We start from the raw sequence: 57,324 nt of genomic DNA on the forward strand, positions 1-57,324 counted from the left end.
AAGCCCGGCCGAAGGGCCTCGATCGCGGCCTCGATGCTGCCCGGGACCGGTCCGCGCTGGTCGAGGTGGACGTCGCAGTCGAACGGCCGCGCCGAGCGCGGGACGAAGCGCACCAGCGGGCCGTAGGCATACGACGTCGCGATGACGCGGTAGCCCTCTGCGAGCTCGCCGTCCAGCAGCGTGCCCATCGTCGGCCTGCCCAGGAACGCCGTCCGCCGCACGTGCGAGTTGTGGGCCAGGACGATCGTGCGACCGTATTGCGCGGCGATCCACAGCACGGTCTCGGCCATGAACCGCTCGCGGGGATAGATCTCGGGCGCATCATCGACCGTCCGGAGCACATCGAAGTCCAGCTCCGCGAGATACGCGCGCAGCGAGGCGGCACTGCGGTGCGCGACGGCGTCGGCCCCCGGATCCCGTTCGACGCGGCGGATGAGCCCGTCGATGTCGCGAACCAGCGCCGCCCGCTCCGAGTCCGTCATCCGCCACGTCCGCACGGCGGCCTCCGTGCGGGCCCCCAGATCGGCGCGAATGCGGAGGTCGGCATCCGTCGCGTGCGGACGGATCCGGTCGAGGCACACCTCGACAGCCGGCCCCGGTGACGTGGACGACCCCGGCAGATCGGTGCCGACCACGTGCACCCGCCGATCGGGGTTCGCGCGGTTCCACTCCCGCAGCCAGCCGAGCATGCGCTGGACGGACGGCGAGGCGCCGAAGTTGTAGGTCATGCACCGCTGCGCGATGGCGCCGAGGTCGGCGTCGGCCCCGGCACCGCCGATCCAGGCATCCAGTTCGAGGGACTCGGCGAACCCCGACTCCAACGCGATCGCCGCGATCGCCTGCGAGCCCGGGCCGTCATCGGTCACGAGAGCCCGCACGATCGCATCCTGCAGCGTCTGCACGTCCGTGACACTGTGCGCGGCCTCGCCGACGGCGATCACCCGGCCGCCCCGTCCGAGCGCGCGCACCGCTTCCGCGTCGCCGACGGCGATCGACGAGGGGTCGATCGCCGCGGCCGCGAGACTGCGGAGCGCGCGCACCCGCACTATTTCGTCTCCTTCGTGAAGTACCACTGCTCCGGAGTGTAGATATAGCTGAGCATCGCCTGGAACGTCTCCGGCGGCCCGCTGAGGGTCTTCTTCCAGATGACGAGAGTGTCCGGCGTCGGCATCCACAGCGCGGGCAGATCCTTTCCGAGCAGTGTTCCCTCGGTGCTCAGGGCCTTCGCGTCCAGGCCGAACACCGACGCCGTGATCGCCTTGTCGGCGGCCGGGTTGCTGTAGCTGCCCAGGTTGAAGCTGCCGGGGGTGTTGAAGACGGTGTTGCTGGTGGGGTAGCCCGCGGCGAGGTAGAGCCCGCCGACATCCTGCATCGCCCAGTCGTTCGTGTTCGCCGGCGCCCACGTGTTGCCGTAGTTCGCGTACATGTAGTTCAGCGACTTCGTGACGACCTTGACGTCGATGCCGAGCTTCTTGGCCGCCGACGAGAAGGCGAGGTCGCGCGACCCGACGTAGGCGGGCGTGTTCGCCGAAGCGAGCGTGAAGCTGATCTTCTGCCCCTGGGGGATGCCGGCGCCGCACTGGTTCTCGCCGGTGCCCGGGTCGGCGCACGTCGTGCCGGACGCCGCGACCTTCCAGCCGTGGTCGGTGAGCAGCTTCTTCGCCGCCGTCATGTCGAACGGGTAGGGCGCCTTGTCGCCGTACGCGGTCGGGAAGGGCGAATTCGCGCCCATCGGGCTGTAGTTCTCATCGCCCGCGCCGTCATAGACGCCGCGGCTCTTGACGTATCCGGGCTGATCGATGAGGTGCTGCAGCGCCTCGCGCACGTACCTCTGCGCGATGACCTTGTCGAAGCCGTTCACGGTGTTCTTGAAGTTGATCGTGAGCGAGTCGAATCGCGCCGGGGCCGGCGCGCCGTAGACGTTGTAGCCCTGCTTCTGCAGTGCCGGGATCTGGGATGCGAACGTGGAATCCAGCGAGCCGACGGTGAGGTTGCCGGCTTTGTACTGGTTGAGCACCGCGGACGCCGACGTGAACGCCTTGAAGTCGACCTCGGCCAGGGTGTTGCCGCCCGGGCCGCTGTACTTCGTGTTCGGGGTGAGCGAGTACGACCCGGTCGCCGGCTCGAACGACTTCAGCTGGTAGGGCCCGTTGACGATCTTCCACAGCGGGTTGGTCGCGAACGTCTTCTGGTCGGACGACTGCTTGGTCAGGTAGTCGTAGATGGCCTTGGCATTGGCCGGCGTGGTGAAATCGAGCACCGGGCCGCCCGTCTTGGCGATGCTCCAATCGGCCGACGGCATGATGTAGATCAGTTCGAGCAGCGACAGCAGGTACGACGGGTTGTAGGCCTGATCGAGCGTCAGCACGACCGTGTCGGCATCCGGGGTCGTCACGGTGACGCCGTCCGGGAACTGGTGCGGCGTGTAGAAGCTCCAGTTCGCCGGGCTCTCCGCGATGGCCGCCTTCAGAAGTGCGAAGGAGAACGCGACGTCCTTCGAGGTGACCGGCCGGCCGTTGGACCACTGGAACTGCTTCAGCTTCATGGTCACCGTCTTTCCGTCCGAGCTGGTCTGGGGCAGCTCCGCGAGGCTCTGGCTCGCGTCGACGACCTGGTCACCGCTGCCGCTGGGCCGGTAGAGGGCGCGCCACAGGATCCCGCGGGCGATCACGGTGCCGTTCACCGCCGCCGGAGGGTACGGGTAGATGTAGTTCGGGGCGAGGCCGGGCGTCATGGCGATCGTGGCCACGCCGCCCTCCGTCGGACTGCCGGAGGCCTTCGGCAGGGTCTTGTAGGCGGCCTGGTCGGTCGTTCCGGAGTTCGACGCGGTGCAGCCGGAGAGCAGCAGTGCTCCCGCAGCGACGAGCGCGACGGCGAGACGCGCACCGCGGGGGGTGGGTGTGGACATGGAGGGTCTCCTGGTGTCGGGGTGGGAAGGGAGGAAGGGTCAGTCGCCGCGGCGATCGAGCGCGTCGCGCAACGCGTCGCCGAGCAGGTTGAAGGCCAGGACGGTGAGCACGATGCATGCGCCGACGGGGTACACCAGCCACCAGTAGCCGGAGGTGATGTAGGTGGTGCCGGCGGACAGCTGGCTCCCCCAGTCGGTGACCGGGTAGGTGAGGCCGAAGCCGAGGAATCCCAGTGCGGCGATGGTGAGGATCGCGTCGGCAACCTGGAATGTGACGTTGACGACGATGACGCCGATCGTGTTCGGGATGAGGTGGGTGAAGATCAGTCGGGGTTTGCGAGCGCCCATCAGACGGGCGGCGAGCACGAACTCGCGCACCCGTAGGGAAAGCACCTCGCTGCGGATGAGCCGAGCGATCACGAGCCAGGAGAATCCACCGATGACCAGCGCCAGGGTGACCGGCGTCGCCGTGAACCTCGCAGACAGGATCAGCACGAAGAACAGGAACGGAATCGCCAGCAGAATGTCGACCAGCCGCATCATGAAGCCGTCGAGGACGCCGCCGAAAAGGCCCGCGATCGCACCGTAGACCGTGCCGACGGCCGTTGCCACGAACGCCGCGAGCAGGCCGATCTCGAGCGACACCTGGCCGCCCAGCATGAGCCGCCCGAGCACGTCGAACCCGTTGGTGTCGGTTCCGAGAGGATGGCCGTCACCCGGGGGCAGCGACGCGTTGAGGACATCGACGTCCGTCTGATTCGTGTGGTAGACGAGCGGCCCGAGGAAGCAGAACACGAACAGGCCGATGAGCATCGACGCGCCGATGACGGCGAGGCGATTTCGCCGGAGGGTTCGAATGACCGCTCGGGTGGACCGTGGCGGCTTCGCCACCGCCAGAACGCCGGTCGGGTCCGGCTCCGGGCGGGCGACGCTCGTCTGCACGACGCCCTCTTCGGCCAGCGCAGTGCTCTCGTGGTCTTGCTGGTTCATTTCGTGAGCTCGATCCGTCGGTCCGCGCGCGCGACGAGGATGTCGGCGACGAGGTTGCCGGCGACGGTCAGCACGCCGCCGAGCAGGGTGTAGGCCAGCAGCACCGGGTAGTCCTCCCGGTTGAGGCTGTTGAGGAAGAGCAGACCGAGACCCGGGTAGTTGAACACCGACTCGACGATGAGGTTGCCGGCGAGGAGGATCGGGATCTGCAAGCCGATCAGCGTGATGAGCGGGATGCACGCGTTCCTCAGGAGGTGCTTGGTGATCACCATGCGCTCCGGCATCCCTTTCGCCCGGGCGACCTTGATGTAGTCCTGGCCGAGTTCCTCGAGGGCGGAGGAGCGCTGGTACTGGGAGAAGACGACGAGGTTGGTGATGGTGAGCGTCAGCACCGGGAGCGCCATCGACCGTGTGTCCGTGAAGACGGCCCAGGGCGAGGACGACTGCGACGCCTCGGCCGGGAAGAGGGGGATCGCCTGGCTCAGGAGGGCGATCAGCAGGAGCGCGATGAGGAAGGACGGCGTCGCGTACAGCAGATACGAGACGGACGTGGCCGCGCGGTCGAGGAAGGAGTTCTTCCGGATCGCCTGGGCGATCCCGAGCGGAACCGCGATGCACAGGGCGAGCACGAGGGCGGAGAGCGACAGCATCGCGCTGCGCCCGGCGTTCTCCCACAGGAGGGTCGAGACGTCCTCGTTGAGGATGTACGACCGACCGAGGTTTCCGGTGAGGAGGTTGCCGAGGAAGGCGAGGTACTGGACGATCACCGGGCGGTCATAGCCGTTCGCGGCGTTGAACGCGTTGATGGCATCCTCCGTCGCCTTCGGACCGAGCACAGCGCGCCCCGGGCTGTCCGAGATGGTGTGCAGCATCAGGAAGACGATGAAGGAGAGTCCGAGGAGCACGACCAGCGAGACGCCGACGCGCCGCAGCACATACCCGGTCATCGGGTGACCTCCTGACGTGTCGAGCGGGTCCCGGCCGGAACCCGCGGATCCTCGACCGGTTGAAGCGGGAAGTGGCAGGCCACCTGATGCGTCGCGGTCACCGGCCTCAGTTCGGGCTCCTCGATCGCACACCGCTCGGTGGCCAGCGGACAGCGCGTACGGAAGCGGCATCCGCTCGGCGGATCGAGCGGACTCGGGATCTCGCCGGTGATGCGTCCCACGGGTTCGGATGCCGTCTCGGGGTGGGCGATCGGCACGGCGGCGAGGAGCCCGGCGGTATACGGGTGCGCGGCCGAGCCGTAGACGGCATCCGTGTCGCCGATCTCGACGAGCTTGCCGAGGTACATGACGCCGACGCGATCGGAGAGGTATCGCACCACGGACAGATCGTGCGAGATCACGACGCTCGACAGTCCCCGCTCGCGCTGCTGGCTGCGCATGAGGTTCAGGACCTGGGACCGGATGGACACGTCGAGCGCGCTGACCGGCTCGTCTGCGACGAGCACGCTGGGAGCCAGAGCGAGAGCGCGCGCGAGTCCGATCCGCTGACGCTGACCGCCGGAGAGTTCGTACGGGTAGCGGTCGAGGATGCCTGCTCCGAGGCCGACACTGTCGAGGAGTTCGCGGGCGGTGGCCGTCCGCTGGGCCTGGGTGCCGACGCCCTGGATCGCGAGCGGCTCGCGCAGGGTCTGTCCGATCCGCATCTTGGGATCGAGCGACGCGCTGGAATCCTGGAACATCATCTGGAGCCGCGTGCGCCGCTCCGCCAGCTCTCGTGGCCTCACGCCGGAGATCTTCTGTCCGTCGAGGCGCACCTCCCCCGACGTCGGGCGGTCCAGGGCCACGAGGATCCGTCCGAGCGATGACTTTCCGCAGCCGGACTCGCCCACGAGTCCGAACGTCTCGCCCGCAGCGACGTCGAAGGTCACGCCGTCGACCGCCTTCACCGTGCGGCGGCGCCCCTTGGGTCCGAATCCGGAGACCGGATGCGCCTGCCGCACATCCGTGACACGCAAGCGCGGCTCCGACTCCGCGGGTGCCGGCCGCACCGGGTTCGCGGGGCGGGTGACGGTTGACGCCGCGGCACCCGGTCGAACCGGAATCGTCTGGGCGATCACCGGATTCCAGCAGGCGAATCTGTGGGCGGCATCCGGCCGGTCCACGCCGTCCGTGGTGACCAGCGGCGGGTATTCCGCACGGCAGCGTTCAGTGGCGGCGGCGCAGCGCGGCGCGAACCGGCAGCCGACCGGCTGCTCGGTCGGGTCCGGCGGGGAGCCGGGGATGCTGAACAGCTCGACGGAGCGGTCCTGCTCGAGTGAGGGGATCGAGGAGAGGAGCGCGTGCGTGTACTGGTGCCGGGTGTCGCGGAACAGCTGCGTCGTGGGCCCGGTCTCCACCATGCGCCCGGCGTACATCACGCCCACGTGGTCGGCGTAACGCGCGACCACGCCCATGTCGTGGGTGACGAGGATCATCGACATGCCCAGCTGGCGCTTGAGCCCGTCGAGCAGCTCCAGGATCTCGGCCTGGATGGTCACGTCGAGTGCGGTCGTCGGCTCGTCCGCGATGAGGAGCTTCGGCTCGCAGATGAGAGCCATGACGATCATGACGCGCTGGCGCATCCCGCCCGAGAGCTGGTGCGGGAAGTCATCGAACCGCTCCGCAGGGTTCGGGATGCCGACGAGCGCGAGCATCTCCTCGACGACCTTGCGCGCCGCCCGGGAGCTCGCCCTGCGGTGCAGCCGGTAGGTCTCGACGATCTGATCCCCGACCCGCCGGGTGGGGTTCAGGGAGGTGAGCGAATCCTGGAACACCATCGCGATGTCGTTGCCGCGGATGGCGCGATACTCCGCGTCCGCGAGGCCGACCAGCTCGCGCCCGTCGAACCGGATGGAGCCGGAGGTCACGCGACCGCCGGCGGGCAGCATCCCCATCACGGCGAGGCCGGTCATGGACTTGCCGGATCCGGTCTCACCGACGATGCCGAGAGTCTCGCCGACGCCCACCGTCAGACTCACGCCGGTGACCGGGCGAACGAGTCGTTCGCCGCGTCGGATCTCCACGGTGAGATCACTGATCGTCAGCATGCGGCGCTCCTTTGTGCGGGTGTATTTCATGGTGCGGGATGTCGACCCCGCGCCGTTCGTCTGGATCATCAAACCGGGTGTGGTTCATTCGTCCTCGCGGACGAAGGGCGTGGGCGGAACGCCGAGCTGCTCCCGGAAGAGCCGTCGCACGTTGCCGCCGAGCACCGCCCGGATGTCGGCCTCAGCCCAGCCGCGCCGCAGCAGAGCGGCTGTCAGCAGCGGCAGGCCGGACGGTCCCTCGAGGCCCGGAAGGTAGGCGTCGGCGGGGACGCCTTCGACGTCCGTGACCCTGCAGCAGGGGGCGGTGGTCTCCTCGAGGACTTCCTTGACGAAGTCGGGGCCGATCCCGACCTGGTCGATTCCGGCGACCGCCGCGAGATGCTCGAGATGATCCACCAGGCGGTCCACCGACCGGTCTTCGCCGTGCAGGAACGGGGCGAAGAAGTTCACGCACACCACTCCCCCGGCGGAGGCGATCATGCGGATCGGCTCGTCGCGCAGATTGCGGTGGTGGTCGAGCAGTGCCCGAGCGGAGGAGTGGGTGGCGATCACCGGACGCTGGGCGATCTCGAGCACATGGTCGACCCCGGCGGCGCCCAGATGGCTGACGTCGAAGAGCATGCCGAGGCGCTCCATCTCGGCGACGGCGCGGACACCGGCCCGTGTGAGCCGACTGCCGGCGGCATCCTCACCGCTGCCGTCGGCGAAAGCACCGCGACCGAAGTGCGCGAGCGACGCGACACGCACCCCGAGACGGAACATCGTGTGCAGGAGCGCGACATCGTCGCCGATGCCGTGCGCGCCCTCGAGTGCCAGCACCAGGGCGATTCGACCGGATGAAGCGGCCGCGTCGAGTTCCGTCCCGTCCCCGCACAGCGCGACGGTCCGGGCGTTCTGTTCGGCCAGGCGATGCGCCGCCTCGATCATCCGCATCGTCTGTCGGAGCGCACCTTCGGACCGATGGGTGTCATCGACGAAGACGGGCAGCACCTGCAGGTCGATGCCGCCGTCGGTCAGCTGGGGCAGCCAGCGTTCCGCGAAGAACGTCCCCCACTGCTCACTGGGTCGTGCAACGACCGCGCACAGCAGATCGTTGTGGGTGTCGGCGACGTACGCGCCGGCGTGCAGTCGTGCGGCCCCGGGCGGAACACGGACGCTCATGCGTCCACCCGCACGTCGGCTCGACCGGTGTGCATGATCCTCGTCCGGCCGAATCGATCACCGTCCAGGAACGCGACGGGCTGGTGGATGCCGCCGTCCGCTGTCACCGGCAGCAGCGCGTCGCCCTGCCATCCCACCAGTTCGGTGCGATACGGCAGCTCGCCGAGGTCTGCGAGTTCCCCGAGCGGCGTCCGTTCCAGCCACAGTCGACCGCCGGCATCCAACGTGACGTCGGTGACCTCGACGCTGGAGGCGTATCGGCCCGTGAAACGCTCCGGCTGCGGCGGAAGCGCGACGCGTTCCGCGCCGGGCACGGGCGCGGCGACGGCACTGATGCCGCCGAGGTCGTGAAGGACGCGATCCGCGAGTTCCGCGAAGAGGGGTCGCATGGCGCCGCCGTTCGCGAGGATCGCCACGGCCACGTCCCGGTCCGGCACGAGTCGGAGCAGCGCGGACTGTCCGATCGTGCTGCCGTCATGCCCGATGACCGTGCCCCCGTCGCGGTTCCACATCTCCCAGCCGAGTCCCCAGGCCGTCCCCTGCCCGATCGGCGGCAGCGCGATCTGCGGGCGCTGCATCTCCTGCACCGTCTCCGCACGCAGCACAGCCCCGCCGCGATCACGCGCCAGGTGAAGACGCGCGAACGAGAGCAGATCCTCGGCACGCATCGCCAAGCGCGATCCGGCCGGAGCGTTCGACTTGGCCATGGACCATCTCGTCGTCGGTGTCAGCGGAGCGTCGGGGGCGTTCCGGACGTGACCGACGGCTGCGAGCTCGAGGATCGCCTCGTCGGCGCTCACGGCCGCATGTCCGAGCCCCAGCGGCTCGAGCAGCTCATCGCGGAGGATCCGATCGTACGGACGGCCGTGGACCACCTCGAGCACACGGCCGAGAACGCACATGCCCGCGTTGTTGTACGAGAACATGGCGCCGGGCCGGAAGAGCTGGGGGGTCGCCGCCAGCTCGGCGACGAAGCGCTCCAGGCAGTCGTCGTTCTCGCCGGTGTCGGTGAAGACGTCGCCCTCGAAACCGGAAGTGTGCGTGAGGAGGTGGCGCACGGTGATCCGCCGCGCAGCGTTTTCGTCCGCAAGCGCGAACTCGGGCAGGATGCTGCGGACCGTCTGGTCGAGTCGGAGGCGGCCGTCCTCGACCAGCCGCATCGCGAGCGTGGTCGTGAAGACCTTGGTGATCGAGCCGATCTGGAAGACCGCATCGGATGAGACCGGCACGCCGGTGGCGAGGTTGAGCACGCCCGCGGCAGCGGTGATCGTCTCATCTCCCGCCGCGACGGCGACCGAGACGCCGGGCACGCCGCTCTCGGCACGCAGTTCAGGCAGGCGTGCCTGCAACCACATTCGCACGTCGGCGGATCGGCGATCAGTCTGCAGCATGGGGTCCCTTTCGCGGCTCAGTGCGCACGAGCCTAGAAAGGGGATCGACTGCAGACCTCATCGGAGGCGACGATGGGGTCGCGCTGCGTTCGTCGATCCCGACCAAGTCGGCGGTGACGGGCGGGTGGTGGCGCGCGACCCAAGGGAAGAGCACACTGAGTGGAGAGCCACGGAGCATTGTCTGGGAGATGCACGATGGGGGATCTGCTCGCATTCGGATCAGGGGATGACGGCGGTGTCGTGTACGTCGAGACCGCGGACATCGAGCGCCCGGTGATGCGCGGCGGCACAGCCTCGAACGTCATCGCCGCGGGCCAGAGCCTCGAGCAGGTGGTGGGGCGCATCGGGCCGATCGTGCAGAGCATGGTCGCCGAGATCCGGAGCTCGGCGGAATGGCCGGACGAGGTGGAGATCGAGTTCGCCGTGAAGATCTCGGCGGACTCGAACATCGTCATCGCCAAAGCCGGCGGCGAGGCGAACTTCCGCATCGCGCTGAGGTGGGGTGGCCAGGGAGGCCGTTGATGGCCGTCACCGTGTACGACGACCTCCAGTTGCGGATCGACCGCGACGCGGACGGCTCGTATCGCGTCCTCGCTGTGGCGCCCGACGGACGAGCCGCGCGGGGCTCGTTCGTCTCACCGCTGAGCGACGACGAGCTCGACGAGTTCGTGCAGCGCGTCGGGCTGGCGCGGCGACGCGGCGGATCGACGGATGCCCGGATGGATGCCATCCGCGGCGTCGGATCCGCCCTCTTCGATTCGCTGATCAAGGACGAGGTCGGCACGGTCTACTACTCGGCGCGAAGCGCCGCGGCCGAGCGCGATCGAGGGCTGCGCATCACGCTGCGCCTCTCCGGGTCTCCTGAGCTCATGCGCCTGCCCTGGGAGTTTCTCTACAAGAGACCTCGATTCCTCGCCCAGTCGACGCAGACACCGGTCGTGCGGGCACTCGACGTGGACTCCGCGATGCGTCCGCAGCGCCTCACGCTGCCGCTGCGCATCCTCGCCATGGTCAGCAGCCCGTCCGGGTACCCGGAGCTCGACGCCGAGGCTGAGCGGCGGAACCTGGAGCGCGCTCTCGCCGCACCGCGCACGGCGGGGCTGGTCGAGATCACCTGGCTCGAACGCGCGACGCTCGGCGACCTGGCGCGTCACGTCGCGGAGCTCGACGACGTGCACGTGCTGCACTACATCGGCCATGGAGCGTACGACGAGGCCACCGACTCGGGCATCCTCGTCCTCGAGACCCCGCAGGGCCGGGCGCATGACGTCTCCGGGGAGGAGATCGGGGCGATCCTGCAGGACGAGACGAGTCTGCGACTCGTCGTGCTGAACGCGTGCGAGGGTGCGCGGACGTCGCACGTGGACCCGTTCTCCGGCGTGGCTGCGAGTCTCGTGAACTTCGACATCCCTGCCGTGATCGGGATGCAGTTCGAGATCACCGACGATGCGGCCATCGCGTTCAGCGAGAGCCTCTACACGGGGCTCGCACACGGACTGCCGGTGGACGCTGCGCTCGCCCCGGCGCGCCGCGCCATCGTCGGCGCGATGCTCGCGACGGAGTTCGGCACGCCCGTGCTGTACCTGCGGGACGGCGACGCCCGGCTGTTCGACGTTCAGGGACCCGTGCCGAGCGAGGAACCCCTGACGGAGGAATCGCTGCCGAGCGGGGCGTCGGACGATACGTCGACCCCGCGTGACGTGCCGGTCGGAGCGGTCGAACAGGTCGCGGAGCCGCTCGTCGGCGTGGAATCGCCGACGCAACCGCATCCCTCCGACGCGGCGACCCTCGCCGGGCCCTCCGTGACCCTCGCCGCTACGACGGCGTGGGCCGGTGCGGCTCTTCTGGTCGTCTCCGCGGTGGTTCTGCTCATCGGAAGCATCGTGGGAGTCGGCATCCTCTTCTCCGCCTCGGCGGCCCTGCAGACGCTGGCGGCCGTCGCGCTCGCGGTGCACAGCGCCCTGCGACCGGGCCGCGATGCGACGTCGCCCGCGTACCTGTTCGGCGCCGGCGCGGTGCTGAGCGCGGTCGTGCTGCTGACGGTCGACGGCAATCAGTTCGCGTCAGCCTGGGCGAGCATCGGCTACGGCGTCGTGCTGATGGTCGTCGCCGTCTGGCTCGTCCGAGCGAGGCGAGCCTCGCCGTTCGCAGGAAGCCGGCAGGTGCCTGCGGCGGGGGTGCTCGCCGCCGGAATCGTGTCGACCACGGTCGAGATCGTCTGGTTGAGCGGGGCGAACTGGTCGTACAACTGGCTCTGGCCGCTGAGCACGGTCGGCATGGCGGCCGGCTATGCCGTCTCCGGCCGGATGCTGAAGCGCGAAGCGCGCACGCCGCGCGCGGGATCGTCGCGCGCGCTTCTTCCGGTCTCCTTCGCGTGGAGCGCCTCCCTCGCGCTGGTGGTCCGGGTCGTCGCGGCGCTCGCGGCGGACCCGACCAGCACCGAGGCTCTCGTCGGGGGCGAGGTCGCGCAGGCGCTCGCCCTCGTGACACTCGCGGTCTACCACGCGGTGCGTCCCCGCCGGGACGGCCGGCCGGCCGTGATCGGCTACACGCTCGCGGCGGTCGCAAGCTTCGCCGGCGTCGCCGTCGTGATCGCCGGGCAGCACGCCTATGAGCTCCTCGCGGCATTGCCGTGGACGGATCTGGTGACCGGCATCCTGCTCGGGGCGGTCGGCGTCTGGTTGTCCGCGGTCGGCCGCGCGCGCGGCGGCCCGTTCGGGAGGAGCCTGTGGATCCCCGGTCCGTTCACGCTCGCGGCTGGTGCGCTGACGGCGCTCGTCGGCTCGGTCGCGATCATCGGGTCGTCGGACATCGGTGCGGTGATCCGGTGGATCTGGCCGATCGCCGTGCTCGGGATGGCGGTCGGCTACGCGCTGTCGGCCCTGGCCCTCAGGAGAGAGGCCTCCGTCGAGGCATCCGTCGGTTCCCAGCCGCAGGCGGCTGAGTAGGTCGGGAGCTCACGGTTCGAGGTTGGTCACGCCCTTTCCGGTGCTGAGGTCGAAGGGGACGGATGCCTGGTCGTGCACGATCAACCATTCCCCCTCGATCAGCCGCATGCAGAACGTCGCCCGCACCCACATCCCGGTGACCGCCGTGCCGTTGCCGAGCGTTCCGCCGAGACGGCCGAATGCGTGGGCGAAGGCGACGTCTCCCCCAGCCGCGACGGTGAGATCGCGCACCTCGTACGTGACCTCATCGAAGGCGGCGAACACCTTCTCCCAGTTGCGCATCTTCGCGGCGCGTCCGCGGTGCGCGAGTGGCGGCTCGACATCGAACGACACGACGTCCTCGCTGTAGCAGAGCGCGAGAGCGTCGAGATCTTTGGCGTGGAGCAGCTCCGCGATCCGCTCGATGCGGCGACGAATGGGTTCCGCCTCGGTCGCTTCGTGGGCGCCGTGGTCGGTCTTGTTGCGGGCATCCATACGTCGTTCCTTTCGTGTGACGGTTTCGCTTGACGGACGCGTGTCGGGGCTGCCCCGTCGGCAGAGCGGTGGAAACCGCAGGTTCGGTCGGCGGCGGTCCGCCCTTCGGTCAGGGCACGGATCCAGGCTTACGCGATTCCTCACGGATCTTCCAGACCGCGAGCCGGCTGGAATGCGCGCATACAGTTCCGGCGGGTCACGTGAACGACGTCGGCCCGCCGGTCGACGAAGAGTTCTACATCGCGGCAGGGGTGTGCACCTCAGCTCATATGCTCGGGTGGGTGAGCGCGATTCGTTTTGACGTGGTGTTGCGGCGGGATGAGACGAAGAGCGTCCTCGCGGCCGTCGGGGCGCTGGCAAGTCAGCGGCGGTTGTCGGGGAATGGAGTGTCGCAGTCCCGGGACCGCATACGTCAGTTTCGATTCGCCGCAGATGAGGCGAACCAATGGTGGTCGATTGTCTTCGACGACAACGAGCGGTACGAGTACCGCGACGGTGTGTACTCGTACCTGGGTCGCCGATGCCGCAGGAGCTGGAGATGATCTGGCCGACGAAGTTGCTGACCTGGGGAAGTCCCGGCGGAACCTTCTATCCTGTCCTGGCCCAACATGTTGGCCGGCATTCAATCCTTCTCACTTTCGAGCACGACCACGATCCCGCCTTCCGGCAGACGCTCGTTATCGACGAGCGGTCAGGGATCGCGAAGCGCATGGTCGGCTTCGGCTACGGGTTGATCATCACGAGCATCGAGCCGCTCGGGAAATGGGAGCCCGAGCAGCAGCAGGCCTTCGAGCCGATCAGAGGGCCGATCCCCACTGACTACTAGTCATCGCACGATTGCCGGTGGCTGATCGCGCGACTCTTTGGTTGGTCGTCCTCATTGGCAGCTACTTCCGGGGTCGTGGTCTGGGTAGATTGGCGGGATGGTCGATGCCATCCTGCTCATGGCGGAGTACTTCGCCGATCCACCGTTGTGGCGGCAATCGTCCACAAGAACAGGGAACGCCGACCCACAACCGCTCGAACTGAGCGATCGCCTCCGGTCTGATCTCCGGGCGTGGAACGATGGGCTCGAAGCCGCCAGTGCAACCGACGCGTACGGCTCGACCGTAGTCCTCTCTGCTGAAACGCCCGGCACGACGATCGATCGTTGGACAGCGAATGGCGCCGAATCGCTGACCGTGAGCAGGGCCGGGGGTCGCAACGGCGCGGCCAAAGCCATCGTCGGGTGGCGTCAGCTCACGCAAAGAGTCGGGCCCCCGTTCGGGAACGCCGCAACGAGGGCGACCGGTCTGCGGGCGGCGGGAGCGCTGCAACGGGACCTCGGCGCAACGGCGCAGGTCACCGTCTTCGGCGGCGCCCGAGGCCCAGGCGACTACTAATCCACCCGATGCCTCCGATAGGCGCCGCGCGACATGATGCGCAAGATCATCGACCGGCGCTCATCACGTAGCCCAGCCTGGTCAAGAATCCCGTGGCGTTCGTTGCAGAACTCGTCCAACGGGCCAAAAAAGCGCCTCTGACCGGGAATTTTGACGGAGACGGAGGGATTGAACCCTGACCTGGGTTGATGTGGTGAGCGGCGTTGGGATGGGTTCCCTTGATTTCACGCGGGTTCGCGTGCTGCCAGGATCGGTTCCGATGACGTTCGGGCAGACTCAGCGTGTCCGGTTTCGATTCGTTCTTTCCCGAATTCTTCCCACGCTCATGGACCATTACGGCAGCAAGTCGAGCATCTGCGGACGCGCCTTCATCGCATGGATGACGAGTTCGTTGCCACTGTCGAAGACGAGGACGACGGTCTCCAGCAGCCGTCCCTGCGTGTCGAACCCGAGTCGGAGCTGACGAGCGGGCGAATCGTCATCGAGGTCCTCGATCCAGACCGCCCAGGTTGCTGCTTGGATGGCATCATCATTCGAGATCCCGTGCTTGCGGGCGGCGTCGTGAACCTTCACGCGGCGTAGGCGGCCAGTGCGTCGCGAATCAGTTCGGAGCGTGTCTTATGCGCTTGCGCTGCACGCGCATCGAGCGCCGCGAGCTCATCGCTCGTCAGCCGCAGCGCCACGACCTGAGATGGCTCGGCGCCGCGACCGGGTCGGCCCCGCCCGCGCTTCTTGAGCTCCTCGACGTCGTAGCCGGCTTCAGCCTCCGCCGCCCACGCCGCGATCTGCTCCTCCGTGACCGGCACGCCGTTGATGGTTTCGCCTGTGCTCATGGGCTCATCGTAATACGAAATTCAGAGCTTGGGGAGGACCATCGCGACCCCCGGAATCGTGGGGTTTCACCTGTGGAGGACGTCACAGTTCGGCGAGCTGTATGCGCAGCTGCCGAAGACCTTCCGGCGGGATGGACCCTGCCGCCATGTCCAGCACGGTGTTCAGCGGGACGGGCCTGGCCATTTCGATCATCGGGCTGTCCGCGATGCCCGGCACGACCCGATCGAAGACGGCGCGTGAGGCCGGGTCATCCAGCAGCTCACCGAGGGTGATGACGTCCGGGTCGATGCGGCCCCAGATCACGGGCTCATCGGATGCCACAGCCACAGAACGACGCTCGCCACGCAGGTCGGGGTACGGGGTGCGAGTCGGTCCCGCCGGCAGGCTGAGCGTCCAGTCGCTTTGCCCCGCGGACAGCTCGCGCGTTTCGCCGTTCGGAAAGTGCAGAACGCCGGTCACGCCGTTCGGGATGCTGACCGAGACAGTGACGTCGCGCCCGACGCGCTCCCAGCGGCTGCGAATGACGCCGTGCCGGGTATCGAGCGATCCCTCCGCCCAGGACAGGCGTCCGTCGAAGTGGGGGCGGATGTCGATCTTCGTGTACCCGGGCTCGGCGGGGACGATCCCTGCGACGTACTCGTGGAGGAACGTGATGACCGCTCCTTTGGAGTAGTGGTTGAGCGATTCGTGCGGGTTCCCTTCCGCGTCGATTCCCGACCAGGATTCCCAGACCGTGGTGGCTCCGCGTTCGAGCATCACCAGCCAGCCCGGCTCGTCGTTCTGGAACAGGAGGTTGAAGGCGACGTCGGCGTAGCCGTTGTCCGCGAGAACCGGGAGCAGCATCCCGGTCGAGAGGAAGCCGGTGCCGAGGTGCGTACCGTTCTCCTCGATCAGCCGAACCAGATGATCTGCCGCTGCAGCCGTCAACTCGGCGGGGATGAGGCCGAATGCGAGACCACGGGCATAGTTCGCCTGGGTGGGGACCGCGAGCGTTCCGTCGGCGCCCAGGAACTCTGTTCGCCATGCCCCGACGACGTCCTCTGCGTACCGCGCGTAGCGTTCGGCCGCCTTGGTGTCTCCGATCACCCGAGCGGCGTCGGCCGTGAGCCGCGCGGAGTGTGCCAAGTAGGCGGTGGAGACGATGGCGGGGTCGCCCTGCGGGTTGAACGGGACGTCGGGCTCGAGCCATTCACCCCAGTGCCACCCCGTGTCCCAGAGGAACCGCTCGTGCGGCGCGGCTTCGGGTCGCGCGGCGACGCGACTGGGGTGGCGACCATCAGCTGCGGCCCTTGCCGCGTAGTCGACCCAGGCGCGCATCATGGGCGCGAACTCGGTCAGAATACGGGAGTCGCCGTAGGCGCGGTAGAGCTCCCACGGCACGATGGTGGCGGCGTCGCCCCAGCCGGCGGAGCCGTCGAAGGAGGTGGGGATGACGGGGTCCGGTTCGATGCCGCAATCGGGTGCGACGTTCGTGATCTTGCCATCCGGATGCTGGTCATCGGCCAGCGAGGTCAGCCATTTGCGCGCGAACCCGGTGATGTCGTCGAGGAATGCAGCGCTGCGCGAGAAGATCTGGAAGTCGCCGGTGTACCCCCACCGTTCGCGTTGCGGACAGTCGGTGGGGATGTCGAGCGTGTTCGCTCTCCAGCTGGCGACCGCGATGCGGTGAAGCTCGTTGAGGCGCGGGTCGCTGCAGGAGAACGTGCCGGTGCGACGGAGGTCGGTGCGCACCAGGACTGCAGTGATGTCGCCGGGAACCAGGTCGTCGTCGAGCCCATCGACCGCGACGTATCGGAAGCCGTGGGTCGTGTGGCGGGGCTCGAAGAAGTCGCGAGGGTTGCCGCGGGAGACGACGGTGTCGCGTTGACCCACCGGCAGTTTCGGCAGTCCCGGGGCGACGGTGATGTCGAGATGACCGAGGGTGAGGTCCCCTTCGAGGTCGAGCGCTTCGCCGTGAGTGAGGTGAATCGTGGTGCCCGCGGGGCCGAGTCCGGCTAGGCGGACCCAGCCATTGAGGTTCTGCCCGAAGTCGACGATCTGCCGTCCAGAGGGGCGGCGCGAAATCGAGACGGGAGTGAAGCTCTCGGTCTTGCGCACCGGCGGCGCGACCGACCAGATCAGCCGATCGTTGCGTCGGGTCAGCGGATCGTCAGCGGTCGTGACCGGCTGCCAGTCGGTGTGACCGAGACGGCGCAGGTCACTGGTCTGCCCGTCCATCAGGTCGGCCTGAACGATCGCTCCGATGCCGGTCTTCCAGGAACGGTCGGTGACCACCCGGGTGACGCCTTCTGTCGTCTCGACCGTGAGCACTGCGACCACCGCGGTCTGCGTTCCGAAGCTGTCGGGCACCCGGTGGGCGCCGACGCGGCCGCGGAACCACCCGTCGCTCAGGACGATGCGGATTTCGTTCTGTCCGTCGGCGGCCAGGCTGCTCACGTCGTACTGCTGGACCTGGAGCGTCTTGCGGTAGCTGGTGATGCCCGGCGTCAGCTCGAGATCGCCGACTCGTCGGCCGTTGAGGAACGCCTCATACACGCCGTGTGCCGTAACCGTCAGGATCGCGCCTGTCACACCGCCGGCCACGGTGAACTCGCGGCGGAACTCATAAGCCGGGCGCCGACCGGGCGCCGGCACGGCATCCGGAGTGGTGATCCACCGCGCGCCTGCGAGGGCTGCCGTCGGTGACGTCTGCGGGGGTGTCGGCATGAAGGATCGTCTCCTCGGTCAGGATCGCAGGATGCGGACGACTTCGTCGTGCACGCGTTTCGCTTCGGGTGTGGCCGAGCGGCTGAGCCCCACGGCATGGTTCGCATCGGGTGCGTACGTGAAGGTGCCCGTGTTCCCCGCCCGTTGCAGGAGACGGTAGGCATCCAGCGCCTGCGGCAGCAGGAGGTCGCGCCCTCCCGAGACCACGTGCACCGGCGGCAGGGCATCGAACCTGCCGTTGAGCGGACTGACCGCGGGGTCGGAGGTGGGCAGGTCTGCGGCCCACGCGCGGCCCCAGCGTCGGAGTTCGTCTGGGTCGAGGATGGCGTCCCAAGTCTGCAGCACAGCCGCTGCCGGGTGTGCGAGTTCGACGTCGAGCCACGGGCTCAGGAGGATGGCGGCACGGACGCCTTCGGGGTGGTGCTGCAGCACGCTCAGTGCCAGGCCACCGCCGGCGGAGTCGCCGGCGAGATACACCGCCCCTGCGCCTCGCTCCGCAATGGTCTCGGCGAGGACCTCCGCCACGAACGCCTGCGCTCGGGTCGCGTCGCCGACAGGAATCACCTCGTACAGCGGGACGACGGCGTCGACCCCGGCTGCCGTCGCGACCTGGGCGACGGCCTTCCAGTGCGAGCTCGAGATGGGGTGCGCGTAACCCCCGCCGGCGAGGAAGACGAGGGCGCGCCCGGGTCGCGCGTCACGGCGACGGAGCGTGACGACCCGCGACCCGGCCACTCGCGTCTCGCTGACGCCGAATCGCTTGGCGACGGACGCCGGCACGGCGGCCGGCGCGGGCGGTCCGTCCGCGCGGCGTCGCGCGATCTCCGCGGCGACGTCCTGCTTGCCACTGCGGGCGATGACACGTTTGACGATGGCGTCCATCGCCAGTGCTCGAATCGACATGAAGTACTCCTGGAAGTGCGCAGCTGCCGTCAGATTCGAGCCGGGTCGTCATGCCGCGCGGGCGCGGCGGCCGAGTACAGCTGGGCGAGGAACGGGTTGCGTTCGGCCTGGCGCTCGTAGCCGGCACTGTCGCGCGTGCAGTCCGGGCACCAGTGGCCGCCGGTGAGGATGAGGAACGCGCTGGCGGCGAAGATGTGGCCGTGCGCGCAGCTCCAGATCAGGGGCTCGCGCGGATGCCCCTCGTGGACGCCCGGTGAGACCAGCTCCCCACCCCGGAATGCCGCCGCTTGGACGTAGTCGTCACGATCCCAGTCCGCGGGCGACTTGTCCTCGTCGAACCCGTGGTCCAGGTACGAGGGACTGCGCGATGGCTCCGGGACGGCGAACGTCGTCCAATCGCCGATCGCCCGCCACTCCTCCAGCGAGCCGAAATGAGCTTCGATGGCCGGGCGGTCGTGGTGCGCGAGCGCGTGCATGGTCCCGCGAGGCTTCCGGGTCAGCGGTCGCATGACGAGGTTCTTCACGATCCATCCCGGAACCTGGCCCGCAGATCTGACCAAGCCGGGAAGCGTCGCGACTGCGCGGGCGAGTGCCTGGTCGAAGGTGTCCCGCCGGAACGGCACGAGGTCGTGGAGCCTGTCGCTGTCGGTGTACCAGTGCCCATGGAAGTTCTTGGTGGCGAACCAGTTGCGGTTGTACCAGCTGCGCACATCGGCGACTCCGAGCGCACCGCTGAGGGCGGTCTGGAGCTGCCAGTTCGTCAGCCGCCACTGCTCACCGCCGCCGATGTTGTAGATGCCGCCCCAGAACTCCTCGGGCAGGTCGCGTTCCGCGATGCCGGCGAGCAGGCGTGCGGAGTCCTCCGCGGTCGCCCATTCCATGACCCCGCCGAGGGTGGAGTGGGTCATGATCGGGTCTCGGAGGGCGAGCATCCCGGGATGGAAGATTCCGGTCTGGCGCAGCCACGCCCACTTCGGCAGCCCCGACTCGATCAGCAGCTTCTCGGCCACGACCTTCGTCTGCCCGTACTCGTCGAACCGGGACACGCGGATGGGGTCCCCGACGCGCCCCCAGTGGATCGGCGGCGTACGGTCGCCGGTCTCCGCGACGGAGCCGATGCCCACGACCCCCACCGATCCGGGGTCCGGCAGAGCCGCGACCGCACGGATGATGTTCTGCATGCTGCCGATGTTCACCCGGTGGGCCAGTTCCGGATGCTGGTCGGCGACCGGAGAGACGACGGCGCCGACGTGGAGGATCAGATCGACATCACGGATGGCCCGCTCCACGTGGGCGAAGTCCAGCAGGTCGCCCCAGAACACCTCGAGGTTCTCCATGCCCGTGAACTCGTCCAGGACCGCCCGGTCCTGCGGTGTGTCCAGCGCGAAGGCGATGACGCGCATCCGGTCGCCGCGCTCGCGGAATTCGCGGAGCGCGGCGCGGCCCCAGTTGCCGGTGGCCCCGGTGAGGAGAACGCGAGGCCGCGAGTCGGTCGCGGTCACCGTTCCGCCGCCGCGAACTCGCCGCTGCTCAGGGCGATCAGCTGGTCGAGCGCGTCATCGGGGATCTCCACCCCCGGGAAGCGGGCGAACTGTCCCATCGGCATCGACTCCACCATCTTGAGCATGTTGCCGTTCGACTCCGCCGCCGCGAGCTGCTCCTCCGAGGCGCCGGCCATCATGGCCTGCATCAGTGCGGGGCCGACCACCGGATGGCCGAACCAGTCGCCCACGGTCGACGCGAGTGAAAGCGGCTTCGGCGCATCCACATCGCCGTCGAGGTCGACCGCCTGCTCGGCGACGATCTCTTCGACCGACTCCCCCAGCTGGATGCCGTAGCGCCCGGGCGCGACCCACCACCGCGAGTGCGGGGCATCCCAGAAGGCGAAAACGCGACGGTCCAGCGCCAGCTCGACCGTGGTGGTTTCGCCGGGCTCGAGTACCACCTTCGCGAAGCCGGCGAGTTCGCGCACCGGGCGTCGGACGGGAGCATTCGTCGGCGCGACATAGAGCTGCACGACGTGCGCGCCGGCCACCTCACCGGTGTTGGTGACCGTCACGTGGGCGACCGCGTTGTCGGCGCCGGTGACCGTCACCGCGAGCTCGGACTCGAACGTCGTGTAGCTCAGGCCGTGCCCGAACGGATAGCGGACGTCCCGGCCCACGGTCGTGTAGTAGCGATAGCCCACGAAGACGCTCTCGCTGTACCGGACCACCTCGTTCTCTCCGGGGAACGACAGATATGACGGGGTGTCCTCCACTCGCAGCGGGATGGTCTCGGCGAGACGACCGGACGGGTTGATCGCGCCGGTGAGCACCGCGGCGAGCGCGTGGCCGACGCCCTGGCCGAGGGCCCACCCTTCGACGATCGCGTCGACGCTGTCGTGCCAGGGCTCCAGCGACACGACGCCGCCGTTCGAGAGCACCACGACGGTGCGGGGCGCCACCGCGGCGACGGCCTCGATGAGCCGCACGTGCGGCTCGGGCAGGTCGATGTCGGTGCGGTCGAAGCCCTCGGACTGGTCGTGCTCGTGGAGACCGACGAACAGAACGGCGACGTCGGCCCGGCGGGCAGCCTCGACGGCTTCCGCACGCAGACCCTCATCCGCGTCGGTGCTCCCCCGGTCGTACCCGGGGGCGAAGGCGACGTCCGATCCGAGCTCGGCGCGCAGTTCCTCCAACGGGATGTCGAGCCTGGTCGGGTTCACGTGCGAGCTGCCGCCGCCCTGGAACTGCGGTTCGGCGGCGAGCTGCCCGAGCACCGCGATGCGCTGCCCTGGCCGCAACGGCAACGTGTCGCGCTCGTTGCGCAGCAGCACGATCGCCTCGCCCGCGGCCCGGCGGGCCAGCTCGTGATGGGCATCCACATCGATCGCGTGGTCGCCGCCGTCCGACGCCGTGCGATCGGCGAGCCGCGCCAGTCGCGCGACGCTGCGCTCGACCACGGACCGGTCGAGGCGTCCGTCGCGGACGGCGGCGATGATCGCCTCGGTCCCCTCGTCGCCGGTTCCGGGCATCTCCAGATCGAGGCCGGCCTGAAGGGCCCGCACGCGGTCTTTGATCGCACCCCAGTCGGAGACCACGAGGCCGTCGAAGCCCCACTCGTCCCGGAGCAGTTCGGTGAGCAGCCACTCGTTCTCGGAGGCGAATGCTCCGTTGATCGCGTTGTACGCGCTCATCACGGTCGCGGGCTGCGCCTCGGTGACGACCCGCTCGAACGCGGGCAGATAGATTTCGCGGAGGGCGCGGTCGTCGACCTGTGCGTCCACCCGCATCCGCTCCGTCTCTTGGCTGTTGACCGCGAAGTGCTTCAGGGATGCGCCGACGCCCGTGCTCTGCAGACCGTGCACGTACTCGGTGGCCAGCACCCCGGTCAGCCGCGGGTCTTCGGACAGGTACTCGAAGGTGCGGCCGCCGAGCGGCGAACGCTTGATGTTGATCGCCGGCCCGAGCAGCACATCGACATCCAGGGCACGGGCTTCGCGGCCCAGCGCCGTGGCGACCTCGCGCACCAGCTCCGGGTTCCAGCTGGATCCCAGCCCGACGCCGGGCGGGAAGCACGTGGAGGGGAGGCTCTCGTTGAAGCCGAGGTTGTCTGCCGTGCCGCCCTGACGCCGCACTCCGTGTGGGCCGTCGACGAGCACCAGTGAACGGATTCCGTCGGCCTCCCGGGTGGACCAGAAGTCTCGACCCGTGAGCAGAGCGGCATCCCGGGCGAGGGCGTCGTCATCCGGGCTCGGCTCGGGTGCGGTGAGCACGTCCTCCGGCACCGGCTCTCCGGCGCTGACGGCGGCGAATCCGCGTTCCAGGTCGGCGAGCACGGCATCCGGCGCAGGGAGCATCGCCGCGATCTGACGCGGTGTGACCGCTTCTTGCCCGCGGAGTCCGGATGCCATGTGCTCGCCGGCCTCGGGGATGTGCTTGGTGATGACGCCCGTGAGCACGGCCATCGCTTCGGAGCTCTCGATGAGGGTTCCCAGCGGAGTGTCGACAGTGACGGTGACCTGCGCGTCCTGGTCGACCTCGAACGGTTCCGTGAACCGGTGCTCGCCATGGCGGACCGTGTGCTGGGCGCCCGATGGCAGCACCACCTCGGCGGTGACTCCGACGGGCACGCGGACGGTCAGCTGCAGGGCGCCGCCGTCGAGCACCCAGGCGCTCTCAGCCGTGCCGTACGGCGTCCGCAGGCGGGCCGACGCCGAGGTCAGGCCGCGTCGTGGGGGCTGCGGCGCGACGCGGAGCTGACGATATCCCGGCGCTGCGGGGGCGAGGCCCGCGACGACGCGATGCAGCCAGTCCCCGACCGCGCCGAACGCGTAGTGGTTGAACGACGTCATCCCGGAGGGGTTCACCGTGCCGTCGGGCAACAGCGAGTCCCAGCGCTCCCAGATCGTGGTGGCGCCCTGTTCGACGGTGTAGAGCCATGAGGGCGCCTCCGTCTGGAACAGCAGCCGGTACGCGGTGTCGAGGTGTCCGTTGGCCGACAGTGCATCGCAGATCAGCGGGGTGCCGATGAACCCGGTGGCGATCTTGAACCCGTTCGAGCGGACGATCTCGGCCAGTCGGTCGGCGGCCCGGGTCCGGGCGGCGGCATCCCCGGCGAGGTCGAACTGCAGCGCGAGCGCGTAGGCCGTCGCGGAGTCGGAGAGGAGCCGCCCGGACTCCGAGACGTACTCGCGACGGAAGGCGGTGGCGACCTCGTCGGCCAGCGCGCCGAGGCGCCCCGCTTCGGGATGCCGGAGCAGCCTCGCCGCGTCGGCGACGATCCGCGCCGAGCGGGCGAAGTACGCGGTGGCGACGATCTCGGGGTAGGTCGCGGCCGCCTCCGGGCGGCCCGCGGGGGCCGAAGGGTCGAGCCAGTCCCCGAACTGGAACCCCGCCGACCAGATGCGATCGGCGCCCGCGGCCGCCTCCACCTCCGCGATCCAGGCGAGCATCGAGTCGAACTGCTGCGCCAGGACGCCGAGGTCTCCGGTCGCCCGGTACATGGTCCACGGCACGACCGTGGCGGCATCCGCCCAGCCGGCCATCGGTCCGCTGTAGCCGGTGGTGATCGCGGGCACGACCATGGGTGTGCCGCCGTACCGGCCCTGCTCCGCAGCCAGATCCTTCAGCCAAGACGTCAAGAACCCCGCCGTGTCGAACAGGTACTCCGCCGTCGGAGCGAACACCTGCAGATCACCGGTCCACCCCAGTCGCTCATCCCGCTGCGGGCAGTCCGTGGGCACGTCGACGAAGTTGCCGCGCATGCCCCAGACGATGTTCTGATGCAGCCGATCCAGCTTGGGGTCGGATGCCGTGAACCATCCCGTGCGTTCCATGTCGGAGTGCAGGACCTCCGCCACGATCGCCGCCGGATCGAGGTCACCGGGCCAGCCGGTGACCTCGGCATAGCGGAACCCGTGGAAGGTGAATCGCGGCGCCCACTCCTCCACGCCGTCACCGCGCAGCACGTAGGTGTCGGTCGCCTTGGCGCCGCGCAGCGGCTCCGTCGCGAGCTCGCCGCCCTGCAGCACCTCGGCGTGCCGCAGCACCACCGTGTCTCCCGCCTGACCGGTGACGGTGATGCGCAGACGCCCGACGAGGTTCTGACCGAAGTCGAGGATGGTCCGCCCGGACGGAGACGCGATCACGTCGACGACAGGCAGAGTCTGGGTGACCCGCACGGGCGGGCCGTCGGGCGCGACGAGCCGCACGGTGTCGAAGTCCGCCACCGTGACCGGGACCCAGCCGTCCTCTTCGCCGGCCGGCGAGGACCAGCTCGGGTCGAGCAGTCGGGCGTCGAAGTGCTCTCCGTTGTACAGGTCGGCCGACACGATCGGGCCGGCTGTGCTCTGCCAGTCGGCGTCGGTGGCGATCACCACTCGCTCGCCGTCTTCGTACTCGACCTCCAGCTGGGCGAACAGACCCAGCTCGGCCCCGTACAGTTCGCGGCGGCCGTCCCAGCCGAGGTATCCGCGCCACCAGCCGTCGGCCAGCCACGCGCCGATCGTGGTCGCACCGCCGTGGATCATCGCGGTGACGTCGTACGTCTGATACCGCAGGCGCGACTCGTAGGCCGTCCATCCGGGGGCGAGCTCATCGTCGCCGACCCGCTGCCCGTCGATCTCGAACTGATGGAGGCCGTGCGCGGTGGCGTAGAGGCGGGCGCGCCGAATCGGCCCAGGCGGCAGATCCGTCGTGCGGCGCACCAGCGCGGCCGCACCGGAAACCGGAGTGATCCGCTGTGCGACCCAGTCGCCGGAGTCGAGCAGCCCCGCTTCGACCGGCGCCCAATCCGACCACTCGGAGCTGGTCTGATCCTCACCCGTCACGCGAACCCGCACGGACGTGCGCCCGCGCGAGGTCAGCGCAGCGAACGGCCACGGCACGAGCACCGACTCGGTGCTGTCGACGCGGACCGTCTCTCCGGCTGCGGATTCCAGTTCATAGGAGGCCTGCGCCCAGCCGGCCGGGGCATCCTCGATGATCCAGCTGAGCCGCGGGGCGGCCTCGCCGATGCCGAGAGAATCCCGGTGGTGTTCGAAGCGGACGGGAGTGACAGTGACGGTCATGACGTGCCTTACGGGATCAGCGGACGGGCTTCAGCGGACAGAGCGGATGCGCAGGATGACGAGCCCGCCGAGCAGGACGAGCGCCGCGGCCACGAGGAACAGCAGGGTGTAGTTCTTCTGGCCACCGCTGACCCCGATGAGAAGGATCGCAGACGCGACCAGCGGCGCGACGGCCTGCGGGATCGAGGTGGCGAAGCCGGTGATGCCCATGAACCGGCCGGCATCCGTCTCCTTTTCGGGCAGCACATCCAGCAGCAGAGCCTGGTCGACGGCCGCGAACAGGCCGATGCCGAGCGAGACGACGAGCGAGCCCGCGATCAGGACGGGCAGGGATGCCGAGAACGCCATCGTCGTCATGCCGGCGGCCATCACCGCTCCGCCGAGAACCAGGAACGCGCGGCGCCGACGCAGCCGGTCGGAGAGGAAGCCGCCGCCGAGGGCACCGGCCGTGGTCGCGAGCACACCGATGCCGCCGAGGGCTGCGATGATCCCCGCGACCTTGTCGACGGTGACGTCCATGCGTTCAGCGAAGAAGAACGCGGTGAACGTCGTGTTGAGCGTGAGCCCGAAATAGAAGAGGAAGCGGCCGAGCCAGTTCCAGGAGAAGTCCGGGAAGTGCGCCGGGTTGTAGAGATACTTGCGCAGGAGCCGTCCGACGGTGAGCTGTTCCTTCGGCAGTCCACGGCTGTCGTCTTCGTGCACGAGAGTCACGAACAGCGTCACCAGGACGACGCCCACCGCGCCGGGCACGAGGAAGAGCAGCAGGGGGCTCCCCGTGAAGAACTGCGCGATGATGACGCCGAAGACCGGTGCGATCTGCGTGGCGAAGCCGTTCAGCCCGCCGACCTTGCCGCGCTGCGATTCGGGGAGACGGTCGGCGGTGGAGATCTGCAGGTTGCTGAGGACGGTCCCCCACCCCCACTGCGCCAGGACCCATCCGAGCCCGAGAAGGACGATCGATGGGGCAACGGCCATCCACACGAGGGAGACGACACCGACAGCCATGCCGCCGATCATGAACGGGCGCCGGCGCCCGATGCGGGTGCGCGTCCGGTCGCTCCACACACCCATGAACGGCGCGGTCAGCATGACGAACAAGGCGCCGGTCCCGGTGATGTAGCCGAGGTACTCGGCGTGGCCCGGAGCGATCGTCTGGACGCGGATCGCGAGCGAGATCGCGATCGGAGTGATGAAGGCCATGAAGACGCCGAACTGCGCCAGGACCATGAACCAGATGTACCGAGCGCCGACCTTCGGAAGCTCGGGCGGGGCGGGACTCGCTTCAGCGACCATGTCGCCTGCGGGGTTCGTCATTTCGGGTGACTCCATCGTCGAGGGGTGTGCAACTTGCACGAGTTAGTGAGGTCACTATATGCCCGACTGGCTAACACGTGCAAGTGCGAGATAGAGTCGAGAGATCGAAGGAGAAAGCGTGACGAATTCGGAAGCCCTGAAGCGCGTGACCGCGGCAGATGTCGCGCGCGCGCTGGGCATCTCGCGCACCACCGTCAGCTTCGTGCTCAACAACACGCCGGGCCAGACGATCCCCACCGCAACCCGTGAGCGAGTACTCACGGAGGCCAAGCGTCTCGGGTACCGGCCGCACATGGCCGCGCGCGCACTCAGAAGCGGGCAGAGCCGGATCGTCCTGCTGATCCTCCCGGACTGGCCGATGGATTACAGCATGCGCACCCACCTGGATGAGGCGTCCCTCGTGCTGGATCGCGCGGGCTACTCACTGGTCACGATGACCCCGCACCCCGGCGGGCAGGCACAGCCGCTTTGGGAGACACTCCAACCGGATGTGGTCCTCGGGATGGCCGCCCTCCCCCGCAAGACGGTCTCCGAGATTCACGACAGCGGCGTGCAGCACGTGATCGCGACAGTCCTCGAGGACCAGTCCGAGCCCGCCGAAGACGGCCTGCGCTACGCCGACGGCCCGCGCATCCAGGTCGAGCACCTGCTCGCGCAGGGTCGCACCACGCTCGCATTCGCAGGATCGGCTGATGCACGCATCGCCGACCTCGTCCGCACTCGCCGCGCGCTCGCGAGCAGAACGCTTGCAGAACAGACCGGCGCAGGATTCGCTGCGGACGCCGACATCGATCCGCTGGGCGCAGCAGAGACGGTCGAGGGCTGGCTCGCTCAAGGCGTCGACGGCGTCGTCGCGTACAACGACGACATCGCCGCACTCGTTGTCGGTGCTGCGCTCCGATCTGGCCACGCCGTTCCGACCGACCTGGCTGTCGTCGGCCACGACGACAGCCCGCTGGCATCGCTCTTCGTCCCCAGCCTCACGAGCGTGCGGGTCGACACCGCAGGGCTCGGACGCTACGTCGCAGAACTGGCACTGAGTGCCGCAACCGACGCGCCCAGGCCGGAAGCCGGCCCCGAAACCGAGGCGCGGCTCATCGTTCGCGAGTCGACCTCCCAGCACTGAGGAGAGCAGCGGGGGCACCTGCGCCGCACCCCCGAGCGGGCTCAGGCTGTGGTGCTTGTCGCGGGCACCGCGAGTTCGCCGGTCACGTGCTGCGCGCGGCCGAAACCGAACGACCAGTCCTGCGGCCCGTTCTCGACGTACCCGATGAAGACGTCCTCGCCGGCGACACCGACGGTCTCCAGTCGCCGCGCGATCTCGGCGTACAGCTGCTGCTTGGTCACCGTTGTGCGCCCACGCTGCGTGAAGATCTGGATGATCAGCGGGTCGGTGCGCTCGAATCCGAGTCCGGCATCCTCCGCGATGATCGTGGATGCGGGACGTGCCGTGATCACCTGAAAGCGATCGCTTTCAGGGATGCCGTAGACGGCGACGATGGCGTCGTGGATCGCTCCTGCGATCTCGGTGGGATTCGGGCGGCTCTCACTGTGATCGATGCGGACGAGCGGCATGGCGTCTCCTCGAATAGTCTTCAAGCTTGTCCTATCATATAGACATTCTGTTGGCCTTGCAATTCGCGATCTTTGACGCGAGACTTGTCATCATGAAGAACCTCAACGTCGGGCTCATCTCGGTCGGCTGGATGGGACGCCTGCACTCGCGCGCGTACCTCGCGGCGGCCCACCACTATCCGGAACTGCCGGTGCGTGCCGTGCTCAAACGCGCGGCCGATCCGGACGCCGGCGGACGCCGCCACGCCACCGACGTGCTCGGCTACGAGGCGGCCGACGCCGACTACCGCGACCTGCTCGCTGACCCCGCGATCGATCTCGTCTCCATCTGCGCCCCGAATTTCCTGCATCATGAGATCGCTCTGGCCGCGGCGGCGGCCGGCAAGCCCTTCTGGATCGAGAAGCCGATGGGCCGCAGCGCCGAGGAATCGCGCGAGATCGCGGACGCCGCGGCATCCGCCGGCGTGGTCACCGCGGTCGGCTTCAACTACCGGCACGCCCCGGCGATCGCGCACGCGCGGCGGCTGATCCGCGAGGGGGCGATCGGCGATGTGACGAACGTGCGCGTCGCGTTCCTGGCCGACTACTCGTCCGACCCGCTCGGCGCCCTCACGTGGCGGTTCGAACGCGCGCGCGCCGGCTCGGGTGTGCTCGGCGACCTGCTCTCGCACGGGTTCGACCTCGCCCAGTACCTCGTCGGCCCCCTCGCCCGGGTGTCGGCGGACACCGAGACCTTCATCCGGCGTCGGCCCCTGCCGTCGGCGGATGCCGCCAGCCACTTCAGCCGCGGCGCGGAGGACGCCCCCGCCGGCGACGTCGAGAACGAGGACTATGCCGTCGTCACCGCCCGGTTCGACAACGGCGCGATCGGCGTCTTCGAGTCGAGCCGCATCGCGGTCGGTCCGCACGCCGAGTACACGATCGAGGTCTACGGCACGCGCGGGTCGCTGCGCTGGGACTTCCAGCGGCTCAACGAACTGCGCCTGGCCGACGACCCGTCCGGATACCGCACGGTCATGGCGAATCCCAGGTTCGGGGACTTCGGGCGCTTCCAGCCGGGCGCGGGAACGGGTATGGGGTTCGACGATCTGAAGACCATCGAAGCATCGCTGTTCCTGCGCTCGGTCGCCGAAGGCCGGCAGTTGGCCCCGTCGGCGGCGGACGGCTGGGCGGCGGCCGAGATCGCGGATGCCGCCCTGCGCAGTGCCGGAACGCGCACCTGGGTCGATGTGCCGCGGGTGGCCGGCGTGACGACGATCGGCGCCTGAACGGCGCCCACGACAAAGGGGCGTGCCCGGAAATGCCGGGCACGCCCCTTCTCGTTGTCGATCAGTTCGCGCGGAGGTGCTCCGGGAGGAAGATGGTGCCGGTGGTGACCTCCTCCTCGAGCTGCTCGAGGGTGCGTCCGCGGGTCTCGGGCACCCACTTGAAGACGAAGAACAGCGAGAGCGCACCGAGGACCGCGAACACGAAGAACGTGCCGGTGATGCCCACGGCGGCGATCAGCGACGGGAAGTAGAGGCCGAGGAAGAAGTTGGCCATCCACAGGCAGAAGACCGACACGCCCATGCCGAACGCGCGCATCTTCAGCGGGAAGATCTCAGACAGCGTGACCCAGACGGCCACGTTGAGGAAGGTCTGCATCGAGCCGACGAAGGCGACGACGAGGAAGAGGATCACGTACGGGCGCAGCGGGTTGCCGACCGGCAGCGCGATCGATGCGATGCCGATGAGGACGTGACACGTGGTCGTCAGCGCGAACCCGAGCAGGAACGTCTTGCGACGGCTGAAGCGGTCCATGATGCTCACCGCGATGATGCCGCCCACGACCGCGATGACGCCCGGTGCGATGTTCGCGATGAGAGCCGCGCTCTTGGAGAATCCGGACTCGGTCAGCACCTGCTGGCCGTAGTACATGATCGAGTTGATCCCGGTGAACTGCTGGGCGACGCCCAGTCCGATGCCGACCAGCAGGATGCGGCGCAGCCACTTGTCGGCCAGGATGCTCTTCCAGTTGAGTTTCTCGGCCTCTTCCTCGGCGCGGATCTGCTCGATCTGGGCGAGCTCGGGCTCGGCACGCTCGGCGGGGCGCAGTTCGCTGAGCACCTTGAGCGCCTTCTCGTGATGCCCATTGTCGGCCAGCCACCGCGGTGACTCCGGCATCCGGAACATGCCGATGAACAGGGCGAGGGCGGGGATCAGCTGAATCGACAGCATGATGCGCCAGACGCCCTCGTGCTCGCCCCACACGATCCCGATGATCGCGTTGATGACGAATGCGGCGAGCTGGCCGACGACGATGGCGAGCTCGTTGCGACCGGCGAGCGAACCGCGGATCTCGTACGGCGCCAGTTCAGCGAGGAACACGGGGACGACGGTGGATGCACCGCCGACGGCGAGGCCGAGGACGAAGCGGCCGGTGATCATCACCTCGACGTTCGGCGCCAGCACACAGGTGAGCGCGCCCACGAAGAACAGGATCGAGAGCAGGGTGATGGTCGGGCGCCGGCCCCAGGCATCGGCGACGCGGCCGAGCGTGACGGCCCCGATCGCGGCGCCGAGCAGCAGCGAGGCGGTGACCAGGCCTTCGGTGAACGGGGTGAGGCCGAGCTCGGCGCTCATCGGGCCGAGGGCGCCGTTGATCACGCCCGTGTCGTAGCCGAAGAGCAGTCCGCCGAGGGTGGCGATGAGTGCGACGACGCCCAGGCGCCTGCGGTAGGGCCCGGGCGTGAGTGAGGGAAGAGCAGAGGCGGCGGTGCTGCTGCCGGATGCGGAATGCGACATGGAGACTCCTTCGTCGTTCCCTCCACCATGCCAGACGACCTTATGTCCTGTCAAACTTACATGGCTGGTGACAGGGCTCAGGGCCGGGGGCCGGTGCTCTCCCGCACGACGAGCTCGGGCGCATCCCGATGCGCGACCGGCGGGGCATCCGGCTCGTCGATCCGGCGGATGACGGCATCCAGCGCCTGGGCGGCGAGCGTCTGCGGGTCGTGCCGCACCGTCGTCAGCCGCACGTACGGCAGCGCGGCGATCGAGCTGTCGTCGAAGCCGGCGACCGAGACGTCTTCGGGGACGCGGATGCCGCGGCGCACGAGCGTCGACAGCAGTCCGACTGCGGTGCGGTCGTTCGCGGCCATCACCGCGGTGGGCAGGGCTCCGCGGGCCAGCAGGGCATCGGCGGCGGCCGAACCGCCCTCTTCACTGAACGCGCCCTCGAGGACGTCGGGCACGAGGCCGCGATCCGCGATCGCCGCGACGTAGGCCTCCCGGCGATCGGCGGCGTTGGGCCCCGATCCCCCGGTGACGTAGGCGATCCGCTCGTGCCCCAGCCTGGTGAGGTGATCGACGAGCAGCCGGATGCCGTACCCGCTGTCGACCCGGACGTCATCGACGGGGTCCGCGCTGCGCGGACCGCCGAGCTGCACGACCGGCAATTGGTCGGGGAGGCCGGCGATCGTCGCCGACCCGTCGCCGGTCGCGAGGACGACGAGCCCTTCGATGCGCTGGCCGAGCAGGTCCGCGATCACCTCCGGCTGGGTGCGGCCGGAACCGAGCGGGCCGAGGGCCAGCGAGTAGCCGCGCGCGGCGGCGTCGGCCATCAGCGCCTCGACCAGGTCGACCTCGAACGGCTCGTGCATCGTGAACAGCACGCCGAGCCGAAAGCTGCGACGGCCGCGCAGGAGCCGGGCGGAGGCATCCGGGTGGTAGCCGAGCTCGTCGGCCGCCTCGCGCACGCGGCGGCGCGTCTCGTCGCTGGCGCCAGGCAGATCGCGCAGTACCAGCGAGACGAGCTGGCGCGAGACACCGAGGTGGTCGGCGACGTCCTTCATCGTGGGGCGAGCGGGCATGGTCCATCGTCGCACGAAATCGGACGTGGCTCTAGCACGTGCTACTAGCACGTGCTATTCTCGCCTGCCATGACCATCTCCTCTCCCGTCCGTCTCGGACTCATCGGCGCCGGCTGGATCGGCGCCTTCCACGCCGAGAGCATCGCCCGGCGCATCCCCGACACCGAACTCGTCACGGTCGCCGACCCGGTGCCCGGCGCCGCTGAGCGCGTCGCCGCACCGTTCGGCGCCCGTGCGTCCCTCGACGCTGCGGACCTCATCACCGACCCCGCGGTCGAGGGCGTCGTGATCTCGTCCCCGGCCTTCACCCACGCCGACCTCGTCGTCGCCGCGGCCCAGGCGGGCAAGGCTGTCTTCGTCGAGAAGCCCATGGCCCTGACCCTCGAGGATGCCGACCGCGCCATCTCCGCCGCGGCCTCCGCCGGGGTCCCGCTGCAGGTCGGCTTCAACCGCCGCTTCGCGACCGACTTCGCCGCCGCCCGCGCGCTCGTCTTGGACGGCCGCGTCGGCACCCCGCAGCTGCTCCGTTCGCTCACCCGCGACCCCGGCCTGGCGAACCCGGGTGCGGTGAAGCCCTGGACGATCTTCAACGAAACCCTCATCCACGACTTCGACACCCTCAACTGGTTCAACGCCGGCGCGTCCCCGGTCGAAGTGGTCGCGCTCGCCGACGCGCTCGTCGCCCCCGACTTCAAGGACGGTGGCCTCCTCGACACCGCCGTCGTCACGATCCGGTACGACAACGGCGCGCTCGCCGTCGCCGAGGCGAACTTCTCGGCCGTGTACGGCTACGACATCCGCGGCGAGGTCTTCGGCTCGGCCGGCATGGTCACCGCAGGCGACATCCACGCCACGAGCGCCCGCTACTTCGGCGCCGACGGGGCGTGGGCCGAGACCAGCAGGTTGAACATCGACCTGTTCCGCCAGGCGTACACCGACGAACTCGCCGCGTTCGCCGTCGCGATCCGCACCGGCGAGGTGGCCGGCGCCCGGGGTGAGGATGCCCGCGCCGCCCTCGCCCTCGCGCTCGCCTGCCGCGCATCGGTCGAACGCGGCACCGTGGTGCGGCTGGGCGCCGACGGGCGTGTGCTCGGATGAGCGTCCCGACCCGCACGTCAGGGGTGACGCTGGCGGCATCCGCCGAGATGCTCTTCACCGACCTGCCGTTCGCCGACCGCGTGCGGCACATCGACGCGGCCGGGTTCCAGGTGGAGATCTGGGGCTGGGGGGCCAAGGACCTCCCCGCCCTTGCGGCCACCGGCGCCACGTTCTCGTCGATGACCGGCTACCTGCGGGGCAGCCTCACCGACCCCGACGGCGCCCGCGAACTCCTCGCCACTGCGCGCGAGTCGCTGGATGCTGCGGAGGTCATCGACAGCCCGCGGCTGAACCTGCACGGCACCGGCCTCGACGACCGCGGGCTGCCGGTCGTGCCGCACCCGCATCCCTCCGGCCCGGACTGGATCGCCGCGGCCCGGACCCTCGAACACCTCGCAGCCCTCGGCGAGGCGCGCGGACGCGTGTTCACCCTCGAGAACCTCAACACCGCCGTCGATCACCCGGGCACCCCGTTCGCCCGCGCGGCCGACACGATCGCCCTGGTGGATGCGGTCGGCAGCCCGCATCTACGCGTCAACCTCGACCTGTACCACGCGCAGATCGGGGAGGGGAACCTGATCGAGCTCGTCGAGCGGGCCGCCTCCCTCATCGGCGAGATCCAAGTCGCCGATGTTCCCGGCCGCTGCGAGCCGGGCACGGGCGAGATCAACTACCCCGCGATCGCCGCCGTGCTGCGGCGCATCGGCTACACCGGCGTCGTGGGGCTCGAGGGCTGGGCCCGGGCCTCCAGCGACGCCGCCCTGGAGGCCTTCCGTGCCGCGTTCGCGGAGGTGGCCGGCACCGACGCGGGCTGAACGACCCCGGTGGGGTGCCTTCGACAGGCTCAGGACGCACGGGCTGGCGGGCTGAGCCTGTCGAAGCCCGACACCACCCCGGAACTCAGGGCCCCAGCTCGGCGCGGACGGCATCCAGCGTCCGCATGATCCGCACCGTTTCGGCGAGCGGCATCAGGGGCGACTCGGTGCGGCCGTCGGCGATCTGCCGGGCCGCCTCCGCCGCCTCGAAGCAGAGGGCGTCCTCCGGGCGGTGCTGCGCGAACCGCACCGTGGCGGCATCCCCGCCGTGCGGGGTGACCGTGATCGCCGACGGCAGGTAGAACGGAGCGTGTACCTCGAGGACTCCGCGGGTTCCGGTGACGAACGCGGAGGTCGGGGTGCGCGCCTCGAGCGTCGTGAACAGGTGCGCGTGGCGGTGCCCCTCCCCCTGCAGCACGATGCTCACCTGCGCATCGACCCCGGTCTCGGTGAGCGACCCGGCCGCGATCACCCGCTCCGGCGCAGCCCGTTCGAGCCCGCCGAGCGCGAACGACGCGAACGACACCAGGTAGACGCCGAGGTCGAGGAGGGCCCCGCCCCCGAGCGCGGGGTCGAAGAGCCGCGAGGTCGGGTCCGGCGCGAAGTATTCGCCGAGGTCGGCCGAGACCGCATGGATGTCGCCGATGCTCCCGGCGCCCAGCACCTGCCGGATGACGTCGGTCGCGGGCAGGAACCGCGGCCACATCGCCTCCATCGCGAAGACCCCGCGGGATGCCGCGGCCTCCGCGACGCGCTGCGCCTCGTCGGCATCCATCGCGAACGGCTTCTCGACGACGACGTGCTTGCCGGCCTCGATCGCCAGCAGCGCGCACCGCGCATGGAACGGGTTCGGCGTCGCGATGTAGACGACGTCCACCGCAGGGTCGGCTACGAGGTCCTCGTACGCGCCGTGCACGGCGGGAATCCCGTGCCGCTCGGCGAACACGGCGCCGCGCGCGGCATTCCGCGACCCGACCGCCGCGAGCACCTGCCGGGTGTGCGCACGCAGCGACGTGGCGAAGGCTTCGGCGATGCGGCCCGGGCCGAGGACGCCCCAGCGCAGAGCCGGCGCCTGCGCGGGGTCGGCGATGCGCGACGCGGGGAGCGCGACGGTCATGCGGTGACCTGCGCTACATCGGCATCGGCATCGGCATCGGCGCCGAGCAGCGCCGGACGGCCGGACGCCGCGGATCGGGTGGCGGCATCCAGCACTCGCATCGTCTGCGCGGCCGCGGCGAAGTCGGTCGTGGAGCGCGTGCCGTCGAGGATGCAGCCGAGGAACGCCTGCACCTGGGCGACGAACGCCTCGCCATAGCCGGTGCCGACGCCGCGCGAACGGAACGATGAGACGTCGACGTAGGCGCCGTGCAGCGGCCCGGTGATGACGCGGCGCGGCCCGTCGAAGCGCGGATCGCCGCCGGCCTGGTGGATGACGAAGCTGTTCAGTTCTTCGGTGGTGAAGCTCACCATCCCCCGCTCCCCGAACACGCGGATCGCGAGGGAGTTCGGCGTGGAGTGCGCGACCCGGCTCGCCTGCAGGGTTCCGGTGGCGCCGTCCCCGGCGACGAGCAGCAGGGCCGCGGCGTCGTCGTTGGTGACCCGGTGCACGACGCCGGCGCGGTCGGTGCGCTCGGAGATGTAGGTCGCGAAGCGCGCCCCGGTGACCTCGGTGATCGCGCCGACGACGAACTCGACCGCGTCGATCGCGTGCAGGCCGATGTCGATGAGGGCACCGCCGCCCGAGGATGCCTGGTCGAACCGCCAGGTGAACGGGTCGGCCGGGTCGGCCGCATGGTGGCAGTAGTACGTGGCCTCGAAGTGGTACATGCGTCCGATCTCACCCTCGGCGACCGCTGCGCGCAGCGCCGCGAGCCCAGGCAGGCGCCGGTACGAGAATCCGACGGCGTCGACCGCTCCGGCGCGACCGGGCGCGGCGGCGAGTCCGGCCAGGCGCGCGGCCTGGGCAGCATCCAGCCCGAGCGGCTTCTCGGTGAGCACGTGCTTGCCGGATGCCAGCACCTTGGTGAGAACGTCGAGGTGCTGGTTGTTGGGCAGGGCGACGCTGACCGCGTCGATCGCCGGGTCGGCGAGGAGCTCGTCCACCGACGTTCCCCACCGCTCGAAGCCGTAGCGCTCGGCGACGTCCTGAGCCAGTGGGGCGAAGGCGTCGACCACGTGGGTGCGCTCGACGCGCACGCCGCGTAGTGCGTCGGCCATCGACGCGTTGCGGTAGCCGAACGCGTGGGCCTGGCCGGCCATGCCGGCGCCGATGAGTCCGATGCGGATGGTCCTCGTGTCGAGGCGCGGTTCGGCCATGGTTGTTCTCTCTCCGTCGAGGGGCGACTGCCCGTGAAAGTACTTGCGCACTTGAATTAGAGCGCTCTAAGTTGTGTATGTCAAGACAAAGCTCGCGAGCGGGCGACCCGCTCGCCCCTCCCGAAAGGCTCCCCATGGAGATCGGACTGCTCACCGACGGCGTCGGGCACCTGACTCGCACGGCCGCCCTCGACTTCGCCGCGGGCCTCGGGCTCACGCGCGTCGAGTTCGCGGCCGGCAACTGGTCCGCCGCGCCGCACCTCGACGTCGACGACCTGCTCGCCCACGCCGACGCGCGTCGCATCCTGCAGGGCGACCTCGATGCGCGCGGGCTGCGACTGTCGGCCCTCAACGCCAGCGGCAACCAGCTGCATCCGGTGGACGGCGAGCGCAACGACGCACTGGTACGGGGCGTCATCCGACTCGCCGGCGAACTCGACGTCGACACTGTCGTACTCATGTCCGGGCTCCCCGGTGCGCCAGGCGACTCGATGCCGAACTGGATCACCACCTCGTGGCCGCCCGAGACCACCGCGACGCTGGAGTATCAGTGGAACGACGTCGCCCTGCCCTACTGGAGCGAGCTCGCCGCCTTCGCGGTGTCGTGCGGGGTCACCCGGCTCGCTGTCGAGATGCACGCCAATCAGCTCGTCTACAGCGTGCCGTCCCTGCAGCGACTGCGGGATGCCGTCGGCCCGGTCGTCGGGGCGAACTTCGACCCGAGCCACCTGTTCTGGATGGGCGCCGATCCGCTCGCCGCGATCGCGGCACTGAGCGGCGCCATCCACCACGTGCACGCCAAGGACACCCGGATCGAGCCCTCCGTCGCGGTGCGCTCACGACTCGAGTCACTGACCGTGCTCCCGGTCGCCGAGCGTTCATGGAACTACGTGACCGTCGGGCGCGGCCACGACGCCGCGTACTGGGCGCAGCTCATGGCGGCGCTCGGCGCGGCCGGCTACGATGGCACGCTGAGCATCGAACACGAGGACTACGCCGTCGACCCCGAAGCGGGGGTGCGCGAGGCCGCCGGCGTTCTGGAGGACGCGCTGACGCTGGTGGGCTGAGATCCCGGGGGATGCCCTTCGACAAGCGAAGCCCAGACACCCGGCTAAGCCCAGGAGCGCGGAGGCGCGACGCTCTGCCGTGGCACGATGCGAGGCGCGAGGCGCCGCACGACCGGCGCGCCATCCTCCCCCGCGATCCTCCGAAGCAGCTGTTCCGCGGCCCCTCGGCCGAGATCCCGCCCGTGCTGGTCCACCGAGCTGAGCTGCACGACGTCGGACGCGGCGAATGCCGTGTCGTCATATCCCAGCACGGACACGTCGCGGGGCACCGACAGGCCCGCACTCGCGAGCGCCCCAAGCGCACCGAGGGCGGCCAGGTCGTTGTTCGCGAACACGGCGGTGGGGCGGGTTGACGCGGTCCGCAGGATCTCGCCCATCGCGCGGTGCCCGCCGCGCTCGGTCATGCTCTCTTCGACGACGAGTGGCTCGAGACCGAGCCGAGTCATCGCTTCGACGTAGCCGGCCCGGCGACTGCCGTAAGGCAGGGTAGCCCGGCTCGCGATGTGGGCGATGCGGTCGTGTCCGAGTTCGTTCAGGAACTCGACGGCGAGCCGCCCGCCCAGCCGGTCGTCAGCGAGCACCGAGTCGACGCCGGGGGCGGTGAGCTCCCGGGTGATGACGACGGCGGGAGTGCCGCGCAGCAGCGCGGTGAGGGATTCCGGGCTGCCCGTGTAGCCGGCGAGCAGGATGCCGTCGACCCGGAGGTCGACGAACGAGGTGATCGCCTCTGCCTCACGGGCGGGGTCGACATCGGTGCCGGCATCCTGCTCTGCGGCGCCGACGGCGACCATGAGGTGTTCGCCACTGCCCTCGATGCCCTCCGCGATGCCGGCGTAGATGTCGGCGAAGACCGGGTTGTGCAAGCCCAGTAGGAACACCCCGATCGTGTGGGTGCGGTTGCTGGCGAGACGGGATGCCAGGCGGTTGGGCGTGTAGCCGAGGCGTTCCGCGGTCTCGAGCACGAGTGCTCGGCGCGCCGGAGACACCAGCGGCGACTCGCGCATGACGAGCGAGACGAGGGCCCGGGAGACCCCGGCCTCGCGGGCGACGTCTTCCATGGTCACCGAGCGGGGACGCGCTCTGCTGTCCATCAGGTCATCGTAAGCCAGGTCGAGCCACGACGCGGCGCCCCCGACGGGTGCCGGATTGTCACGATTTGACACTATGTCTACACATTCTCTTGACAGCGCGCTCGTCTTGAGAGATTGTTAAGTCAATTGGCCGGGCACGGTCACCGACGAAGAAGTCTGAACAGGGGCGAAGCAGCCCCGACAGCCCTCTTCGTCGATCGCCGCACCGGAACCCCGATCCGGGGCGGCATCCCTGACGAAAGGAACTCCCATGACCCTGGTCTCACCTCGCAAGCTCGTGGCGGTCGGCGCCGCGGCAGCGGCGATCGCCCTCGCGCTCAGCGCGTGCAGCGGCGGCGGCGCCCCGAAGCAGACGGCCGCCGCAGACTCCGGCGGCAACGGCAACTCCGGGTACAAGATCGCCATGATCACCCACGAGACGCCCGGCGACACCTTCTGGGACAAGATCCGCGCCGGCGCCGAGCAGGCCGCCAAGGACACCGGCGTCAAGCTGACCTACTCCAACGACCCGCAGGCCGACAAGCAGGCCCAGCTCATCCAGACCGCCGTCGACTCCAAGGTCGACGGCATCGCCACCACCCTGGTCACCCCCGACGCCCTCGCCGGCTCGGTGAAGGCCGCGCAGGCGGCGGGGATCCCCCTCGTCGGCTTCAACTCCGGCATCGACCAGTACAAGCAGCTCGGTGCCCTCATGTACTTCGGCTCCGACGAGAACCTCGCCGGCAACACCGTCGGCGAGAAGCTCGCCTCCGAAGGCGTCAAGCACCCGCTCTGTGTGATCCAGGCCGCCGGATCGGTCGCCCTCGAAGCCCGCTGCGCGGGTGTCAAGGACAAGGTCTCCGGCACCGAAAACATCCAGGTCAACGGCGCGGACGACTCCTCGGTCGTCTCCAGCCTGCAGGCCAAGCTCGCGCAGGACTCCTCCATCGACGCCATCGTCACCCTCGGCGCGCCCATCGCCATGGACGCACTGAAGGCGATGAGCCAGGCAAGCAGCAAGGCGAAGCTGGTCACGTTCGACCTCAACGAGCAGGCCGCGCAGGCCATCAAGGACGGCAAGATCGAGTTCTCCGTCGACCAGCAGCCCTACGTGCAGGGCTACATGGCGGTGACCGCGCTGTACCTCTACATCAAGAACGGCAACGACATCGGCGGCGGCGGCCCGGTCCTGACCGGTCCCTCGATCGTCGACAAGAACAACATCGACAAGATTCTTCCGTTCACCAAGAACAACACCCGCTGATCCTCCGGGGCGGGGCCGATCTCCCGGCCCCGCCCCTTCCCGTCCGTCCAGAAAGGAGTCCTGCCATGAGTCAGGACCTCAAACCGAGTCAGGCGGCCACCCCCGCCCCGGCTTCGGCGGGTGCCCCGTCCGAGGCATCCAATCGCGTGAAACTTGGCTGGTCGAACCGGCTGCTGGCACGCCCCGAGTTCGGCGCGGCGGTCGCCGCGGTCATCATCCTCATCTTCTTCCTCATCATCGCGCCGTCGTTCCGCTCGGCCGACTCGATCTTCACCGTCCTGTACCAGGCATCCACCATCGGCATCGTCGCCGTCGGCGTCGGCATGCTCATGATCGGCGGCGAGTTCGACCTGTCCGCCGGCGTCATGGTCACCACCGCGGGCCTGTTCAACGCGCTGTTCAGCTACTACCTGGGCATCAACCTCATCGTCGGCGCGATCACGTCGCTCGTGTTCTGCCTCGCCGTCGGGTTCCTCAACGGCTATCTCGTGATGCGCACCGGCATCCCCAGCTTCCTCATCACGCTCGGCTCGTTCTTCGTACTGCAGGGCGCCAACCTCGGCATCACCAAGCTCGTCTCGGGCACCGTATCGAGCCCCGACATCTCGCAGATGGACGGCTACCAGTTCATGTCCACCCTGTTCGCCGGCTCGTTCACGATCGCCGGGGTCACCGTCTGGAACACGGTCATCTTCTGGTTCGTGTTCGTCGCCCTCTCCGGCTGGGTGCTGCAGCGCACCAAGGTCGGCAACTGGATCTACGCGGTCGGCGGCAACGCGGCATCCGCCCGCGCCGTCGGTGTGCCGGTGGTGCGCGTGAAGATCGGCCTGTTCATGACGGTGTCGTTCCTCGCCTGGTTCGTCGGCATGCACACCCTCTACCGGTTCAACACCCTGCAGGCCGGCAACGGCGTCGGCAACGAATTCCTGTACATCATCGCCGCGGTCGTCGGCGGCACGCTGATGACGGGCGGCTACGGCAACGCGATCGGCGTCGCGATCGGCGCGTTCATCTTCGGGATGACCTCGCTCGGCATCGTCTACGCCGGGTGGGATCCGAACTGGTTCCGCAGCTTCCTCGGCGTGATGCTCGTCCTCGCCGTGCTCGTGAACCTCTACGTCAAGCAGCTCTCGACCAAGCGAAAGGTGGGTTGACGGCCATGTCCGAAGAACTTTCCGCCGAACCCGTGCACGCGGCCGTTCCGCTGCACTCCGCGGAACCCGAGCGCAAGGGCACCACCCTCATCCAGATGACGGACGTCGGCAAGACGTACGGCGCCGTCCGGGCGCTCAAGGGCATCAACCTCAAGGTCAACGCCGGCGAGGTCACCTGCGTCCTCGGCGACAACGGCGCCGGCAAGTCCACCCTGATCAAGATCATGGCGGGCCTGCACGACCACAACGAGGGCACCATGCTCGTCAACGGCGAAGAAGCCCACTTCACCTCACCGCGCGAGGCCCTCGCCGAGGGCATCGCGACGGTCTACCAGGACCTCGCGGTCGTCGGGCTCATGGAGGTGTGGCGCAACTTCTTCCTCGGATCCGAACTCACGCACGGGAAGTTCCCGTTCGCCGGGCTGCGGATCAAGGAGATGAAGGACATCGCCGACACTGAACTGCGCAAGATGGGGGTCGTCGTCAAGGACATCGACCAGCCCATCGGCACTCTCTCCGGCGGCCAGCGTCAGTGCGTCGCGATTGCCCGCGCCGTCTACTTCGGCGCCAAGGTGCTCATCCTCGACGAGCCGACCGCGGCCCTCGGCGTGAAGCAGTCCGGGGTCGTGCTGAAGTACACCGCCGCCGCGCGGGATGCCGGACTCGGCGTCGTGTTCATCACCCACAACCCGCACCACGCGTACATGGTGGGCGACCACTTCGTCATCCTCAAGCTCGGCCAGGCTGTGCTCGACAAGAAGCGCGACGACGTCGCCCTCGACGAGCTCACCCGGCAGATGGCCGGCGGCGACGAACTCGCCGAACTCAGCCACGAGCTCAAGGAGCTGGGCGGCATGACGTCCGCGATCCGCACCATCGAGGCCGATTCCACCCGCCGGTAGTGGGATGGTGTCGCCGGCGGAGGGGATGCGACGAGGGGAGGACGCCCGAGGCCCGAGGCATCCTCCCCTCGCGCCATCACCTCCCCTCGCGACGCCCACCGGAGGGACACGGTTGGGCGTCGCCGGCGGAGGAAAGACGACCACGGGAGGACGCCCGAGGCCCGAGGCATCCTCCCCTCGCGCCATCACCTCCCCTCGCGACGGGGCGGGCGTCAGGCGCGGGGCGGGGCGGTGGTGCCGCGCACGACGAGGGCGGGGGCGAGGGTGCGGTGCGCGGGTGCCGCAGTTGATCCGCCCATGCGGGATGCCAGCAGCCGCCCGGCCTCCCGCCCCACGTCGGTGCTCCGGTCGTCGATCGTGGTGAGGTCGATGAGCCGCGCGCCGGCGAGGGCCGAGTTGTCGTAGCCGACGACGGACAACCGGCCGGGCACGTCCCACCCGAGTTCGCGGGCCGCGCCCAGGACGCCGACCGCCATGGTGTCGTTGGCCGCGAAGATCGCGGTCGCGTCGGGATGCCGGCGCAGTACGTCGAGCGCGGCACGGTATCCCTCGGGCTCGGTGGCTCCCGGCGCCGGCGTGCCGACGACGGCGTCGATGCCGGCCGCGGCGAGCACGGCGGTCGCGCTCTCGGTGCGCGCCGTGCTCGCTCCGCCCGTGGCCGGCAGGTGCGCGATGCGGCGATGGCCGAGCGCCAGCAGGTGCTCCACCGCGAGGCGCGCGCCGAGGCGGTCGTCGTTCGCGACCGAGTCGGTGTCCGGGGCGGCCTGGGCGCGGGTGCCGGCGATCACGAGCGGCGGCGCCCCCGGACCGAGGAGCGCCGCGGGCACGTCCATCGCCACGACGATCCCGTCGACCCGGCTGGAGAGCAGGCCCTCGACGGGGTCTTCGGCGGCGGATGCCGTCGCGACATCCACCACGCTCAGGCGATAGCCCTCTGGCCCAAGCACCTCATGGAGGCCGCGGGCGAGGTCGATGAACCAAGGGTTCGCGTAGTCGTCGATGAGCAGCCCGACCGCCTGGGTGCGGTCGGAGGCCAGCGCGCTTGCGGCGCGGCTCGGCCGGTACCCGAGCTCGCGAATCGCGGTTTCCACGGCGTGTCGGGACGCGTCGCTGACGCGCGGCGACCCGCGCAGGACGAGCGAGACGAGCGATTTGGACACCCCCGCGGCGGCTGCGACGTCGTAGATGGTCGGACGCGACATCCTCTTCCTCGATTCGTTATTGACAGGACATATGCACAAGACTATCGTGGACGCCTGTTGGAGCGCTCCACTGAGCTGAGCGTATCCGGCATCCGGACTCCACCCACCACCCCCACGAAGGAAACACATGAGCACGACCGACATCGGTGTCGCCGTCATCGGCGCCGGCATGGCGGGCAAGGCGCACGCCGCCGCCTACCGCAGCGCCACCACCGTCTACAGTGCGTCCCTGCCGCCCGTGAGGCTCGTCTCGATCGCCGACGTCTACGAACCGGCCGCGATTCAGACCGCCGAGCGATTCGGGTACGAGCGCCACGACACGTCCTGGCAGGCGATCGTCGACGCCGACGACATCGACGTGGTGTCGGTCGTCGTCGCCAACCGCCTCCATCGCGAAATCGTCGAGGCGCTGCTCGCGGCCGGCAAGCACGTGCTGTGCGAGAAGCCCCTGTCGGACACGATGGGGGACGCCGAGGCCATGGTCGCCGCCGCAGACCGGGCTTCGACGATCGCCCGGATCGGTCTCACCTTCCGCCGCTCCCCCGGCTTCGCGCTCGTCAACAAGCTCGCCAAGGATGGCGCACTGGGGCGCATCTACAACGTGGATGCCTCCTACTGGACGGACTACGCCGCCGACCCCGCCGTGCCGATCAGCTGGCGCTTCAAGGGACCGGCCGGCTCCGGCGCCCTTGCGGACGTCGGAAGCCACCTCAGCTACCTCGCCGAGTTCGTCGCCGACAGCGAGATCGTCTCGGTGCACGGCGGCACGCTGAACACCGTCATCCCGCAGCGGCCGAAGCCGGCCGGCGCGATCTCCGGCCGCGGCAGGGTCGAGGTCACCGACGAGTTCGACACCGTCGAGAACGACGACGTCGCAACCTTCAGCGCGCTGCTCGCAAACGGCGCCAACGCCACCCTGCAGGTCTCGCGCGTCGCCGCCGGCCACCCCAACTCTCTCGCCGTTCAGGTCTTCGGTGAGAAGGGCGCCGCACGGTTCGACTTCCGTCACCCGAGCGAGGTCGAGCTGTTCCTGCACGACGACGATCCGGCCCTCGCCGGCTGGCGCACCATCGTGCTCGGCCCCGACCACCCCTATTGGCGCGGCGGACTCCCGATGGACGCCCCCGGCGTCGGCGTCGGCCAGAACGAGGGCTTCGTGTTCCAGGCCCGCGCGTTCCTCGAAGAGGTCGCCGGCATCCCGGAATCCGAATCCCTGCCCCGCAACGCGGACTTCGCGGACGCCCTTCGGAACATGAAGCTGCTGGATGCCGCCGCGCGGTCGGCCCTCACCGGCGGCGCGACCGTCACGATCGGAGACTGACATGCGACTCGGCCTGTACAACGCCATCCTCCACGACCGTCCCCTGCCCGACGCGCTGCGCGTCATCGCCGACAACGGGCTCACCGGCATCGAGCTGAACACCGGCGGATTCCTGCCGCCGGTGCACGTTCCGCACTTCGACGACATCCTGGTGAGCGACACCGCCCGCGACGACTACCTCGGGGTCTTCGAGGGGACGGGCGTGTCGATCGCGGGCCTGAACTGCAACGGCAACCCGCTGCACCCGGGCCCCGCGATCGGGCCGGTGCACGCGGAGGACATCCGCCGCAGCATCCTCCTCGCCGAACGCCTCGGGCAGCACCGGGTCGTCACCATGTCGGGCCTGCCCGGCGACAGCCCCACCTCCACACGTCCGAACTGGATCGTGAACGCGTGGAACTCCGCCGCCCTCGACATCGCGAACGCGCAGCTGAAGACCGCCGCCGACTTCTGGCGCGAAATGGACCGCTTCGCCGCCGACCACGACGTCAAGGTCGCCCTCGAGCTGCACCCGCAGAACGTCGTGTTCAACGTGCGCACCGTCGAGCAGCTCGTCGAGGCGACCGGCGCGACGCATGTGGGCGTCGAGCTGGATGCCTCACACCTGTTCTGGCAGCAGATGGATCCGGTCGCCGTGGTGCGCCACCTCGGACCCCTCGTGTTCCACGCGGCGGCCAAGGACATCCGCGTCAACCCCGAGTACGCGCAGCTGAACGGCGTGCTCGACAACGGGTTCCGCCGGATGCGAGAGGATGAGCAGCGCACGAGCCTCGGCGGCGACGAGTGGGTCAACGAGTGGCCGAAGGACTCCTCGTGGGACTTCGTCGCGCTCGGCAAGGGCCACCCGGTCGAGTACTGGACCGAGTTCCTGCGGGCCCTGCGCGACGTCGACCCGGACATGCTCGTGAACATCGAGCACGAAGACGTCTCCCTCGGCCGCGAAGAGGGCGTCGCCGTCGCCGCGCAGGTGCTGCTCGCCGCGGATGCCGCCCTGGAGGCGAACCTGTAGCGGCATCCGGCACGCGAATCGGGCCCCGGCGATCCCGCCGGGGCCCGATGTCGGTGCTGCGCCGTACACTCGAAGCATGACCCCGACGGCGGCCCGAGTACTGGAGAGCGCGAAGACGCTGTCCCCTGCCGAGCGCGCCGAAATCGCCGAAGAGCTGATGCTCACGATGCAGGCGAAGGACGTCGAGGACGCAGATCGGCGAGCCGCACTGCAGTCAGCGATCGACGCTGCCGTGCGATCCGCCGACAACGGTGAGAGCTTCCAGATTCCCGCCGACGGAACACGCGAGTTCGTCCGCGGCCTGGGGCGCGAGGCGACCAGGCTCGTCGACACCCGCCGCTCGTGACGCAGATCTACGAGATCACCCCGCCTGCGCGAGCAGACATCGTCGGGATCCTGGTGGCCTCCTATGACAAATTCGGCTGGCGCGTCCGAGATGGCTACGAAGAACTCATCGCGACCGCAATCGACGCGATTGTGACAGACCCGATCCAGATCGGGGTGCAGGAGCACCCCGAATTCGGTCTGGGCATCCGAGCGTGGCATCTGCGGCTAAGCCGAGACAGCGTCCCTGCGGACGTCCGACGAATCGTCACGCCCAGGCACATCATCTTCTTTCGCGAAGCGCGCGATCGAGTGCAGATTCTCCGCGTGCTGCACGAAGCCATGAGCCTTCCCGACCAGCGATACTGATCGCCGCTGTTGAGCGATGCCGCAGGTCACACGGGCGGAAGCAGGATGTCGCGGACGACCTGGTCGAGGGCCTCGTCGGCCTCCAGGAACTGACGCAGGGTGCGCACCGTGGCGCCGAACGTGTCGAACTCGGCGGGGGTCATCCCGTCGACCTCGTACGCGCGGCGGAACTCCGGCACCTTCTCTTCGAGCGTGGCGACGATGTGCGGGTCGACGGGCACCGCGATGCGGTCGGATGCCTCCAGGTCGTTCTCGTTGATGCGGGCCTGCCAGTCGAACGGCGGCGAGACGACGAGGTCTCCGCCCTGCAGTTCGGACCACTGCAGGTGGTTGCGGAACGCCGCCGACAGCACCCGCGAGCGGAACCCGCGCTCCTGGAACACCGCGTACGCGCGCTTCAGGGCGGCCACGCCCGCCCACTCGAGGTATCCGGGATCGATCAGGATGCGGTTCTTCGCCACCCACGCCTTCAGCCAGTCGTCCAGGCGCCCGCCCATCAGGGTGACCACCGAACCGAACTCGCGCTCCGGCATCCCCTCGGCCGCGCGCCGGTCGAGACCGCGCTCGATCGCCTCGGCGGCGGCGACCGCCTGGGGCACCGTGAACGACACCGTGACGTTGATGCTCACGCCCCGGTAGGCGGCCTCCTCGATCGCGACGAGGCCCACCGAGGTCGCCGGGATCTTCACGATGATGTTCTCGGCGAGCCCGGCGAAGTGCACCGCCTGCGCGACAAGCGCCTCGGCGTTCCGGTGCAGGCGCGGGTCGGTCTGCACCGACAGGCGTCCGTTGCGGCCGCCCGATGCCCGGAAGGCCGGCTCCAGGAGCCTCGCCGCCTGGATCGAGAGCTCCTCGACGACCTTCCAGCCGATCTCGGACTCGGATGCCGTCGGGAACTCCGCTGCCAGCTCGGCGATGCGCGGCTTCCAGGTGTCCAGGTGCGCCCGCACGGCAGCGAGCGCGATCACCGGGTTGCACGTGGCGCCGACCGCGCCGAACTCGATCGAGCGGGCGAGTTCCACCGGGTCGGCGGAGTCGTTCCAGAGCACGGTGGGGAAGCGCTCCGCGGCCCGGCGGGTGGCGAAGACGGGAGCGGTCATTTGCGGCGTCCTTCCGAGACGAGCTCGCGCAGCCGCGCGAGCTGGGAGCGCGAGACGGCGTCGGCCGCCTCGTCTTCGGCGAACACGTTCGACACCAGCAGAGCGTCGTCGCGATCGAGGTAGCCGATGGCGCCCAGCGTGCCGAACAGCTCGCTCCAGTCCACATCCCCGGCGCCGATCGCCAGATGCTGGTGGATGCGGGCCGTGTTGCCCGGCGGATTGGAGATGTACCGCAGCCCGTGCGAGCGGCGGTGGTCGAACGTGTCGGCCGTGTACACGGCACCGAGCCGGTCGCCGATTTCGGGCAGCAGCGTCGTGGCGCGGTCGCCGTAGTGGAACGTGTGGGATGCCACGTACACGAAGCCGATCGCCTTCGAGTTCAGCCCGCGCAGCACCCGCCAGGCCTCGAGGCCGTCCTCGACGAAGTCGTCGGGGTGCGGGTCGATGTTCAGGCGCAGCCCCTCGCGCTCGATGATCGGCAGCAGCTCCTCCATCGACCGGTAGAACGCCGCCTCGGACTCCTCTGCCCGCTCCGGACGCCCCGAGAACTCCGTGTTGATGACGGGCACGCCGAGCTCGACGGCGAGCTGGATGATGCGCCGGAAGTTGCGCACCGCCGCGTCGCGTTGCGGCTCGTCGGGCCAGGAGAGGCGCTGCACCGGAAGCAGGGCCGGGATGCCGACTCCGGCATCCGACGCGCGCTTCTTGAGCTGCGCGACGAGGTCGTCGTCGGCCTTCGGATACCGGAAGAACGGCGAGAAGTCGACGTGCGGCGTCAGCTGCAGATGTTCGTAGCCGAGCCGTGCGGCGACCTCGGGGAACTCCAGCAGACCGAAGTCGTGGTGGTAGGGCGTCGGGTCGAGGGCGATGCGGACCATGGTTGTCTCCTCAGTGAGAGCCGGTCGTTGAGCGAGAAGCGAAGCGACGAGACGAAACGACCTGGGTGAGGCGTTTCGTCTCGCTGCGCTCGCTCAACGACCGAATCGGGGTCAGGCGTAGAACGCGGGTCGGGCCGCGGCATCCACCGACTGCACGCCGCCCTGGAGGGCGCGCACGCCGGCCTCGCAACTGAGCGCGACGAGGTAGCCGTCCCACGCGTTCGGGCCGTCGACGAGGGTGCCGGCGCGCACCGCGTTCACCCAGCGCTGGATCTGCGCGTCGTAGGCGTCGGCGAACCGGGTGGTGAAGCTGACGTGCTCGCCGATCGAGAATCGACCGTCGTGCCACTGCTGCAGGCCGGCGGGCTGCCCGATGCGAGCGATGCCCTGCTCGAACACGGCCTCGGTGGCGACCTGGTAGCCGAACTGCACGCTGACGTTCATCTCGACGTCGACGAGCACACCGTTCTCGAGCTCCATGATCACGAGGATCGGTTCGCGCAGGTGCTCGGGCGACAGCGAATTGCGCCGCGGGTACTTGACCTCGACGGTCTTCACCGGGGATCCCGCGAGCCAGGGCACCACATCGAACTCGTGCACGACGGAGTCGGTGATGAGCATCTCCTGCGTGTAGCTCTCCGGCACGGACGGGTTGCGGTGCGCGCAGCGCAGCATCAGCAGCTCACCCTCGTCACCCGAGGCGATGAGCTGCCGCAGGGCGGAGTACTGCGCGTCGAACCGACGCATGAACCCCACTTGGATGTGCGGGCGGTCGAGTCTCTGCTCGAGCTGGAGGATCTGCCACGAGGATGCCGAATCCGGCGTGAGGGGCTTCTCGCAGAGGATCGGAAGGCCGGCTTCGAGCGCGGGCACGAGCACCGGCTCGTGGAACTTGCCCGGGGTCGCGATGAGCACCGCGTCGACCGCGTCGGCGGCGAGGGCGTCCTCGATGCGGCTGAACGCCTGCGAACCCGGGGCGTTCTGCGCGGCAGCGGCGGCGCGGCCGGCATCCGGCTCGACGACCGCCGAGACGACGGCACCCGAGATGCGGTTGGTGATGCGGGCGATGTGGTCGGCGCCCATGAGGCCGGCGCCGACGACGCCGACGCGCAGATCCGTGGTCATTTCAGTGTCTCCTTGATTCGGCGCCCTGAGCCTGTCGAAGGGCATTCGCCCCCAGGGGCCTGCGCTTCGACAGGCTCAGCGCGCATGAGCGTGGTCAGTGCTGCCGGGCGAAGTGGGTGCACGCGAAGATGTGGTCGCGCGTGCGCTGGGCGATGGGGAACGGGCGATCGACGTCGCAGCCGTACATGTCCTGCTCGACGATCGCGAAGATGTCGGGGTCGATCGCGGCGACCGCCTCGATGATGGGCGCGAGGTCGGGCACGCCGTGCGGCGGCTCGATCATGATGCCTTCGGTGACGGCCTCGGCGAAGGGGGTGTCGTTCTTGAGCACGTCGAACAGCAGGCTGGTGTCGACCTGCTTGAGGTGCAGGTAGCCGATGCGCTCCGGGCGCTCGTGGATGAGCTTGACGTTGTCGCCGCCGTAGTAGGCGAAGTGACCGGTGTCCAGGCACAGATTGGTGTACCGCTGGTCGGTCTCGTCGAGGAACCGCAGCACCTCGCGGGTGGTGCCGACGTGGCTGTCGGCGTGGGAGTGGAACTGCTGCTTCACCCCGAACTCCTCGAGCAGCGCCTTGCCGAGCCGGTCGTGCCCTGCGGCGAGCTTCTTCCATTGCTCGTCGGTCAGGGTGCGCGACTCGAGCACCTCGCTGGTGGCGTCGCTGCGCCACAGATCGGGGATGACGACGAGGTGCTCCGCGCCGAGCTGCGAGGCGAGCCCGGCGACGGCGAGCGCCTGATCCCAGGCGCGCTGCCACTGATCGTCGCCCTTGTGGAATCCGGTGAACACGGTACCGGCCGAGAGCTTCAGCCCGCGCGAGCCGAGCTCGTCCTCGAGCTGATGCGGGTCGGTGGGAAGGTAGCCGTACGGGCCGAGTTCGATCCAGGTGTAGCCCGACGCGACGACCTCGTCGAGGAACCGCTGCCACGGCACCTGCTTGGGGTCGTCGGGGAACCAGACGCCCCACGAGTCCGGCGCGGTGCCGATGCGCAGGCCTGCGCCCGTGTTCACACGGATGTCGGCGTCTTCAGGAATGGTGTCGGTCATTTTGTCTCTTTCGGATTGCCCTTCGACAGGCTCAGGGCGCGGGGCGGAGGCTCAGGGCGCGGGGCGGAGGCTCAGGGCGCGGGGCGGAGGCTCAGGGGGCGGGGCGGAGGCTCAGGGCGCAGGGTCAGCCGAGCAGCGGACGCTGGGCGGCGGCCTGCTCTTCGTATTCGGCGCGTGCCTGGCGGGTGGATTCGAGGGTGGATTCCTGGGCCACCGGCACGTCCCACCAGCCGGCGCCGTCGGGGGCGTAGACGAGCGGGTCGCTGTTGATGTGGATGAAGGTGGACCGGTCGGACGCCTTGGCGCTCGCGATCGCCCCCTTCAGGTCGGCGATGGCGGATGTCCCCGGCTCGATCTCGATCACGTCGAGGCCGTAGCTGCGGGCGTTCATGGCGAGGTCGACGGGCAGGATGTCCTCGCCCTGGAAATTGCGCGCCTGCGGATCGTACGCCCGGTACTTGGTGCCGAAGCGCTCGGACCCGACGGTCTCGGACAGGTGCCCGATCGATGCGTACCCGTGGTTCTGCACGAGGATGACGATGAGCTTGATGCCCTCGGCGACCGCGGTGACGAGCTCCGTGTTGAGCATGAGGTACGAGCCGTCGCCGACCATCACGACGACGTCGCGGTCGTCGCCGGCCGCTTCGAGTCCGCGCTTGGCGCCGAGTCCGCCCGCGATCTCGTAGCCCATGCAGGAGAACGCGTACTCGACGTGGTAGCCGAGCGGGTCGCGCACGCGCCACAGCTTGTGCAGGTCGCCCGGCAGTGAGCCGGCCGCCTGCACGATGACGTCGGCCGGGTCGAGGGCGGACTGCACGGCGCCGATGATCTCGGGCTGCCCGGGCACGGCGAGGCCGGAGGGCGCGAAGGCGGCATCCACTGCGGCGTCCCACTCGGTCTTCTCGCGCTGGATGCGGTCACCGTATTCGGCCGTGATCTCGAAGCCCTCGAGCTCGATCGCCAGCTCCGCGAGCGCCTCGCGGGCGTCGGCGACGACCGGCAGCTGGGAGCCGTGCTTGTACGCGTCGAACGACGCGACGTTGATGTTGACGAACACGACGTCCGGGTTCTGGAACGCGGTGCGGGATGCGGTCGTGAAGTCGCTGTAGCGGGTGCCGATGCCGATCACGACATCCGCCTCCGCCGCGGCCCGGTTGGCCGCCAGGGTGCCGGTCGCGCCGACGCCCCCGAGGTACTGCGGGTGGTCCCACGCGAGTACGCCGCCGCCGGCCTGCGAGGTACCGACGGGAATGCCGGTGGCCTCGACGAGCGCGCGCAGCTGCTCCTCCGCGCCGGAGTACAGTACGCCCCCGCCGGCGACGATGAACGGGCGCTTCGCGGCCTTGATCGCGGCCACCGCGCGAGCCAGCGGGCCGCGCTCGGGCAGGGGACGACGGATGTGCCACTCGCGGTCCTGCAGGAACTCCACCGGCACGTCGAGCGCCTCGGCCTGGACGTCTTCGGGCAGCGCGATGGTCACGGCGCCGGTCTCGACCGGATCGGTGAGCACGCGCATCGCGGCCAGCGCGATCGAGAAGAGCTGCTCGGGACGCTGCACCCGGTCGAAGAAGCGCGACAGCGGCCGGAAGGCGTCGGACACCTGGATGCCGATGTCGTGCGGATGCTCCAGCTGCTGCAGCACCGGGTCGGCGACCCGGGTGGCGAACGTGTCGCTGGGCAGCAGCAGGGCGGGCAGACGATTCGAGGTCGCCAGCGCAGCCGCGGTGAGCATGTTCGCGGCGCCCGGCCCGACCGACGCGGTGGCGGCGAGGGTCGCGCGGCGGCGGTGCATGCGCGCGTAGCCGACCGCCTCGTGCACCATGGCCTGCTCGTTGCGGGCCTGGTAGTACGGCATCAGGTCGGGATCGGTCGCATTGGACTGCTTCAGCGCCTGACCGACGCCGGCCACGTTGCCGTGGCCGAAGATCCCGAACATCCCCGGCACGGTGCGTTCGCGGATGTCGCCGTCCACCGTCCACTGGTGGGCGAGGAACTCGATCAGCGCCTGGCCGACCGTCATGCGCTTGGTCGGTGCCTTCTCAGTCGGTGCCATCTGCGCGAGCCTTTCTGGTGTCGTTCGTGAAGGGGAGGCGCGGGTCGAGCTGCTGCTCGTCCCAGGTCGCGCGCACCCACGCATGCGCGGGGTCGTCGCTGATGAGCCACACCCGGTCGGGGTCGGGACCGGCCATGACGTTGAGGTAGTAGAGGTCGTAGCCGGGCGCGGCGACGGCAGGTCCGTGGTACCCGTACGGCACCAGGGCGATGTCGCCGGTGCGCACCATGGCGTCGATCTCGATGTCCCCCGCCGGCGACGAGTAGGTGCTGAACATCCCGAAGGCGGCCTCCGGCGCGGCATCCGCCCCCGCCACCGGCGCGGTCTCGAAGTAGTAGATCTCCTCGAGGCGGGACTCGTGTCCGGGCACGTGCTCGTCGTGCTTGTGCGGCGGATACGACGACCAGTTCTCGGCCGGCGTGATCACCTCGCACACGATGAGGCGGGCGGCATCCAGGGCGGCCGGCGTGCCGAAGTTGTGCACCTGCCGGCTCGATGCGCCTTTGCCGCGCAGCTCCACGGGCGTGTCGGATGCCGCGATGTAGTGCGTGGGGCGCACGACGTCGGTGGGGCTCGTCGCCACGGCGACGCGGCCGGTGCCGGTGAGGCGCGCGGCCGCGGCCGACGACAGGTACAGCACGTCTGTGGGACCGGCGAAGACGCTCGGACGCCCGGCGAGGGCGGTCGCGCCGTCGGTGTGCGTCACCGTGAACGAGCCCGCCAGCGGCACCACGATCCGCTCCACGCCGGGCCCGCCGAGATCGACCTCGTCGCCCGCCGCGAGGTCGGCGATGCGGATACCGGTGTGCTCCCACCCCGGGGTCGTCTCGTCGACAACGCTCTCCCACCCGTCGCGGGCGAGCTGCCCGCGACGGTGGAACCACCGCTGTTCGGTCATGTCCATCGCTCCCTGGGGTCGCCGACGTCAGTCGTTCTGCGGGAAGCCGAGGTTGATGCCGCCGTGCGTCGCCGGGTCGAGCCAGCGGCTGGTGACGGCCTTCTCGCGGGTGAAGAAGTCGAACCCGTGCACACCGTACGCCTTCGCGTCGCCGAACAGGGACTGCTTCCAGCCGCCGAACGAGTGGTAGGCGACCGGCACCGGGATGGGCACGTTGATGCCGATCATGCCGACCTCGACCTCGTTCTGGAACCGGCGGGCGGCGCCGCCGTCGTTGGTGAAGATCGCGGTGCCGTTGCCGAACTGTCCGGAGTTGATGAGGTCGACGCCCTCCTGGAACGAGGAGACGCGCACGACGGAGAGCACCGGACCGAAGATCTCCTCGGTGTAGGCGCGCGAGGTCGTGGGGACCCTGTCGAGGAGGGTCGGACCGAAGAAGAACCCGTCTTCGTGGCCGTCGACCGTGAATCCGCGCCCGTCGACGACGATCTCCGCGCCGTCGGCCTCGGCGATGTCCACATAGGACGACACCTTGTCGCGGTGCACGCCGGAGATGAGGGGTCCCATGTCGGGCTCGACGCCGTCGACGCCCGCCCCGTTGCCGATGCGCAGCTTCGCGATGCGGTCCTTGACCCTCTCGATCAGCTCGTCCGCGACGGGCTCGACGGCGAGGACGACCGAGATCGCCATGCACCGCTCACCGGCGGCACCGTAGCCGGCGTTGATCGCCATGTCGGCGGCGAGGTCCAGGTCGGCATCCGGCAGCACCAGCATGTGGTTCTTCGCACCGCCGAGGGCCTGCACGCGCTTGCCGTGCCGGGATGCCGTCTCGTAGATGTACTGGGCGATCGGCGTGGACCCGACGAACGAGATCGACTGGACGTCAGGCGAGGTGAGCAGGCCGTCGACGGCCTGCTTGTCGCCCTGCAGCACGGTGAACACGCCGGCGGGAAGCCCCGCCTCGGCCCAGAGGCCGGCGAGCCAGAGCGCGGCCGAGGGGTCCTTCTCGCTGGGCTTGAGTACCACGGCGTTGCCGGCGGCGATCGCGATCGGGAAGAACCACATCGGCACCATGGCGGGGAAGTTGAACGGGGAGATGACCGCCGTGACCCCGAGAGGCTGCTTGATCGAGTACACATCGATCCCGGTCGATGCGTTCTCCGAGAACGCGCCCTTGATGAGGTGCGGAAACCCGGTGGCGAGTTCGACGACCTCCTGGCCGCGGAGGATCTCCCCCATCGCGTCCGAGAGCACCTTGCCATGCTCGGCGGTGATGATCGCGGCCAGTTCGCCCTTACGGGCGTTGAGCAGCTCGCGGAAGTTGAACAGGACCGCCTGGCGCTTGGCGCTCGAGTAGCCCGACCACACCTGGAACCCGGCCTTCGCCGACGCGATCGCCGCGGCGATCTCGGCGTCGTCGGCCAGCGCGACCTCGGCCTGCACGGCGCCGGTCGCGGGGTTGAACACGGGAGCGGTGCGTCCGGAGGTCGAGGCCGTGGCGGCGCCGTCGATCCAGTGGCCGAGCACGGGCACGGCCCGCTCGCGGGCGGTCAGGGGGGAGGTCTCGGTGATGCTCATCGGATGTGCTTCTTTCGTCGAGGGGGCGAGTCAGGGTGCGGTGTGGACGAGGCCGGCTGCGATGTCGACCGCAGCGGCCACGTTCCCGTCCGGCGGGTAGAGCAGGGTGCGGCCGACGGTGAGGCCGCGCACGCCGGGGAGCGAGAGGGCGTCCTCCCAGGCCGAGAAGGTCTCGTCCGGGTCGACGCCGGCATCGCCGCCGAGCAGCAGCGTCGGCATGGTCGTGGCGGCCAGGACGCGCTCCATGTCTTCGACGACGGGCAGCTTCATCCACGTGTACGCGCTGGATGCGCCGAGCCCGGCGGCGATCGCGATGGAGAGGATGACGGCATCCGTCGACAGGTCGTTCACGATGCGCCCGTCGACCCACCGGCTCATGAACGGCTCGAGCATGATCGGCAGCCGTGCGGATGCCGCCTGGCTCACCGCATCGGCGGTGGCCTGCAGGGTGGCCGCGGTGCCGGCATCCTCGAGGTTCACGCGGATGAGGGTCTTGGCGAAGTCGATGCCGCTCGCCGCCATTGTGGGCACGTCGTACCCCGTGTAGCGGTCGTCCATCTCGAAGCTCGCGCCGCGCAGGCCCCCGCGGTTCATCGACCCGACGACGATCTTGTCATCGAGCAGGCCGAGGCCGGCGAGGTCGTCGATGATGTCCGGGGTACCCAGCACGCCGTCGACGCCGGGGCGGCTGAGCGCGATCGCCATGCGCTCGAGCAGGTCGTAGCGGTCGGACATAGCGGTCGGGTTCTTGCCGACGGCGAGTGCGCCGCGGGCGGGGTGGTCGGCTGCGACGATGAACAGGCGCCCGTCGCCGCGCAGTACCTCGCGTCGGCGGCGCTCGGCGAGCAGGGTCGCGATGCGCTCGGGATGCTGTGCTCGCAGTTCGCGAAGGCGTGCGAAGTCCTCGTCGCCGGGGATCAGGTTGCTCATCTTCAGTAGCCCTTCTCCAGGATGGCCTCGACCTCGGCGGTCTCGGGCATGGCGGTGGAGCACTCGCGCCGCGACGCGACGATCGCGCCGGCGACATTCGCGAAGCGGAGGATGCGCTCGAGGTCCCAGCCCGACAGCAGACCGTGGATGAGCGCGCCGCCGAACGAGTCCCCGGCACCGAGGCCGTTGACGACGTCGACGAAGTAGGGGGCGACCTCGACCGTCTCGTCGCGGGTCTTCGCCAGCACGCCGCGGGGGCCCTGCTTCACGATGGCGAGTTCCACGCCCCGCTCGAGGAGGGCGTCGGCCGCGCGCATCGGCTCGGTCTCGCCGACGGCGACCTCGCACTCCTCGCGGTTGCCGACGGCGACGGTGACGTGCTCGAGGGCCATCGCGACCTGCGCGGCGGCCTCGGCGGCATCCGTCCAGAACATCGGCCGGTAGTCGAGGTCGAGGATGCTGTGATGCCGGCGACCGCGGGCATCGAGAGCCGCGAAGTGCGCGGCGCGGCTCGGCTCCTGACTGAGGCCGGTGACCGTGAGCCAGAGGATGCGGGCCCCGGTCACAGCGTCGGCGGCGAAGTCGGACGGCACGATGTTCAGGTCGGGGGCCTTGGGCTCGCGGTAGAAGTAAAGCGGGAAGTCGTCGGGAGGGAAGATCTCGCAGAACGTGATCGGGGTCTTGAGGTCGTGGTCGACCGTGACGTAGCGGTTGTCGACGCCCAGGCGGCCGAGCTCCCCCAGCAGGTAGCGACCGAACGGGTCGTTGCCGACGCGGGAGACGAGCGCCGCGTGGTGCCCGTGCCGGGCGGCCGCGACCGACACGTTGGCGGCACTGCCGCCGAGGTACTTGCCGAAGGTGTCGACCTCGGCCAGGCCCAGGCCGTCCTGCAGCGGGTACAGATCCACGCCGAGCCGTCCGGCCACGAGGACATCGAGTTCGAGGGTCGTCCCACTCATCGCAGGCACACACCACCTTCACTGGTCACTTCGCCGAGCACGTTCTCGACGAATGTCCTAACAATAACACAACGTGAGGTTTTGGCAAGGCCTACTCCCGTGACAAGGCCCTGCGGACGTAAGATTGTTCCGACATTCAGTCGAAAGGGCGAAACGATGGCAGGCGACGACGCGATCTGGCCGGACGAGCTGTTCCAGGACCTCGACCGCACGGGCCCCGTGCCCATCTACTTCCAGATCTCCAGCCGCCTCGAGGCGGCCATCCACGACGGCGCGATCCCGGCGGGCGCGCGGCTCGAAAACGAGATCTCGATCGGCCAGCGCCTGGGCGTCTCGCGGCCGACGGTGCGGCGGGCCATCCAGGAGCTCGTCGACAAGGGGCTGCTCGTGCGCCGCCGCGGCATCGGCACCCAGGTCGTACAGGGCCAGGTCACCCGCCAGGTGGAGCTCACCAGCCTCTATGAAGACCTCACCAGCGCCCACCACTCCCCCGGCACTGTCGTGCTCACCCATGAGATCGTCCCCGCCACGGACCAGGTCGCCGAAGCGCTCGGCGTCGCCGCGGGCACCGCCGTCGTCTATCTCCGCCGCCAGCGCACCACCGACGGCGTGCCGGTCGCGGTGCTCGAGAACTACCTGCCCGCCGAATTCTCCGAGATCTCGACCGATCAGCTGCGCGAGCGCGGGCTGTACCAGATCCTCCGCGCACGCGGAGTCGCCATCCAGATCGCCAAGCAGCGCATCGGCGCGCGCCGGGCGGCCGGCGACGAGAGCGACCTGCTCGACATCGACAAGGGAGGCCCGGTGCTGACGATGGAGCGCG

49 protein-coding genes (2 of these 49 only partly in view) are annotated in these 57,324 nt (G+C 69.4%); 18 read left to right on the plus strand and 31 right to left on the minus strand.

The genetic code is table 11. The annotated features are described in order from the left end of the window. From LK09_RS09790 to LK09_RS09820, 7 genes are all read right to left on the minus strand, one after another. On the minus strand, positions 1-1,073 hold the 5' portion of the coding sequence (locus tag LK09_RS09790; RefSeq protein WP_197061016.1) for an erythromycin esterase family protein. 283 nt of this gene lie to the left of the window's left edge; the window shows 1,073 of its 1,356 coding nt (coding positions 1-1,073); the start codon lies at positions 1,071-1,073; the stop codon falls past the left edge of the window. After that, positions 1,046-2,908: an ABC transporter substrate-binding protein gene (locus tag LK09_RS09795; RefSeq protein ID WP_039398769.1), complete on the minus strand. Its 1,863-nt coding sequence runs from the start codon at positions 2,906-2,908 to the stop codon at positions 1,046-1,048. The genes LK09_RS09790 and LK09_RS09795 overlap by 28 nt, the downstream gene beginning before the upstream one ends. Before the next feature lie 39 nt (positions 2,909-2,947). Beyond that, positions 2,948-3,898, minus strand: a complete 951-nt coding sequence (locus LK09_RS09800) for an ABC transporter permease (protein WP_082008175.1) — start codon at positions 3,896-3,898, stop codon at positions 2,948-2,950. Next, positions 3,895-4,845, minus strand: a complete 951-nt coding sequence (locus tag LK09_RS09805; protein WP_039398771.1) for an ABC transporter permease — start codon at positions 4,843-4,845, stop codon at positions 3,895-3,897. Before LK09_RS09805 ends, LK09_RS09800 begins: the two co-directional genes overlap by 4 nt. Then, the gene (locus LK09_RS09810) at positions 4,842-6,932 is read right to left on the minus strand and encodes a dipeptide ABC transporter ATP-binding protein (RefSeq protein ID WP_197061017.1); all 2,091 of its coding nucleotides are present in this window, start codon (positions 6,930-6,932) and stop codon (positions 4,842-4,844) included. The genes LK09_RS09805 and LK09_RS09810 overlap by 4 nt, the downstream gene beginning before the upstream one ends. An 84-nt stretch (positions 6,933-7,016) precedes the next feature. Continuing rightward, positions 7,017-8,093, minus strand: coding sequence for a dipeptidase (locus LK09_RS09815; RefSeq protein WP_039398773.1), 1,077 nt, complete (start codon positions 8,091-8,093; stop codon positions 7,017-7,019). Beyond that, the gene (locus LK09_RS09820) at positions 8,090-9,484 is read right to left on the minus strand and encodes a serine hydrolase domain-containing protein (protein WP_039398775.1); all 1,395 of its coding nucleotides are present in this window, start codon (positions 9,482-9,484) and stop codon (positions 8,090-8,092) included. Before LK09_RS09820 ends, LK09_RS09815 begins: the two co-directional genes overlap by 4 nt. Before the next feature lie 195 nt (positions 9,485-9,679). On the opposite strand from LK09_RS09820, the gene LK09_RS21760 reads away from it, so the two are divergent. Beyond that, the gene (locus LK09_RS21760; protein WP_039398776.1) at positions 9,680-10,006 is read left to right on the plus strand and encodes a CU044_2847 family protein; all 327 of its coding nucleotides are present in this window, start codon (positions 9,680-9,682) and stop codon (positions 10,004-10,006) included. Then, positions 10,006-12,432 carry a CHAT domain-containing protein gene (locus tag LK09_RS20735; protein ID WP_052226637.1) on the plus strand — a complete coding sequence of 809 codons (2,427 nt, stop codon included), beginning with the start codon at positions 10,006-10,008 and terminating at the stop codon, positions 12,430-12,432. The genes LK09_RS21760 and LK09_RS20735 overlap by 1 nt, the downstream gene beginning before the upstream one ends. A gap of 9 nt (positions 12,433-12,441) precedes the next feature. Here LK09_RS20735 and LK09_RS09835 read toward each other — a convergent pair whose 3' ends face one another. Continuing rightward, on the minus strand, positions 12,442-12,906 hold the full coding sequence (locus LK09_RS09835) for a YybH family protein (RefSeq protein ID WP_052226638.1): 465 nt from the start codon (positions 12,904-12,906) through the stop codon (positions 12,442-12,444). Between the two features lie 200 nt (positions 12,907-13,106). Here LK09_RS09835 and LK09_RS09840 point away from each other — a divergent pair, with 200 nt between their 5' ends. From LK09_RS09840 to LK09_RS21450, 3 genes are all read left to right on the plus strand, one after another. Beyond that, a complete protein-coding gene (locus LK09_RS09840) occupies positions 13,107-13,448 on the plus strand; it encodes a hypothetical protein (RefSeq protein WP_039398778.1) in 342 nt (113 codons plus the stop codon). Further along, positions 13,445-13,732, plus strand: coding sequence for a hypothetical protein (locus LK09_RS09845; RefSeq protein WP_039398780.1), 288 nt, complete (start codon positions 13,445-13,447; stop codon positions 13,730-13,732). Before LK09_RS09840 ends, LK09_RS09845 begins: the two co-directional genes overlap by 4 nt. Before the next feature lie 97 nt (positions 13,733-13,829). After that, positions 13,830-14,288: a hypothetical protein gene (locus LK09_RS21450; protein ID WP_156138718.1), complete on the plus strand. Its 459-nt coding sequence runs from the start codon at positions 13,830-13,832 to the stop codon at positions 14,286-14,288. Between the two features lie 333 nt (positions 14,289-14,621). On the opposite strand, the gene LK09_RS09850 is transcribed toward LK09_RS21450, so the two are convergent. From LK09_RS09850 to LK09_RS09885, 7 genes are all read right to left on the minus strand, one after another. Continuing rightward, the gene (locus tag LK09_RS09850) at positions 14,622-14,861 is read right to left on the minus strand and encodes a toxin (RefSeq protein WP_039398782.1); all 240 of its coding nucleotides are present in this window, start codon (positions 14,859-14,861) and stop codon (positions 14,622-14,624) included. After that, entirely contained in the window at positions 14,858-15,121 is a 264-nt protein-coding gene (locus LK09_RS09855) for a ribbon-helix-helix protein, CopG family (RefSeq protein WP_039398784.1), read from the minus strand. Before LK09_RS09855 ends, LK09_RS09850 begins: the two co-directional genes overlap by 4 nt. An 82-nt stretch (positions 15,122-15,203) precedes the next feature. After that, positions 15,204-17,828, minus strand: a complete 2,625-nt coding sequence (locus LK09_RS09860; RefSeq protein ID WP_082008177.1) for an alpha-L-rhamnosidase — start codon at positions 17,826-17,828, stop codon at positions 15,204-15,206. Positions 17,829-17,846: 18 nt separating this feature from the next. Continuing rightward, positions 17,847-18,731: an alpha/beta hydrolase fold domain-containing protein gene (locus tag LK09_RS20740; RefSeq protein ID WP_082008178.1), complete on the minus strand. Its 885-nt coding sequence runs from the start codon at positions 18,729-18,731 to the stop codon at positions 17,847-17,849. A 29-nt stretch (positions 18,732-18,760) separates the two neighbouring features. Next, positions 18,761-20,233: an NAD-dependent epimerase/dehydratase family protein gene (locus LK09_RS09870; RefSeq protein ID WP_039398786.1), complete on the minus strand. Its 1,473-nt coding sequence runs from the start codon at positions 20,231-20,233 to the stop codon at positions 18,761-18,763. After that, complete coding sequence (locus tag LK09_RS21970) at positions 20,230-25,284, minus strand: family 78 glycoside hydrolase catalytic domain (protein ID WP_231563005.1); 5,055 nt, start codon at positions 25,282-25,284, stop codon at positions 20,230-20,232. The genes LK09_RS09870 and LK09_RS21970 overlap by 4 nt, the downstream gene beginning before the upstream one ends. Positions 25,285-25,314: 30 nt before the next feature. Further along, positions 25,315-26,598, minus strand: a complete 1,284-nt coding sequence (locus LK09_RS09885; RefSeq protein ID WP_231563006.1) for an MFS transporter — start codon at positions 26,596-26,598, stop codon at positions 25,315-25,317. 118 nt (positions 26,599-26,716) lie between these two features. Between LK09_RS09885 and LK09_RS09890 the strand changes: the two genes are divergently transcribed. Then, the gene (locus LK09_RS09890; protein ID WP_231563007.1) at positions 26,717-27,724 is read left to right on the plus strand and encodes a LacI family DNA-binding transcriptional regulator; all 1,008 of its coding nucleotides are present in this window, start codon (positions 26,717-26,719) and stop codon (positions 27,722-27,724) included. Between the two features lie 41 nt (positions 27,725-27,765). Here the strand turns inward: LK09_RS09890 and LK09_RS09895 are convergent, their stop codons facing one another. Beyond that, positions 27,766-28,173, minus strand: a complete 408-nt coding sequence (locus LK09_RS09895) for a tautomerase family protein (protein ID WP_039398790.1) — start codon at positions 28,171-28,173, stop codon at positions 27,766-27,768. Between the two features lie 92 nt (positions 28,174-28,265). Between LK09_RS09895 and LK09_RS09900 the strand changes: the two genes are divergently transcribed. Further along, the gene (locus LK09_RS09900; RefSeq protein WP_039398792.1) at positions 28,266-29,441 is read left to right on the plus strand and encodes a Gfo/Idh/MocA family protein; all 1,176 of its coding nucleotides are present in this window, start codon (positions 28,266-28,268) and stop codon (positions 29,439-29,441) included. Positions 29,442-29,502: 61 nt separating this feature from the next. Here LK09_RS09900 and LK09_RS09905 read toward each other — a convergent pair whose 3' ends face one another. Continuing rightward, positions 29,503-30,957, minus strand: a complete 1,455-nt coding sequence (locus LK09_RS09905; protein WP_039398794.1) for a sugar porter family MFS transporter — start codon at positions 30,955-30,957, stop codon at positions 29,503-29,505. Positions 30,958-31,034: 77 nt separating this feature from the next. Then, positions 31,035-32,024, minus strand: coding sequence for a LacI family DNA-binding transcriptional regulator (locus tag LK09_RS09910; protein ID WP_039398796.1), 990 nt, complete (start codon positions 32,022-32,024; stop codon positions 31,035-31,037). A gap of 69 nt (positions 32,025-32,093) precedes the next feature. On the opposite strand from LK09_RS09910, the gene LK09_RS09915 reads away from it, so the two are divergent. Together LK09_RS09915 and LK09_RS09920 are read left to right on the plus strand one after the other, a co-directional pair. Then, positions 32,094-33,122 (plus strand): Gfo/Idh/MocA family oxidoreductase, encoded by a 1,029-nt coding sequence (locus LK09_RS09915; RefSeq protein WP_039398949.1) that lies wholly within the window; start codon positions 32,094-32,096, stop codon positions 33,120-33,122. Next, a complete protein-coding gene (locus LK09_RS09920) occupies positions 33,119-33,937 on the plus strand; it encodes a TIM barrel protein (RefSeq protein WP_039398798.1) in 819 nt (272 codons plus the stop codon). The genes LK09_RS09915 and LK09_RS09920 overlap by 4 nt, the downstream gene beginning before the upstream one ends. An 85-nt stretch (positions 33,938-34,022) precedes the next feature. Here LK09_RS09920 and LK09_RS09925 read toward each other — a convergent pair whose 3' ends face one another. Together LK09_RS09925 and LK09_RS09930 are read right to left on the minus strand one after the other, a co-directional pair. Then, the gene (locus tag LK09_RS09925) at positions 34,023-35,054 is read right to left on the minus strand and encodes a Gfo/Idh/MocA family protein (RefSeq protein ID WP_039398800.1); all 1,032 of its coding nucleotides are present in this window, start codon (positions 35,052-35,054) and stop codon (positions 34,023-34,025) included. Continuing rightward, positions 35,051-36,253, minus strand: a complete 1,203-nt coding sequence (locus LK09_RS09930) for a Gfo/Idh/MocA family protein (protein WP_052226641.1) — start codon at positions 36,251-36,253, stop codon at positions 35,051-35,053. Before LK09_RS09930 ends, LK09_RS09925 begins: the two co-directional genes overlap by 4 nt. A 134-nt stretch (positions 36,254-36,387) precedes the next feature. Between LK09_RS09930 and LK09_RS09935 the strand changes: the two genes are divergently transcribed. Continuing rightward, a complete protein-coding gene (locus LK09_RS09935; RefSeq protein WP_039398802.1) occupies positions 36,388-37,320 on the plus strand; it encodes a sugar phosphate isomerase/epimerase family protein in 933 nt (310 codons plus the stop codon). A gap of 44 nt (positions 37,321-37,364) precedes the next feature. On the opposite strand, the gene LK09_RS09940 is transcribed toward LK09_RS09935, so the two are convergent. Then, positions 37,365-38,411 (minus strand): LacI family DNA-binding transcriptional regulator, encoded by a 1,047-nt coding sequence (locus LK09_RS09940; protein ID WP_039398804.1) that lies wholly within the window; start codon positions 38,409-38,411, stop codon positions 37,365-37,367. Between the two features lie 250 nt (positions 38,412-38,661). Here LK09_RS09940 and LK09_RS09945 point away from each other — a divergent pair, with 250 nt between their 5' ends. The 3 genes from LK09_RS09945 to LK09_RS09955 all read left to right on the plus strand — a co-directional run bounded on the left by LK09_RS09945 (position 38,662) and on the right by LK09_RS09955 (position 41,710). Beyond that, positions 38,662-39,654, plus strand: a complete 993-nt coding sequence (locus tag LK09_RS09945) for a sugar ABC transporter substrate-binding protein (protein ID WP_039398806.1) — start codon at positions 38,662-38,664, stop codon at positions 39,652-39,654. A 65-nt stretch (positions 39,655-39,719) separates the two neighbouring features. Further along, positions 39,720-40,808, plus strand: coding sequence for an ABC transporter permease (locus LK09_RS09950; RefSeq protein WP_039398807.1), 1,089 nt, complete (start codon positions 39,720-39,722; stop codon positions 40,806-40,808). 5 nt (positions 40,809-40,813) lie between these two features. After that, the gene (locus tag LK09_RS09955; RefSeq protein WP_052226643.1) at positions 40,814-41,710 is read left to right on the plus strand and encodes an ATP-binding cassette domain-containing protein; all 897 of its coding nucleotides are present in this window, start codon (positions 40,814-40,816) and stop codon (positions 41,708-41,710) included. Between the two features lie 212 nt (positions 41,711-41,922). Here the strand turns inward: LK09_RS09955 and LK09_RS09960 are convergent, their stop codons facing one another. After that, positions 41,923-42,912 carry a LacI family DNA-binding transcriptional regulator gene (locus tag LK09_RS09960; RefSeq protein WP_039398809.1) on the minus strand — a complete coding sequence of 330 codons (990 nt, stop codon included), beginning with the start codon at positions 42,910-42,912 and terminating at the stop codon, positions 41,923-41,925. A 127-nt stretch (positions 42,913-43,039) separates the two neighbouring features. Here LK09_RS09960 and LK09_RS09965 point away from each other — a divergent pair, with 127 nt between their 5' ends. The 4 genes from LK09_RS09965 to LK09_RS09980 all read left to right on the plus strand — a co-directional run bounded on the left by LK09_RS09965 (position 43,040) and on the right by LK09_RS09980 (position 45,935). Beyond that, positions 43,040-44,233 carry a Gfo/Idh/MocA family protein gene (locus tag LK09_RS09965; protein WP_039398811.1) on the plus strand — a complete coding sequence of 398 codons (1,194 nt, stop codon included), beginning with the start codon at positions 43,040-43,042 and terminating at the stop codon, positions 44,231-44,233. A gap of 1 nt (position 44,234) precedes the next feature. Beyond that, positions 44,235-45,242 carry a sugar phosphate isomerase/epimerase family protein gene (locus tag LK09_RS09970; protein ID WP_039398813.1) on the plus strand — a complete coding sequence of 336 codons (1,008 nt, stop codon included), beginning with the start codon at positions 44,235-44,237 and terminating at the stop codon, positions 45,240-45,242. Positions 45,243-45,318: 76 nt separating this feature from the next. Then, positions 45,319-45,588 carry a hypothetical protein gene (locus LK09_RS09975; RefSeq protein WP_039398815.1) on the plus strand — a complete coding sequence of 90 codons (270 nt, stop codon included), beginning with the start codon at positions 45,319-45,321 and terminating at the stop codon, positions 45,586-45,588. Further along, a complete protein-coding gene (locus LK09_RS09980) occupies positions 45,585-45,935 on the plus strand; it encodes a type II toxin-antitoxin system RelE/ParE family toxin (RefSeq protein ID WP_052226644.1) in 351 nt (116 codons plus the stop codon). Before LK09_RS09975 ends, LK09_RS09980 begins: the two co-directional genes overlap by 4 nt. A gap of 26 nt (positions 45,936-45,961) precedes the next feature. Here LK09_RS09980 and LK09_RS09985 read toward each other — a convergent pair whose 3' ends face one another. The 9 genes from LK09_RS09985 to iolC form a co-directional block, all read right to left on the minus strand. Continuing rightward, entirely contained in the window at positions 45,962-47,035 is a 1,074-nt protein-coding gene (locus LK09_RS09985; protein WP_039398816.1) for a transaldolase family protein, read from the minus strand. After that, complete coding sequence (locus LK09_RS09990; RefSeq protein WP_039398818.1) at positions 47,032-47,913, minus strand: sugar phosphate isomerase/epimerase family protein; 882 nt, start codon at positions 47,911-47,913, stop codon at positions 47,032-47,034. Before LK09_RS09990 ends, LK09_RS09985 begins: the two co-directional genes overlap by 4 nt. A gap of 111 nt (positions 47,914-48,024) precedes the next feature. Next, positions 48,025-49,038 (minus strand): Gfo/Idh/MocA family protein, encoded by a 1,014-nt coding sequence (locus tag LK09_RS09995; protein WP_039398820.1) that lies wholly within the window; start codon positions 49,036-49,038, stop codon positions 48,025-48,027. A gap of 94 nt (positions 49,039-49,132) precedes the next feature. Next, positions 49,133-50,083, minus strand: a complete 951-nt coding sequence (locus tag LK09_RS10000; RefSeq protein ID WP_039398822.1) for a sugar phosphate isomerase/epimerase family protein — start codon at positions 50,081-50,083, stop codon at positions 49,133-49,135. Positions 50,084-50,207: 124 nt separating this feature from the next. Beyond that, positions 50,208-52,136, minus strand: a complete 1,929-nt coding sequence (iolD, locus tag LK09_RS10005; protein ID WP_039398824.1) for a 3D-(3,5/4)-trihydroxycyclohexane-1,2-dione acylhydrolase (decyclizing) — start codon at positions 52,134-52,136, stop codon at positions 50,208-50,210. After that, a complete protein-coding gene (gene iolB / locus LK09_RS10010) occupies positions 52,123-53,034 on the minus strand; it encodes a 5-deoxy-glucuronate isomerase (RefSeq protein WP_039398957.1) in 912 nt (303 codons plus the stop codon). Before iolB ends, iolD begins: the two co-directional genes overlap by 14 nt. Positions 53,035-53,061: 27 nt before the next feature. Further along, positions 53,062-54,612: a CoA-acylating methylmalonate-semialdehyde dehydrogenase gene (locus LK09_RS10015; protein ID WP_039398826.1), complete on the minus strand. Its 1,551-nt coding sequence runs from the start codon at positions 54,610-54,612 to the stop codon at positions 53,062-53,064. A gap of 30 nt (positions 54,613-54,642) precedes the next feature. Beyond that, positions 54,643-55,542, minus strand: a complete 900-nt coding sequence (locus LK09_RS10020; RefSeq protein ID WP_039398827.1) for a class I fructose-bisphosphate aldolase — start codon at positions 55,540-55,542, stop codon at positions 54,643-54,645. A gap of 2 nt (positions 55,543-55,544) precedes the next feature. After that, the gene (iolC, locus tag LK09_RS10025) at positions 55,545-56,501 is read right to left on the minus strand and encodes a 5-dehydro-2-deoxygluconokinase (protein ID WP_039398829.1); all 957 of its coding nucleotides are present in this window, start codon (positions 56,499-56,501) and stop codon (positions 55,545-55,547) included. 156 nt (positions 56,502-56,657) lie between these two features. On the opposite strand from iolC, the gene LK09_RS10030 reads away from it, so the two are divergent. After that, positions 56,658-57,324 carry the 5' portion of a GntR family transcriptional regulator gene (locus tag LK09_RS10030; protein WP_039398831.1) on the plus strand. Its footprint extends 95 nt past the window's final position, so only the first 667 of its 762 coding nucleotides appear in the window; it begins with the start codon at positions 56,658-56,660; the stop codon falls past the right edge of the window.

Origin of the sequence: Microbacterium mangrovi (assembly GCF_000802305.1) — a bacterium.
Lineage (GTDB): Bacteria > Actinomycetota > Actinomycetes > Actinomycetales > Microbacteriaceae > Microbacterium > Microbacterium mangrovi.

Coding starts and splice junctions, on each gene's coding strand:
- LK09_RS09795 (WP_039398769.1), bottom strand. CDS start 2,908: ATGTCCACACCCACCCCCCGCGGTGCGCGTCTCGCCGTCGCGCTCGTC.
- LK09_RS09800 (WP_082008175.1), bottom strand. CDS start 3,898: ATGAACCAGCAAGACCACGAGAGCACTGCGCTGGCCGAAGAGGGCGTC.
- LK09_RS09805 (WP_039398771.1), bottom strand. CDS start 4,845: ATGACCGGGTATGTGCTGCGGCGCGTCGGCGTCTCGCTGGTCGTGCTC.
- LK09_RS09810 (WP_197061017.1), bottom strand. CDS start 6,932: ATGCTGACGATCAGTGATCTCACCGTGGAGATCCGACGCGGCGAACGA.
- LK09_RS09815 (WP_039398773.1), bottom strand. CDS start 8,093: ATGAGCGTCCGTGTTCCGCCCGGGGCCGCACGACTGCACGCCGGCGCG.
- LK09_RS09820 (WP_039398775.1), bottom strand. CDS start 9,484: ATGCTGCAGACTGATCGCCGATCCGCCGACGTGCGAATGTGGTTGCAG.
- LK09_RS21760 (WP_039398776.1), top strand. CDS start 9,680: ATGGGGGATCTGCTCGCATTCGGATCAGGGGATGACGGCGGTGTCGTG.
- LK09_RS20735 (WP_052226637.1), top strand. CDS start 10,006: ATGGCCGTCACCGTGTACGACGACCTCCAGTTGCGGATCGACCGCGAC.
- LK09_RS09835 (WP_052226638.1), bottom strand. CDS start 12,906: ATGGATGCCCGCAACAAGACCGACCACGGCGCCCACGAAGCGACCGAG.
- LK09_RS09845 (WP_039398780.1), top strand. CDS start 13,445: ATGATCTGGCCGACGAAGTTGCTGACCTGGGGAAGTCCCGGCGGAACC.
- LK09_RS21450 (WP_156138718.1), top strand. CDS start 13,830: ATGGTCGATGCCATCCTGCTCATGGCGGAGTACTTCGCCGATCCACCG.
- LK09_RS09855 (WP_039398784.1), bottom strand. CDS start 15,121: ATGAGCACAGGCGAAACCATCAACGGCGTGCCGGTCACGGAGGAGCAG.
- LK09_RS09860 (WP_082008177.1), bottom strand. CDS start 17,828: ATGCCGACACCCCCGCAGACGTCACCGACGGCAGCCCTCGCAGGCGCG.
- LK09_RS20740 (WP_082008178.1), bottom strand. CDS start 18,731: ATGTCGATTCGAGCACTGGCGATGGACGCCATCGTCAAACGTGTCATC.
- LK09_RS21970 (WP_231563005.1), bottom strand. CDS start 25,284: ATGACCGTCACTGTCACTCCCGTCCGCTTCGAACACCACCGGGATTCT.
- LK09_RS09885 (WP_231563006.1), bottom strand. CDS start 26,598: ATGACGAACCCCGCAGGCGACATGGTCGCTGAAGCGAGTCCCGCCCCG.
- LK09_RS09895 (WP_039398790.1), bottom strand. CDS start 28,173: ATGCCGCTCGTCCGCATCGATCACAGTGAGAGCCGCCCGAATCCCACC.
- LK09_RS09900 (WP_039398792.1), top strand. CDS start 28,266: ATGAAGAACCTCAACGTCGGGCTCATCTCGGTCGGCTGGATGGGACGC.
- LK09_RS09905 (WP_039398794.1), bottom strand. CDS start 30,957: ATGTCGCATTCCGCATCCGGCAGCAGCACCGCCGCCTCTGCTCTTCCC.
- LK09_RS09910 (WP_039398796.1), bottom strand. CDS start 32,024: ATGCCCGCTCGCCCCACGATGAAGGACGTCGCCGACCACCTCGGTGTC.
- LK09_RS09915 (WP_039398949.1), top strand. CDS start 32,094: ATGACCATCTCCTCTCCCGTCCGTCTCGGACTCATCGGCGCCGGCTGG.
- LK09_RS09920 (WP_039398798.1), top strand. CDS start 33,119: ATGAGCGTCCCGACCCGCACGTCAGGGGTGACGCTGGCGGCATCCGCC.
- LK09_RS09925 (WP_039398800.1), bottom strand. CDS start 35,054: ATGACCGTCGCGCTCCCCGCGTCGCGCATCGCCGACCCCGCGCAGGCG.
- LK09_RS09930 (WP_052226641.1), bottom strand. CDS start 36,253: ATGGCCGAACCGCGCCTCGACACGAGGACCATCCGCATCGGACTCATC.
- LK09_RS09935 (WP_039398802.1), top strand. CDS start 36,388: ATGGAGATCGGACTGCTCACCGACGGCGTCGGGCACCTGACTCGCACG.
- LK09_RS09940 (WP_039398804.1), bottom strand. CDS start 38,411: ATGGACAGCAGAGCGCGTCCCCGCTCGGTGACCATGGAAGACGTCGCC.
- LK09_RS09945 (WP_039398806.1), top strand. CDS start 38,662: ATGACCCTGGTCTCACCTCGCAAGCTCGTGGCGGTCGGCGCCGCGGCA.
- LK09_RS09950 (WP_039398807.1), top strand. CDS start 39,720: ATGAGTCAGGACCTCAAACCGAGTCAGGCGGCCACCCCCGCCCCGGCT.
- LK09_RS09955 (WP_052226643.1), top strand. CDS start 40,814: ATGTCCGAAGAACTTTCCGCCGAACCCGTGCACGCGGCCGTTCCGCTG.
- LK09_RS09960 (WP_039398809.1), bottom strand. CDS start 42,912: ATGTCGCGTCCGACCATCTACGACGTCGCAGCCGCCGCGGGGGTGTCC.
- LK09_RS09965 (WP_039398811.1), top strand. CDS start 43,040: ATGAGCACGACCGACATCGGTGTCGCCGTCATCGGCGCCGGCATGGCG.
- LK09_RS09970 (WP_039398813.1), top strand. CDS start 44,235: ATGCGACTCGGCCTGTACAACGCCATCCTCCACGACCGTCCCCTGCCC.
- LK09_RS09975 (WP_039398815.1), top strand. CDS start 45,319: ATGACCCCGACGGCGGCCCGAGTACTGGAGAGCGCGAAGACGCTGTCC.
- LK09_RS09985 (WP_039398816.1), bottom strand. CDS start 47,035: ATGACCGCTCCCGTCTTCGCCACCCGCCGGGCCGCGGAGCGCTTCCCC.
- LK09_RS09990 (WP_039398818.1), bottom strand. CDS start 47,913: ATGGTCCGCATCGCCCTCGACCCGACGCCCTACCACCACGACTTCGGT.
- LK09_RS09995 (WP_039398820.1), bottom strand. CDS start 49,038: ATGACCACGGATCTGCGCGTCGGCGTCGTCGGCGCCGGCCTCATGGGC.
- LK09_RS10000 (WP_039398822.1), bottom strand. CDS start 50,083: ATGACCGACACCATTCCTGAAGACGCCGACATCCGTGTGAACACGGGC.
- iolD (WP_039398824.1), bottom strand. CDS start 52,136: ATGGCACCGACTGAGAAGGCACCGACCAAGCGCATGACGGTCGGCCAG.
- iolB (WP_039398957.1), bottom strand. CDS start 53,034: ATGACCGAACAGCGGTGGTTCCACCGTCGCGGGCAGCTCGCCCGCGAC.
- LK09_RS10015 (WP_039398826.1), bottom strand. CDS start 54,612: ATGAGCATCACCGAGACCTCCCCCCTGACCGCCCGCGAGCGGGCCGTG.
- LK09_RS10020 (WP_039398827.1), bottom strand. CDS start 55,542: ATGAGCAACCTGATCCCCGGCGACGAGGACTTCGCACGCCTTCGCGAA.
- iolC (WP_039398829.1), bottom strand. CDS start 56,501: ATGAGTGGGACGACCCTCGAACTCGATGTCCTCGTGGCCGGACGGCTC.